Here is a 52,441-nt window from a genome sequence, read left to right as displayed (position 1 = left end):
CAACGGCACCGTGCTCGTGAAGATGGCGGTGCCGGTGCAATCCGCAGTGTCACTCGGCCCGTACAGGTTGAACGTCACCGTGCCCGTCGGGTTCAGCCCACCGGTCACCGTCGCCGTGTCCGAGATCGAGCCGCCCACGGTGGCCGAGGTCGCGACGGTGGTGACCCCGGTCGTGCGCTTGGCGAGGACCGACGTCTCGTTCGCGGCCCCACACGGAGCCGTGAATGCGAGGTTGTTGGCGTCCCCGGAGTAGGCGGCTGTCCAGAAGTAGCTGCCGGCCGTCGTCGGGGTGAATGCGTCGGACGTCGCGGTGGTGCCGCCCACGAGCGGCACGGTGCTGGTGAAGATGACGGCGCCGCTGCAGTCGGAGGTCGAGTACAGGTTGAAGGTGACGGTGCCCGTGGCGGTCGGATTCGTCGTCGCACCTGTCACCGTCGCGACGTCGTGGATCGCGTCGCCCACGGTGCCGCCGGTGGCCGCGGTGGTGAGCGCAGTGGTGTTCTTCGACCGAGGGTCACTGATGTAGTTGACCGATTGCGAGGTCCCCACGGGAATCGTGTAGTTGAACGTCGAGTTCGCGGGCTTGTCGTAGCCCGGCGGGGGAGCCGTCTCGACCACCGTGCACGGCGTGCCGGCCGGACCGGCGATGGCGATGATGCCCGTCGGCGAGGTGCCGCTCACCGTGTAGGTCGTCCCGTTGAACACCGTCGTGCCGTCGATGCCGGAGATGACGACAGGCGGAATGGTGATCGAGGTCGTGCACGTCACGGTGAAGGCGGCACCGGCCAGCGGCGTGTGCGTCGTGTCGCCGGTCGCCTGCTTGATGATCCGGAGGTCGCCGCCGACGTGGAAACATGCGGGGTTGGCCTTGCGGTTCGATGCCTGCGACTTCGACGGGGCCGCAGTCGTCTTGGCGTAATTGCAGTACTCCGCGCCGATCGGCGCGGTCTCAGGGATCACGAGCTGGAACGTCAGGATGAAGTCCGTGGTGTTCGGCACGAAGGACACCTCGTACTTGGCCACCGCAGTGTCGCCGATGAAGACGCAGTCGGTGATGACGAAGGTGGACCGGCCGCTGACATCGCTCGCGTCGACCGGATAGCCGATCTGGAAGGTGACCGTGCCACCCGGCTCCAGATCCCCGGACACCAGACGCTTCGTCGTGTTCTGCGAGCCCGGGGTCGCGGTCACGCCGTTGCAGCCGCTCGTGTCGGGCAGTTGCGTGACCACGGGATCACCAGACGCGGCCTGCGCGACATTCATGACCGTCAGGGGGACCGCGATCGCCGCGAGGGCGACGGCGCCGACGACTGCGAAGGACCGACGGACCTTGAGAGCACGCACGAGCAACCACCGTTTCCTGAGACCTATGGCCCGGAAACGCCCCCGCCTCCGGTTGCAACTGGGCGAGGAGCAGTCTTGAACGCTCCGATCCCCCGATTGCTTGAACCGTTATAACGGGCGTCGACCCGCCACGGATACGGCGAAACGTTCTCGTCAGCTAATTGCCACGAATCGGAAGCCCCAAACCACACGAATCGGACGCAGCGGTGTGATTCACGTGAGCTGTTCGAACCGCCAGGAGTCGTCGATCATCGCGGCCAGGTCGCGCGTCGGGTGCCAGTCGAGGACCGCTGCGGCCTTCTCGTTGGAGGCGATGAGGACCGGTGGATCGCCTGCCCGCCGCGGCGCCTCGACCACGGGCACCTCGCTACCGGTGCCCAATCGAACCGCATCGAGGACCTGCCGCACCGAGTAACCGGTGCCGCTGCCGAGGTTGATGACCTCGTGCTCGCCCGGCGCACCGGCTGACAGAGCCCGCAGGTGGGCGTCGGCGAGATCGACGACGTGGATGTAGTCGCGCACGCATGTGCCGTCCTCGGTCGGGTAGTCGGTGCCGAACAGGGAGAGCGGACCGCCGGCGCCGGCGGCCGCGCGCAGCGCGTTCGGGATCAGGTGCGTCTCGGTGGCGTGCCGCTCGCCGTAGCTCTGACCGCCGGTGGTGTGCAGCGCGCCGGCGACGTTGAAGTAGCGCAGGCTGACCGCCGCGATGCTGTAGGCCTCGGCGTAGTCGCGCAGCGCGAGGTCGATGGCCAGCTTCGACGCGCCGTAGGGACTGGTCGGGCGGGTCGGAGCATCCTCCCGGATCGGCTGCTGTTCGGCCTCGCCGTACGTCGCGGCCGAGGAGGAGAAGACGATCCGGTCGACTCCGTGGGCGTGCATCGAGTCGAGGAGCGCCACCGTGCCGACGACGTTGTTGCGCCAGTAGAGCGCCGGGTTCTGCGCCGACTCGCCGACGAGTGACTTGGCGGCGAAGTGGATGACCGCCTCGATGTCCCAGTCGCCGAGGACGGGGTCCAACCCGCTGATCGGGAATTCGTGGAAGACCGCACCCTGCGCTACGGCGTCGCGATGGCCGGTGGACAGGTCGTCCACGACGACGACCTCGTTGCCCTCGGCCAGCAGTTGAGCGGTCACGACGCTGCCGATGTAACCGGCACCGCCGGTCACCAGTACACGCATTCGCCCGCCTTCTTCCGGTGTCGGCCGTCCGGGCTCGACGCTACCCGGAAGAATGGGCGGCGTGACCGTCGACCTCGAGACACCGGACCTGCTCGGCAACGAGACCGGGGACGCCGAGCTGCGCGCCGACGTGCGCCGCGTCGGGACGCTCCTGGGTGAGTCACTGGTCCGGCAGCAGGGCGCGGATGCGCTCGAGCTGGTGGAGCAGGTGCGGGCGCTGACCAAGCAGAGCAAGGCCGGCGAGCCGGCGGCCCGCGACTCGGTGCGGGCCCTGCTGGCCGAGCAGCCGATTGCGACGGCGGCCGTGCTCGTGCGCGCGTTCTCGGCCTATTTCTACCTGGCCAACGTCGCCGAGCAGGTGCACCGCGTGCGCGGCCTGCGGTCCCGGCCGGCCGACGAGGGCTGGCTGGCGCGAGCGGTCGCGGCGGTGGCCGACGAGAAGGGGGCGACCGCGCTCCGCGAGGCGCTGGACGAGCTGGCGGTGCGTCCGGTGTTCACCGCACATCCGACCGAGGCGAGCCGCCGGTCGATCCTCACCAAGCTGCGCCGGGTGGCCGACATCCTGGCCGCGCCCACCGAGCCGGGCAGCGCGGCCCGCGCCCGGCAGGACCGCGACCTGGCCGAGCTCGTGGACCTCGTCTGGCAGACCGACGAGCTGCGTCGCCACCAGCCGACCCCGCTCGACGAGGCGCGCAATGTTGTCTACTACCTGCAGGATCTGGCCGACGAGACGCTGCCCGAACTCGCGACGGACCTGGCCGACGAGGCGGCGCGGCACGGCGTCGCGCTGTCGGCCACGGCGCACCCGCTGACGTTCGGCACCTGGATCGGCGGCGACCGCGACGGCAACCCGAACGTCACTGCGGCTGTCACGCGAGACGTCCTGCGCATGCAGCACCACGTCGCGGCCCGGGCCATCGACCGGGCGCTGGACGGGCTGATCGCCGAGCTGTCGTCGTCGACCGCGGTGGTCGCCGCATCGCCCGAACTGGCCGCGTCGATCGAGGCCGACCTCGCCGTGCTTGACATCGACCCGCGGCTGATCACCCTGAACGCGACCGAGCCGTATCGCCTCAAGCTGACCTGCATCAAGGCGAAGGTCGCCAACACGCGGCGGCGCATCGACGAGGGCCTGCCGCACCAGCCCGGCCGCGACTTCCGCGGCACCGATCAGCTGCTCGCCGAGCTGGACGTGCTCGCGGCCTCGCTGCACACCAACGCCGGCGGGCTGATCGCCGACGGCCTGCTCGCCCGCGTCCAGCGCACGATCGCCGTGTTCGGGCTGCACCTGGCGACGATGGACGTCCGCGAGCACGCCGACGCCCACCACCACGCGGTCGGGCAGCTGGTCGACCGGCTGGTCGAGGAGACCTGGCTCTACGCCGACGTCCCGCGCGACTACCGGATGCGCCTGCTGTCGCGTGAGCTCCGCTCGCGGCGCCCGCTGGCCGGGTCGCCGCCACCGCTCGACGAGGCCGGCGCCAAGACGTTCGCCGTGTTCACAGCGATACGCGACGCACTGGACACCTACGGGCCCGAAGTGATCGAGAGCTACATCGTGTCGATGACGCGCGGGGCCGACGACGTGCTCGCCCCCGTGCTGCTCGCCCGCGAGGCCGGCCTCGTCGACGTGCACGGCGCGGGCGCCGGGGCGGGCGGCGCCCGCGAGCCGTACGCGCGCATCGGCTTCGTCCCCCTGCTCGAAACGGTGGACGAGCTGCGCAAGGCCGGCGAGGTGCTCGACGATTTGCTCGGCGATCCGACCTACCGGCTGATCGTCCGGCTGCGCGGCGACGTCCAAGAGGTCATGCTCGGGTACTCCGACTCGAATAAGCAGGCCGGCATCGTCACCTCGCAGTGGGAGATCCACCGGGCCCAGCGGACGCTGCGCGACGTCGCGGCGCGGCACGGCGTCCGGTTGCGGCTGTTCCACGGCCGCGGCGGGACCGTAGGCCGGGGCGGCGGCCCGACCTACGACTCGATCCTCGCCCAGCCGTGGGGCGTGCTGGACGGTGAGATCAAGTTCACCGAGCAGGGCGAGGTCATCTCCGACAAGTACGCGCTGCCCGAGCTGGCTCGCGAGAATCTCCAGCTGACGTTGGCCGCCACGTTGAGCGCGTCCACTCTGCACCGCTCACCGCGGCAGTCCGGAGCGCAGCTCGCCCGCTGGGACGAATGCATGGACGTCGTGAGCAGCGCCGCATTCGCCGCGTACCGCGCGTTCGTCGACGACCCCGACCTGCCCGACTACTTTCTCGCCTCCACCCCGGTCGAGCAGCTGGGCCAGCTCAACATCGGTTCGCGTCCGTCACGGCGGCCGGATTCCGGCGGCGGGATCGAGGGCCTGCGGGCGATCCCGTGGGTGTTCGGTTGGACCCAGTCGCGACAGATCGTGCCGGGCTGGTTCGGCGTCGGCAACGGGCTGGCGGCGGCGCGGGCGGCCGGTCTCGACGAGGTGCTGGCCGAGATGCACGAACAATGGCACTTCTTCCGGACGTTCATGTCCAACGTCGAGATGACGCTGGCCAAGACCGATCTCGACATCGCGGCCCACTACGTGGGCACGCTCGTGCCCGACCATCTGGCCCGGCTGTTCGACGTCGTCCGTGACGAGCACGCGCGGACCGTCGACGAGGTCCTGCGGGTGACCGGCGAAGAGGCGCTGCTGGACGACTCGCCGGTGCTGCAGCGCACGTTCGCCGTCCGCGACGCCTACCTCGACCCGATCTCCTACCTGCAGGTGGATCTGCTGGCCCGGGTACGGGCGGCCGGCCCGGGAGACGTGCCGCCGGAGCTGCACCGCGCCCTGCTGCTCACGATCAACGGTGTTGCCGCCGGGCTGCGCAACACCGGCTGATGGCCGAACGGAGCGGCGGCCGCCCGCCGGCGCCCACTGACGAGACCGTGCACCGCGCCGACTGGTACGGCGCGGACATCGGCGAGGTCGTCCACGAGCGGGTGCTCTTCCAGGACCCCGACTTCGACGAGGCGACCGGCACCGGCGCCCGCTTCGTCGACTGCACGTTCCGCAGCGGGAGCTTCGTCGGGGCGCAGCTCGAGTCGTGCGCGTTCGAGAACTGCACGTTCGTCCGCTGCTCGTTCCTGAACGCCGAGCTGACCGAGTGCAAGTTCGTCGGCAGCATGTTCGACGAGTGCACGTTCGACCAGCTGCGGGTCGACGGCGGCACCTGGTCGTTCGTCGGGCTGCCCGGCGCCGATCTGCGGCGGGCGTCGTTCACCGGTGCCGAGTTGCGCGAGGCCGATCTGACCGGCGCCCGGTTGCGCGGCGCGAAGCTCGCCAAGTGCGACCTCCGGTCGGCGATGTGGTCGCGCTCCGATGTCTCGGCCTGCGATCTGCGCGGGTCCCAGATCGACTCGCTCGACCCCAACGAGGTGACCATCGGCGGGGCCATCGTGACCTGGGAGCAGGCGGTCGTCCTCGCCCGCAATCTCGGCCTCGACGTCCGTTCGGAATAGCGCCAGGGTGGCGTCCGAAAACCGCCAGTCGATGTGGGTGGAGCAGGGCAGACTGGGTCCATGCTTCTTCCGGACGCCGACACCTGCTACCGGGCGGTGCAGTCGCGCGACCCGCGCTTCGACGGCTGGTTCTTCACCGCCGTGCGCACCACCGGCATCTACTGCCGGCCGTCCTGCCCGGCCATCACCCCGCAGCGGCGCAACGTCACCTTCCACCCGAGCGCGGCCGCGGCCCAGCGGGCCGGCTACCGGGCGTGCAAGCGCTGCCGCCCCGACGCATCGCCGGGCTCGCCGGAATGGAACGCCCGCGGCGATCTCGCCGGCCGGGCCCTGCGGCTGATCGGCGACGGCGTCGTCGACCGCGAGGGCGTTCCGGGGCTGGCCGGCCGGCTGGGCTACTCCGAGCGCCAGCTGCACCGCACGCTGGTTGCCGAGGTCGGCGCCGGCCCGCTCGCCCTGGCACGGGCGCAGCGCGCCCAGACGTCGCGGCTGTTGCTCGAGACCACGGACCTGCCGGTCACCGATGTCGCGTTCGCCGCCGGCTTCGCCAGCGTCCGCCAGTTCAACGACACCGTGCGCGAGGTGTTCGCGACGACGCCGAGCAGCCTGCGGGCGAATCGGCGACCCGGTGCCCCGGTGGAGGCCGGTGTGGTGTCGCTGCGGCTGCCGTACCGGCAACCGATCCAGCTGACGACGCTGCTGGACCTGCTGGGCGCGCACGCCGTCCCCGGCCTCGAGCAGTACACCGACGGCGTGTTCAGCCGGGTCCTGGCCGCGCCGCACGGTCCGGCGCTGGTGTCCCTGTCAGCCGGCGACGGCGCCGTCCTGTGCCGCGCCCGGCTGCACGACACGCGCGATCTCGTGGCGGTGGTGGCCCGCGTCCGGCGCTTGCTGGATCTCGACGCCGACCCCGTCGCCGTCGACGCGGTCCTGGGCGACGACCCGGCCCTGGCCCCGCTCGTCGCAAAGCGGCCCGGCCTACGCTCACCCGGCACCGTCGACGGCTTCGAAACGGCGGTGCGCACCATCGTCGGCCAGCAGATCTCGGTCAGCGGCGCGCGGACCGTGCTCGGCCGCATCGTCGCGGCGTCCGGCCGGTCCGCGTTTGCCGACGAACCGTGGCTGCTCTTCCCGTCCGCCGCCGACCTCGCCGCGCTCGACCCCGCCGACCTGCCGATGCCCCGGGCCCGCGGTCGCTCGATCGTCGGGGTCGCTACCGCGTTCGCCGGCGGGGGGATCGAGCTCGATCCCGGTGCCGACCGCGACCAGATCCGTGCGGCCCTGCTCGGACTGCCCGGAGTAGGTCCCTGGACGGCTGACTACCTGCTGATGCGTGCCGTCGCGCATCCCGACGTGCTGTTGACGTCCGACCTCGTCGTCCGCCGAGCGGCCGACGACCTCGGCCTCGATCTCACCGACGGCGAACCGGCGTGGGCGCCCTGGCGCAGCTACGCCACCTACCACCTATGGGCCCATCTGTACGCCGACCTCTGGAGCGTTGCGCCATGACCCGCTACACCACGATCGACTCGCCTCTGGGCACGCTGCTGGTCGCCCGCGACGACGAGGGCATCACCGCCCTGTTGCTGCCGACCGGACGTCACAAGGCCGAGCCGGCCGAGGGCTGGACGCGCGACGACGGCGCGTTCGACGACATCCGCACCCAGCTCCGCGAGTACTTCGCGGGCACCCGGACCGAATTCGACCTGCCGCTGCACATGATCGGCAGCGCGTTCCAGCGACGCGTCTGGGCGGCGCTGCGTGAGATCCCCTGCGGCGAGACGACGAGCTACGGCGCGCTGGCCGCCTCCATCGGCGCCCCGGGGGCCGCGCGGGCGGTCGGGCTGGCCAACGGGCAGAACCCGGTGTCGATCATCGTGCCGTGCCACCGGGTGATCGGCGCCAACGGCTCGCTGACCGGCTACGGCGGCGGCCTGCCGGCCAAGCAGTGGCTGCTGTCGCACGAGGCGCAGCAAGCCGGCCTGTTCGCGGTCTGACCACCCCCCGCTTTCCACCTTTCAGCGCTGCAATCGGGCCGTTCCAGCAGCCCTGAAAGGTGCAAAGCGGGCTAGGAGTGGAACGAGTTCTGGGCGGCCAGCAGGCCTTGGGCCAGCAGCAGCTCGATGGCGTCGGCGGCGCGGTCGACGTGGAAGCCGAGGTCCTTGCGTTCCGCGGCCGCGAACTCGCGCAGCACGTAGTCGGCGGGGTCCTGCCGGCCGGGCGGCCGACCGATGCCGAACCGCACCCGTGCATAGTCCCTCGAACCGAGCGCCGAGCTCATCGAACGCAGGCCGTTGTGCCCGCCGTCCCCGCCGCCGGCCTTGAGCCGCACCGTCCCGTACGGCAGGTCGAGGTCGTCGTGGATGACAGTGATTCGCTCGACCGGCACCTTGTAGAAGCGGGCGATGGAGGCGACCGGACCGCCCGACTCGTTCATGTAGCACTTCGGCTTCATCAGCACGACCGGCTGCCCGGCCACGCGGCCCTCCACGACGTCCGCGCGTCCCTTGTGGGCCTTGAACCGGCCGCCGATGCGCTCGGCGAGCAGGTCGACGACGAGGAACCCGGCGTTGTGCCGGGTGCCGGCGTACTTGGGCCCGGGATTGCCGAGGCCGACGACAAGGGTTCTGTCGTCGGCCACGGGAAGGTGCTCGGACTATTCGGCGGAGGCGTTCTCGCCGGAGTCGCCACCGGTGTCGGAGTCGTCGCTCGACTCGGTCTGGGGCGCGTCCTGGACGATGCCCAGCTCCTCGGCCGCCGCGGCGTCCTCGGCCTCGAGCTGCTCGGCGGTCGGGGCCTCGGCGATCGAGAGGATCAGGTTGTCCGGGTCGGTGATCAGCGAAGAGCCGGACGGCAGCTGGACGTCGCCCGCGGTGATCTGGGTGCCGAACGCGAGATCGGTGATGCTCACCTCGATGCCGGTCGGCAGGTGGGTGGCCTCAGCCTCGACGCTGATGCTCGTGTTCTCGAGGTTGACCAGGCCGCCGGGCACCACGTCGCCGACGACGGTGATCGGGACGTCGATGGTCACCTTCTCACCGCGACGCACCGCCAGCAGGTCGACGTGCTCGAAGTGACCCTTGATCGGGTGGCGCTGGATCGACTTCGGGATGACGAGCTGCTCGCCGCCTTCGACGTCGAGGGTGAGGAGCACGTTGGAGCCGCCGTGGCGGATCGCGTTGGCGAACTCGCGGGCGGGCAGGGCCACGTGTCGCGGATCGTCGCCGTGACCGTAGATCACGGCCGGCACCTTGCCGGCCCGGCGGGTGCGGCGAGCGCCACCCTTGCCGAACTCGGTGCGCGTCTCGGCGGGCAATCGAACCTCGGACACAGCTGTACTCCTCTAAGAATTTCGATCTCGAATTCGTCGCGGTGCCTCGGACGCATGACGCGCGTCGACGAACGACACCGCGTCGATGACGGATCCGCTCAAACGGTCCCTCGCCGGGGCAACCTCGTCAGCTTACCGGAGTCTCGTTAACTCGCCGCGCACGGCCGGGTAGGCCGCTTCCATGGCGCAAATCGGATACACCTTGATGACCGAGCAGGCTGGGCCGCCCGCGCTCGTCCACGACGCGGTGGCCGCGGAAAGGGCCGGATTCGACTTCGAGGTCAGTAGCGACCACTACTTCCCGTGGCTGGACAGCCAGGGACACGCACCGAACGCGTGGGTGACCCTCGGCGCGGTGGCCCAGGCCACCGAGACGGTCGACCTCATGACCTATGTGACCTGCCCGACGTTCCGCTACCACCCCGCCGTCGTCGCCCAGCAGGCCGCGACGCTCGGCCTGCTCAGCAACGGCCGCTTCACCCTGGGCCTGGGTGCCGGCGAGAACCTGAATGAGCACATCGTCGGACGCGGCTGGCCCGGCGCGAACGAACGGCACGAGATGTTCGCCGAAGCGGTGGACATCATCAAGGCCTTGCTCGACGGCGGCTACGTCAACTTCGTGGGGCAGCACTACCGCGTCGACTCGGCCAAGCTGTGGGACCTCGGGGAGCCGCCCCCGCGCATCGGCATGGCCGTCTCCGGCGCCCAGTCGTGCGAGCTCGCCGGGCGAGTCGCCGACCTGATGATCGCGGTGGAGCCCGACGCCTCGCTGGGCGAGCAGTTCGACGCCGCCGGTGGCAAGGGCAAGCCGCGGGTCGGCCAGCTGCCCGTCTGCTACGACACCGACAAGGACGCCGCGATCGAGCGGGCGCACGACCAGTTCCGCTGGTTCGGCGGCGGCTGGAAGGTCAACGCCGAGCTGCCGGGCCCGGCCGGCTTCGCCGGCGCGACCCAGTTCGTCACCAAGGACGACGTCGCCGAGTCGATCCCCTGCGGCAGCGACGTGGACGCGGTCGTCGACGCCGTGAGGCAGTTCACCGACGCCGGCTTCACCCACGTCGCCCTCGTCCAGATCGGGGGCGAGCACCAGGCACCGTTCCTCGAGTGGTCGGAGAAGGAGCTGCTTCCGGCGCTGCGCGAGCTTTAGGGAGCCGATCCGTAGGGTGGTCGGGTGCTCTCTGCCGACGTCGTCCGCGTGCGGGCACCGGCGAAGGTCAACCTCCATCTGGGTGTCGGCGCCCGGCGCGGGGACGGGTTCCACGAGGTGTTCAACGTCTTCCACGCCGTCGATCTGGTCGATGAACTTGTCGCCCGCCCGGACGAGCTGACGAGCCTGACGATCACCGGCGAAGGGGCCGGCGACCTGCCGACCGACGAGACCAACCTGGCCTGGCAGGCCGTCGCCCTGGTGGCCGAGACCGTGGGGCTGGACGACCCGGGGCTCCGGCTGGAACTGGACAAGGCGATCCCGGTCGCCGGTGGCATGGCCGGCGGGTCGGCCGATGCGGCGGCCGCACTGGTGGCATGCGCCCGGCTGTGGGGAGTGCGGGCCGACCTCGGCGAGCTGGCTGCCCGACTGGGTTCCGACGTCGCCTTCCCGCTGCTGGGCGGCACAGCCGTGGGCACCGGGCGCGGCGAGCTGCTCAGCCCGCTCGCGACCACCGGCCGGCTGCACTGGGCCCTCGCACTGGCCGACGGTGGCATCTCGGCCGGCGCCGCGTATGCCGAACTCGACCGGCAGCGGGCGGCCGGAACGGCACCGCCGCCGGCCGGCGATCCCGGCGCGCTGCTCGCCGCCCTTGCCGGGGGCGACGTCGCAGGCGTCGCGGCCACGCTGGTCAACGACCTGCAGGCGGCGGCCCTCGTCCTACGTCCGGCCCTGGCCGACACCCTCGCCGCCGGGGCCGCCGCGGGCGCGCTGGCCGGCGTCGTCTCCGGCTCGGGCCCGACGTGCGCGTTCCTGTGTCCCGACGAGTCCGCCGCCGACCAAGTCGCGGCCGGGCTGCTGGCCGCCGGCGTGTGCCGGGCCGCGCGGGTCGCGTCCGGGCCGGCTCCCGGCGCACACGTGGTGGCGTGATGGCGAACCTCGTCAACCTCGAGAACGTCAACAAGGCCTACGGCACGACCGTGGTCCTCGACTCGGTCTCCCTCGGCGTCGGGGACGGCGAACGGATCGGCGTGGTCGGCCGCAATGGCGGCGGCAAGTCGACCTTGCTGCGCCTGATCGTCGGTGAGGACCTTCCGGACTCCGGGCGGGTCACCCGGACCGGCGGCGTCCACGTCGCCCGGGTCGACCAGCGCAGCGACCTCCCGGCCGCGACGACGGTGCGCAGCTACGTCGTCGGCGACGGCGCCGTGCACGAGTGGGCCGGCGACGCCGCGGTCCGCTCGATCCTCGAGGGGCTGGGCTTGGCCGCGGTCGGGCTGGACTCCGATCTGGCCCGCCTTTCCGGCGGCGAGCGGCGCCGCGTGGCGTTGGCCGCCGCCCTCGTGCAGCAGGCCGACCTGCTCGTCCTCGACGAACCGACCAACCACCTCGACATCGAGGGCATCACGTGGCTGGCCGAGCACCTGCGCCCTCGGCGGGGCGCGCTGCTGGTCGTCACCCACGACCGCTGGTTCCTCGACGCCGTCTGCGAACGCATGTGGGAGATCGGGGACGGCGGCGTCCGCCCCTTCGACGGGGGGTACGCGGCCTACGTGCTGGCCCGCGCCGAGCGGGCGCGGCAGGCCGACGCGTCCGAGGCGCGCCGGCAGAACCTCCTGCGCAAGGAGCTGGCCTGGCTGCGCCGCGGCCCGCCGGCCCGCACGTCCAAGCCGCGCTTCCGGATAGACGCGGCCGAAGCGCTGATCGCCGACGTTCCCCCTCCGCGGCGCTCCGTCGAGCTGCGAGCACTGGCCCAGCGCCGCCTCGGCCGCACAGTCGTCGACGTCGAGGACGTGACGATGAAGGTTGGCGACCGCATGCTGCTCGACCACGTGACCTGGCACGTCGGCCCCGGCGACCGGATCGGCGTCATCGGGGTCAACGGGTCCGGCAAGACGCATCTGCTGCGCCTGCTCGCGCAGGAGATTCCGCCGACGACGGGCACCGTGAAGGTGGGCCAGACCGTCCACACCGCGCACCTGAGCCAGGAGATCCGCGAGCTGCCCGACCACCTGCGGGTGATCGAAGCGGTGAGCGAGGTACGCACCACGGCCGAGCTCGAAGGCGTCGAGCTGTCGGCCGGGCAACTGGCCGAGCGCTTCGGTTTCGCCAACGAGCGGCAGTGGACGCCGGTCGGTGACCTGTCCGGCGGGGAGCGGCGCCGACTGCAGCTGCTGCGACTGCTGCTGACCCAGCCGAACCTGCTGCTGCTGGACGAGCCCACCAACGACCTCGACACCGACACCCTCGCCGAACTCGAGGACCTGCTCGACGGTTGGCCGGGCACGATCGTGGTCGTCAGTCACGACCGTTACCTGCTCGAACGCGTCTGCGACACGACCGTCGCGCTGCTCGGCGACGGCTCGCTCGCCGCGCTGCCCGGCGGCGTGGACGAGTACCTGCAGCGTCGTGCCGCCGGCGCCGCCCGCGCCGAATCAGCCGCAGCCGAGGACCGGCGCGAGCGACGAGGCGACACCCGCGCCGCGCGCAAGGAACTCACCCGCCTCGAGCGGCGCATCGACACGCTGCACAAGCGCGAGGCGACGCTGCACGACCAGCTCGCCGCCGCCGCCGCCGACTACCCGCGGGTGGCCGAACTCGACGCCGAGCTGCGCTCGGTCGTGGCCGACCGCGAGGCCACCGAGGAGTCGTGGCTCGCGCTCGCCTCAGAGCACGAGTGATCCGTCGGTCAGGCCGTCGGGCGGTACGTCAGATGGATGACGCCGTTCTCGAACGTCTCCTGTGACGCCAGCTCCAGCGGGATGCGCGGGCTGCCATCGGGGAACAGCCGAGCACCGCGGCCGAGCACGAGCGGGTACATGAGCAGGTGCAGCTCGTCCACCAGCCCGTCCGCCAGCAAGGCCCGCACCAACGTGCCGCTGCCGCTGATGTAGATGCCACCGTCGACCTCGTCCTTCAGCCGACGGATCGCAGCCGGGTCGTACCCGCCGAGGATGCTCGAGTTCTGCCACTCGTCGGCCGAGGTCAGGGTCGACGAGACGACGTGCTTGGGCGTGTCGTTGAAGAACGGCGCGCCGGGATCCAAATCGGCCGTGCGGCCGGACCAGGCCGGCGCGAACATCTGGAACGTCGTCCGACCGAGCAGGATCGCCGAGCTGGCCGCGGTCAGCTCCCCGATCGTGCGGCCCATCCCCTCGGTGAAGCCGTACGGCGCCGTCCACCTCGGGTCCTCGAAGACGCCGTCGAGGCTGATGAATTCGTGCACGCCGATTGTGCCCATGGTGATTTGCCCTTCGTTGCGAGTTGCCCTTACATCTGGGCGTCGCACCACGGGCCCTTGTTTCGACAGGCCTCAACGGGAATGTTTCAGGACGGGCGAGGCGTGTGCTCCGGCTCGTCCTCGTCGGCGCCGGCGGCACCCGCGGTGCCCGACAGCGTCGCCAGCATCTGCCGGACGTTGGTCAGCTGCGCGTTGATGGCGTTGCGGCGCTGGGTCGCGGCCGCCAGCTCGCGCTCGGACTCGCCGCGGATGCGGTCGGCCCGCTCCATGGCGTCGGCGACGATCTGCTCGGCCTTGCGCTCGGCGTCGGCCTGCAGCTGCTGAGCGCGGCGCGCGGCCTCGGCCTGCAACTGGTCACCCTCGGCGCGCAGCTTGGCGACGCGGTTCCGCGCGGCCTCGAGCTCGCGCTCGGCGACCTCGGCCCGCTCCTGGAACTGCTGCTCGGCGGTGTCGCGCCGCTCGGCCAGCGTCTGCTCGAAGTCGGCGGCGGCCTTGGCGGCGCGGGCCCGCTGCTCCTCGTAGAGCGCCTCGGCCTCACCGCTGCGGGCGATCGCCATCCGCTCGGCCTCGTCGGCCATCTGGTCGGCGGCGCGCTTGGCGTCCTCGATCAGCCGGCTGGCGTGCTCGTCGGCCGAGGTGCGGACCTCGTTCGCGTACGCGTCGGCTTCCTGACGGGTGGTCGCGGCGGTCTCTTCGGCCTCGGCGAGCCGGCTGTCGACCTCGGCGACGGCGGCATTGCGCATCTCCTCGGCCTCTTCCTCGGCGATGGCGAGGATGCGCCCGATGCGCTTGCCGAAGTCGTGGAAGGTCGGCTCGGCCGGCGGCAGCGGCTTGGCGGCCTTCGCCTTCTCGGCGCGGCGCAGCTGCTCGGCCAGCTCGTCGGCGCGCTGTTGAGCCTCTTCTGCGGTCCTGGAGAGTTCCGTGACGTGGCGCTCGACCTCGACGGGGTCATAGCCATGCCGGACGCTTTTGAACGGGAGCGAATTCTGTGAAGTCATGACTCTCTCGGTACCTCGTCGGTTTCGGGGGGCTTCGGTCTGGCGGTCTGGGGACGTTCGGAGACTGCAAGCGCCTCGATGACGCCGGACAGGTCCCCCAACTGCTTACTGATCTCGTCACGGTGGGCCGAAAGGACAGCGACCTCGGCCCGGGCCTCGGCCAGGATAGAGCGTGCCTTGGAGCGTAGTTCGTCCGCTTCATCCCGGGCGCTGGCAATTGTCCGGCTTGCCTCATCGCGCGCCGACCGGCGCACCTCGCGGGCCTCGTCCTGCGCCCGGGCCAGCTGGTCGGCGGCCCGCTCGCGGACCGCGCGGGCACCGGTCTCGGCTTCGGCGATGCGCCGCTGGGCGCGCTCCTCGGCGGAGCGGGCCTGCTCGGCGGCCTGGCTGAGGATCTCCTCGGCGTCATCGCCGGCCTGCTGTCGGATGACGCCGGCGTCGGCCTCGGCGTCGTCCAGGGCTGCGTTGGCTCGGGCGGCGAGGTCCTCGCTGGCGTGCAGGGCGGCGTCGGCGATCTGCTCGGCCTGGGCCTGCGCGGCCGCCACCGCGGCGGCGGCTTCACTGCGCGCGCGCTCACGGACCTGCTCCGCGTCGGCGGTCGCGCTCTGCCGGATCTTGGCCGCGTCCGCCTCGGCCGCGGCCATCAGGTCGGCGATCGTCTGCTGCGTCCAGGCGGTCTGCTCGCGCGCCTCGGCTAGTTCCAGGGCGACCGTCTCGCGAGTTTCTTCGAGGATCGCATTGCGGTGCTCGCGGGCGTCGAGGCGGATCTGCTCCGCCTCGTCCTTGGCCCCGGCTACCTCGTTCTCGGCGCCTTCGCGGACGGCGCGGGCGTGCTCCCGCGCCTCGGCCATCAGCGCGTCGATGCGGGCCTGCGCGTCTTCGGCCTCTCCGGCCAGCCGGCGTTCGTGATTGGCGCGCGCGGCGGCGAGTTCGCGGGTCTGCGCTCCAGCCATGGCGTCGAGCTCGGACTGCAGCTCGAGCAGCCGCTGGGCGTGCTGCGCGTCGATCTCCTCGCCCCGGCGCCGCGCGGCGGCGACGATGGCCTCGGCCTGCTCGCGCAGGACGCCCGCGGCCGCCTTGCCGTTGGAGACCTCGCGCTCGGCGTCCTCACGCGCCTGGGCGAGCATCGTCTCGGCGCTGTGCTCGGCGTTGGCAATGACCAGCGCCGCCTGCTCGAGGGCGTCGTTGACGATGGCTTGGGCCTCGTCGTGCGGGGCGCTCAGTGCGGTCGGGGTGGACGGGGCGAGCGGTTCGGCCGGCGGCGACGCCGAAGTCTCCGCACTCGGCGCCCCGGCCAGCGAGGCGGGGGCGGCGTGCCGTCCGCTGGGCTTGTCGAGATCGACGGAGCCGTTCGCGGCGCCGCGCGGCTCCGCCGAACCGGACTCGGGGGGCGTGTCGGTTCCGAGGGTCGGCGGGACGCGGCGCCGTGGCACCGGACGGGCGCGTGGTCCGGAACCAGCCGCTCCCGGCGCGTCCTCGCGGGTTGCGGAATCGCCCTGCATGCGCACATCGTCGCAGGCGCACGCCGTCCGCGCGACACCACCCGCCCCACCGTACGCGGGCGCGAGCACCTGGCGACGGCCCGCGTTAGCTCTTGCGCCGCGGAAAGGGCCGCGGTTTGGCCTCCAGATGGGCCAGTCCGTTCCAGCCCAGATTGACCAGATGCGCGGCAACCTCCTCGCGGCTCGGCTTGCCCTCCTCGAGCCACCACATCCCGGTGAGCGCGACCATTCCGACCAGCATCTGCGCATACATGGCGGCGTGCTTGGTGGTGATCCCCCGCTGCCCGAATTCCCGGACGAGCACGTATTCGACCTGGTTGGCCAAATCGTTGAGCAGCGAGGAAAACGCCCCGGAGGTGGAGTCCCGGGACAGGATCCGGAAGCCGTCGGCCTCTTCCTCGATGTAGGTGAGCAGGGCCAACGCGGCCTGCTCGACGAGCTCGCGCGGGTGCTGGCCGGCCGACAGCACCTGCGTCAGCCGGTCGAGCAGGGCGCTCATCTCGCGGTCGACGACAACGGCGTAGAGCCCTTCCTTGCCGCCGAAGTGCTCGTAGACGACCGGCTTGCTGACCTTGGCCCGCGCCGCGATCTCCTCGATGGACGTCCCGTCGAAGCCCTTCTCGGCGAACAGCGCGCGGCCGACGAGCACGAGCTGCTCCCGCCGTTCCCGACCGGTCATCCGCACGCGGGCCCGACCTTCGCTGTCACTCATCACCCATGATGGTCCCATGGAGACCTCCACGGACTCGGTCACTTACAGCAGCTACCTGCGGCTTCCCGAGCTGCTCGCGTGCCAGTCACCGGCAACCGACGAGCACGACGAGCTGCTGTTCGTGATCATTCATCAGGTCTACGAGCTGTGGTTCAAGCAGATCCTGCACGAGGCGGCGCTGCTGCAGACCCGGCTGGAGACGGGCCAGGGCACGGGAGCGCTGCACACCGCGCGGCGGATCGCCAAGATCCTGAAGACGATCGTCGGGCAGCTCGACGTGCTGGAGACGATGACGCCCCGGCAGTTCGCCTCGTTCCGCCCGCACCTCGGGTCCTCCAGCGGCTTCCAGTCCGACCAGTTCCGCGAGCTCGAGGCGGTGCTCGGCCGCCGCGACCTGCCGGCCGACGACCCCGGCACCGCGGCCGCGCTGCAGCGCCGGTCCGTGTTCGACTCACTGCTGCGCTACCTTTCAGTGACCGGCTACGACGTGCCGCCGCCGGCCCTGGAACGCAATCCGGCCGAGCCGTGGCGCGGCGGCGACCCGGCCATCGTGGAGGTGCTCACCGCCGCGTACGACGACGACGACAACCCGGCCTCCGAGGTCTGCGAGGCGCTCGTCGACATCGACGAGGGCATCCAGGAATGGCGCTACCGGCACGTCAAGATGGTCGAACGGATCATCGGCGCGAAGATGGGCACCGGCGGCTCGGCCGGGGCCGAATACCTGCGCGCGACGCTCTTCCGGCCGGCGTTCCCGGACCTGTGGGAGGTGCGCGGTGCCTGAGCCGATCGCGTCCCGGGCGGCCGCGCAGGCCGCCGACGAGGCCGACCCGCTCGGGTATGCCCGGGCCCGCTTCGTCCTGCCCGAAGGCCGGGTCTATCTCGACGGCAACTCCCTCGGCGCGCTGCCCACCGGTGTGCGGGACGCCGTGCAGGACACCGTCGAACGCGAGTGGGGCCGCGACCTGATCGGCTCGTGGAACAGCAACGGGTGGTGGACGCTGCCGGCCCGGGTCGGCGACCGCATCGGCGCCCTGGTCGGGGCAGCGCCGAGCCAAGTGATGTGCGGCGACTCGACGAGCATCCAGCTCTTCCAGGCCCTCGTCGCGCTCGCCCGGCTGAACCCGGGCCGGCGCACCATCGTGACCGACGAGGCGAACTTCCCGACCGACCAGTACCTCGCCGAGTCGGTCGCGCGCCTCCTGGGCATGCAGCTGATCCGCGTCTCGCCGCATGACGTGGGCGCGGTGCTCGGTCCGGACGTCGCCGTCGTCTCCTTCAGCGCCGTCGACTACCGGACGGGCCAACTGTGGGACGCCGCGGCGGTGACGCAGGCCGTGCACGCGGCGGGTGCGCTGATGCTGTGGGACCTCGCGCACGTCGCTGGTGCCGTGCCCTTCGAGCTGGACGCCCTGGGTGCCGACGCGGCGGTGGGCTGCTCCTACAAGTACCTCAACGGCGGCCCGGGCGCGCCGGCGTGGATCTACCTGGCCGCCCGCCACCAGGACGGCGCCGACCTGCCGCTGTGCGGATGGCAGGGCCATGTCGCCCCGTTCCAGCTCGATGCTGTTTACGCACCGGCCCCCGGCGTCGAGCGGGCCCGGATCGGCACCCCACCGGTGCTGGCCATGCGCTCCCTCGACGCCGCGTTGGACGTGTTCGACGGAGTGTCGCTGCTCGACCTCCGGGCGAAGTCCCTGGCGCTCACCTCGCTCGTCCTCGGCTACGCCGACGCACTCGGCGTGCCGAGCGTGACGCCGCGCGACCCGGCCCGTCGCGGTTCGCAGGTCGCACTGCAGCTGCCCTTCGCCTACGAGCTGACACAGGCGCTCATCGCCCGCGGCGTGGTCGGCGACTTCCGGGCGCCCGACCTGCTGCGGCTGGGCTTCGCCCCGCTGTACCTGTCCTACGTCGAGGTGTGGGACGCCATGGACACACTGCGGGCGGTGCTCGAGACCGAGGCCTGGCGCGACCCGGCCTTCGCCACCCGCGCCGCGGTCACCTAGGCCGGGTCGACGCGGAGCTTGGCGAGCCGCTCGGCCTTGGGCCACCGCACGTCGGTCGCCCAGCCGAACTTCTCGAACAGCCAGATGACGCGGGCCGACGCATCGAGCTGCCCGCGCAGGACCCCGTGCCGGGCCGCGGTGGGGTCGGCATGGTGCATGTTGTGCCAGCTCTCGCCGAAGCTCAGGATCGCTAGCGGCCAGAAGTTCGCGCTCTTGTCGCGGGCCTGGAACGGCCGTTCGCCGATGGCGTGACAGATCGAGTTGATCGACCAGGTGACGTGGTGCAGCAGGAAGATCCGGACGAGCGACGCCCAGAAGAACGCCGACAGCGCGGCGCCCCACGACAGGCGGACCAGGCCCGCGATGGCCGGCGGCAGCAGCATGGAAAGCAACAACCAGACCGGGAACAACGTATCGACGATGCGAATGTCCCTGTCCCGCATGAGGTCGGGCGTGTACTTCTCGCGGTTGGTGTGGTTCTCGTCGAACATCCAGCCGAGGTGGGCCCAGAACAGGCCCTTCATCAGCGCCCCGGTCGTCTCGCCGTAGCGCCACGGGGAGTGCGGGTCGCCGTCGCGGTCGCTGTAGGCGTGGTGGCGGCGGTGGTCGGCGACCCAGCGGATCACCGGGCCCTCGATCGCCATCGATCCGGCGATGGCGACCGCGATGCGCAGGGGCCGGTTCGCCTTGAAGGAGCCGTGGGTGAAGAGACGGTGATAGCCGACGGTGATGCCGAGCCCGGACACGTAGTAGAAGACGACGACCAGGACGACGTCCGTCCAGTTCATGCCCCATCCCCACGCCACCGGGACGGCCGCCAGGAACGCGAGGAACGGGACGATGACGAAGCTGTACAGCATGAACTGCTCGCCGCGACGCTTGGTGCCTTCGAACACCGGCTTCGGGGCGTCGGGGGTGATGTCGGGGCGTTCGTCGACCACGGTCATGGGAAGCGGTACTCCAACGTTACGGAAGCGTAGGTTACGTCAGCGTAGTCACCGATCCGCGACGGCGGCACCTCGGCCATGAAATAGGCTGACTGGGCTTCGCGTGATGAGCGCTCGCGCGAAGAGCCATCCAGCGAGTGAGCATCGTAGGGAGCGAAGCGACTGAGGAGCGGAGCGAGCCTGCGATGAGCGCTCGCGCGAGGAGCCATCCAGCGAGTGAGCATCGTAGGGAGCGAAGCGACTGAGGAGCGGAGCGAGCCTGCGATGAGCGCTCGCGCGAAGAGCCATCCAGCGAGTGAGCATCGTAGGGAGCGAAGCGACTGAGGAGCGGAGCGAGCCTGCGATGAGCGCTCGCGCGAAGAGCCATCCAAGATGGGGGATGGGGTAATCGGCAGCCCGCCGGCCTTTGGAGCCGTGCAGTCTCGGTTCGAGTCCGAGTCCCCCAGCAAGCCGGCCAGTGCCGGGTCCGAAACCGCCGAAAGGGGCCCTCCCGCCGTGGCTGATCGGCTGCCTGCCGTTCTCGTCCTCGCCGCCGGTGAGGGCACCCGGATGCGCTCCAAGGCCTTGCCCAAGGTGCTGCACGGGTTCGCCGGACGATCGCTGCTCGGTCACGTCGTGGCCGCCGCGTCCGGCCTCGACGCGGACAACACCGTCGTGGTCGTCGGACACCGGCGCGACGAGGTGACGGCCCACCTGACCGGGATCGCTCCGTCCGCCACGCCGGTCGTACAGGCCGAGCAGCACGGCACCGGGCACGCGGTGCGGCTGGCGCTCGAGGCGGTGCCGGCCGATGCGGGCGGCACGGTCGTCGTGCTGCCCGGCGACACCCCGCTGCTGACCGGCGCGACGCTGGCCGCCCTCGTGGCCGAGCACGAGTCCGCCGGCGCGGCGGCGACCCTGCTCACCAGCGTCGTCGACGACCCGACCGGGTACGGCCGGGTGATCCGCGGTGCCGACGGTGCCGTCGCCCGCGTCGTCGAGCACAAGGACGCCACCGACGACGAGCGGCAGGTCGCCGAGATCGCCACGAGCGTCTATGCCTTCGACCACGCGCTCCTGCGCGACGCGGTCGGCCGGCTGTCCACGGACAACGCGCAGGGCGAGGAGTACCTGCCCGACGTCATCGGCATCCTGGCCGGCGCCGGTCACCGGATCGCCGCCGTCATCGCGCCCGCCGCTGAGACGGCCGGCGTCAACGACCGGGTCCAGCTGGCCGCCGCGCACCGGCTGTACAACACGCGCCTGCTCGAGGCGCACATGCGGTCGGGCGTGACTGTCGTGGACCCGCTGACCACCTGGGTCGACGTAGACGTCCGGATCGAGCCCGACGTCACGCTCTGGCCGTCGGTCGAACTGTCGGACTGCCGCATCGGCGAGGGCGCCGAGATCGGCCCGCAGACCAGCTTGACCCGGACCGAGGTCGGCCCGCGCAGCCGGTTGACCCGCACCGTCGCGATCGAGGCCTGCGTCGGGGCCGACGTCACGACCGGCCCCTACGCGTATCTGCGGCCCGGCACCGTCCTCGCCGACGGCGTCCACGTCGGGACCTACGTCGAGCTCAAGAAGGCCGATGTCGGCGAAGGCACGAAGATCCCGCACCTGTCCTACGTCGGGGACGCGACGATCGGCGAGCACACGAACATCGGTGCAGCCACGGTCTTCGTCAATTACGACGGCGTCGAGAAGCACCACACCGTGATTGGGAACCATGTCCGCGGAGGTGCGGACAACATGTTCGTCGCGCCGGTCGAGGTCGGGGACGGGGCCTACACCGCGGCCGGCTCGATCATCACCCAGGACGTCCCCCCGGGCGCCATGGCCGTCGCCCGGGCGCCACAGCGCAACGTGCGAGGCTGGGTGGCACGGAAGAGACCGGGAACTGCCGCTGCGGAAGCTGCCGCCCGGGCCGCCGACGACAAGAAAGACTGAATGATGCCGAACCTCGAGATGGTCGGGCGCAAGAGTCTGGTGCTGCTGTCGGGCGGTGCGTATCCCGAGCTGGCCGACGAGATCGCCGCGCAGATCGGCGTGACGGTCACCCCGACAACGCGCCGGCAGTTCGCCAACGGCGAGCTGTTCATCCGGCCGAACGACTCGGTCCGCGGCACCGACGCGTTCGTCATCCAGTCGCACACCACGCCCATCAACGACTGGGTGATGGAGAGCCTGATCCTCGTCGACGCGCTGAAGCGGGCGTCGGCCAAGCGGATCACCGTCGTCGCACCCTTCTATCCGTACTCGCGCCAGGACAAGAAGCATCGCGGCCGCGAGCCGATCTCGGCCCGGCTGATCGCCGACCTGTTCAAGACCGCTGGTGCCGACCGGCTGATGGCCGTCGATCTGCACACCGCGCAGATCCAGGGGTTCTTCGACGGACCGGTCGACCACCTGTTCGCGCTGCCGCTGCTGGCCGAGTACGTCGGCGAGAAGTACGGCGGCGAGGACCTCGCGGTGGTCTCGCCCGACACCGGCCGGGTGCGGACGGCCGAACAGTGGGCCGATGCGCTCGGCGGCCGCGATCTCGCGTTCGTGCACAAGACCCGCAGCATCGACTCGGCCAACGAGGTCGTCGCGAACCGGGTCGTCGGTGAGGTCGCCGGCCGCTGCTGCCTGCTCATCGACGACATGATCGACACCGCCGGGTCGATCACCAAGGCCGCCGACCTGCTCTTCGCCGAGGGCGCGACCGACGTGGTCATCGCGGCCACGCACGGCATCTTCTCGGGCACGGCGACCGACCGGCTGAAGAACAGCCGGATCAGCGAGGTGATCGTCACCAACACGCTGCCCATCCAGCCCGAGCAGCAGTTCGACAAGCTGACCGTTCTGTCGATCGCCCCGCTGCTCGGCAAGGCGATCAGGGAAGTCTTCGAGGACGGCTCGGTGACGAGCCTGTTCGCCGGCCGAAGCTGACCCCCACCTTCTCGCAAGTTGTCCGTGCTTCCCCACGTCATGGCGTGGCCGCGCACGGACAACTTCGGAAAACGACGTCACCCCGGCTTGTGCTCGGCCAGGCGGGCGAACTCGCCCACCGTCAGGGTCTCGCCGCGGGCTTGCGGGCTGATGCCGGCGGCCCGCAGCGCCTGCTCGGCCGCCGCCGGCGACCCCGCCCACCCGGCCAGAGCCGCCCTGAGCGTCTTGCGCCGCTGGGCGAACGCCGCGTCCACCACGGCGAACACCTCGCGGCGGTCGGCCGTCGTCGTCGGCGGGTCGCGGCGGACCAATCGGACCAGCCCGGATTCCACGTTGGGCACCGGCCAGAACACGCTCGGCGGCACCGATCCGGCCCGCGTGGCCGCGGCGTACCAGGCCGCCTTGACGCTGGGCACGCCGTAGGTCCTCGACCCCGGCGGCGCGACGAGCCGCTCGGCGACCTCGGCCTGCACCATGACCAGCCCGCGCTGTAGCGACGGCAGCACCGACAGCAGGTGCAGCACCACGGGCACGGCGACGTTGTAGGGCAGGTTCGCCACCAGGGCGGACGGCGCCCCCGGCACCTCGGTCACCCGCAAGGCGTCCGCCCTCAACACGTCCAGCGCCGCCGCCGGCACTCGCGCCGCGACTGTGCCCGGCAGCGCACCGGACAGCACCGGATCGATTTCGACCGCGACGACGGGGTGTCCGGCCTCGAGCAGCCCCAACGTCAGGGACCCCAGCCCGGGGCCGACCTCGAGCACCGGCTCGCGGTCGGCCAGTGACGCGGTCCGGACGATGCGCCGGATCGTGTTCGGGTCGTGCAGGAAGTTCTGCCCGAGCGACTTGGTGGGACGGATCCCCAGCTGCGCCGCCAGGGCCCGGATCTCGGCCGGGCCGAGCAGCGCCGACGTCGGCCGGTCGGTCACGCGAGGCGATCGACGGCGAGCCGTGCGTACAGCGCGGCGCCCGATGCCAGCACGTCCTCGTCGAACATCGCCTGGGGCGAGTGGTTGAACGGTGCCGTCTCGGGGTCGCGGCCGGGCGCTGTGGCTCCGAGGAACGCCATCGCTCCGGGCACTTCGTCCAGCACGCGGCTGAAGTCCTCGGACCCGGTGTGCGGGTTCGGCAGCAGGATCGCGGCCGGCGCCCCGAACAATGCCGCCACCGTGTCGGACAGGAACGCCGCCTCGGCGGGATCGTTGCGGGTGACCGGGTAGAGCGTCTGCCACTCGACGTGGGCGCGCAGGCCATGGGCCTCGGCGATCCCGCGGCACAGCTTGACCGCGCGCTCGCTGATGGCCTTCTGGTGCTCGGGTGAGAACGAACGGACGGTCGCGTCGAAGGTGGCCCGCTCGGCGATGATGTTCTGCTGGCTGCCCGCATGGAAGCTGCCGACGGTGACGACCACCGGGTCGAAGACGTCGAACTGCCGGGTCACGAGAGTCTGCAGCGCGGTGACGATCTCGGCCGCGACCGCGATCGGATCCTGCGCGCGGTGCGGTGTCGACGCATGGCCGCCGGAGCCGATGACCTCGACGTGCAGGACGTCGGCCGCCGCCATCATCGGGCCGGGCCGGACCGCGACCGCCCCGCTCGGGAAGGTCGAGGACGCAACGTGCATGAAGAAAGCGGCCTCCGGTCGCGCCCCGGCCGCGTCCAGCACGCCAGCCTCGACCATGTGCCGCGCCCCGTCATAGCCCTCTTCGCCCGGCTGGAACATGAAGATGACGTCGCCGCCGAGCTCGTCGCGGTGCGCGCTGAGCAGGCGCGCCGCCCCCACCAGCATCGAGGTGTGCAGGTCGTGGCCGCAGGCGTGCATGGCCCCGTTCGTCGCGGCGAAGTCGAGGCCGGTCTCCTCGACTACCGGCAACGCGTCCATGTCGGCGCGCAGCAGCACGCTGCGCCCGCTCGACCGGCCGCCCCGCAGCACGCCGACGACCGACGACAGACCCGGGCTGCCGGGGGTCACCTCGAGCGGCAGGCCGTCGAGGGCGGCGAGGACCTTTTCCTGGGTCCGCGGCAGCTCGAGACCGATCTCCGGATCTGCGTGCAGCGCCCGCCGGAGTGCGACGAGGTCGTCCTGCTGGGCCCGCGCGTCATCGAGCAGCTCCATCGTCGGAGCCTATCCGGACTCAGTGGCGACGCCGCCGGTCGACGGTCAGTACCAGCCGTTGCCCTGCCACGACGACCAAGCGCCGCACGGGGTGCCGTAGCGCGAGGCGATGTAGCCCAGACCCCACTTGATCTGCGTCTCGGCGTTGTTCTGCCAGTCCGGCCCGGCCGAGCCCATCTTCGAGCCGGGCAGCGCCTGCGGGATCCCGTACGCGCCGCTGCCGTTGGCCGCGTGGACCCGCCAGCCGCTCTCGTGGTCCCACAGGGTCACCAGGCAGTCGTACTGCGCGCTGCCCCAGCCCCGGGCGGCCAGCAGTTGCCGGGCGATCGCTTTCGCCGTTCCCGGATCGGGCGCCGGCGCGTTGGGCACCGAGACGGTGGTCACCGTCGCGACCCGTTTCGTGCCCACCTTCACCACGCGCGGCGAGGGCTTGGCCACGACGACCGAGCGCAGGCGAGTCTGGCCGGCGAGCTTTCCGTCGATGTAGACGACCGCGTACGTGATGCGCGCTGTGCCCTTCTTGCCGGGGCTGACGACCTTGGTCGTGCCGACGCGCATCGTCGGGTCCTGGCGCCGCACAGTGGGGAAGGGAACGGCGACGGTCTTGGTCAGCGTCTTCTTGGCCACCCGCTGCAGGCGGATGGTCTCGCCGGCCTGCGGAAGCGAATCCGTGGGAACCGACACCCGGTCCGAGGGCCCGACCTGGATGTCGAGATCGGCCAGCACCGCTCCGACGGTCGCGTCGGTCGTGGTGACCTGTTCCCGGCGGCCGTCATGGACCACCGTGATGAGCCGCGGCGTGCGGATGGCGAGGTCGGTCGCACCGAGCGGCAGCCGGCGGGCGCGGGAGACCGACACGAAGTCACCAGCCGAGTAGCCGAGCTCGGTGAGCGCCTCGGCGACCGTCGGCGCCGTCGTCCACACGTCAGTGCGTTTGCCGTCGACGTCGAGGTGCAGCAACCGGCCACGCCGCAGGACGATGCGGGCGCCGTCCTTCACATGCGCGGACGCCGCCGGGGCGATCAGGTCGTGGCCGGTGATCCGGAAGCCCGCGGAGCGCACGACCTGCCCGACGTCCTGGGCGGTCGTGTGCACCGTCCGGGCGCGCCCGTCGACGACGAGGTTCACCGTCTTGTCGACGGAGTTCCAGACGACGGGGGCGGCGGTGAGGCCGGCGAGCACGGCACCGTAGAGGCCGTACTTGAAGCTGCGCAGCACTGAGCGGGGCTCCTCGGGGGCGGGGGGCACGAGTTTGCTGGTTGGTCACGGAACTGTAACGGATCGGTTCGCGACGTGGAGCACGCGGGCCCGAAGTTGGGCATTTAATGCCGTTCGGCCGCGACCGCCTCGAGAGACGGTCGCGGCCGAACGGATGCTGCAGGCCGGACTTACAGGTTGCGGCCGCACACGGGCCAGGGGCTCGAGCCCCGGGCGTTGTAGACCTTCGTGGCGATCGCGATCTGCTCCTCGCGGGTGGCGAGGTCGGCGCGGGACGCATAGGCGCCGCCGCCGTTCGACAGCCAGGTTCCGTAGTCGAACTGGAGCCCGCCGTAGAACCCGTTGCCGGTGTTGATGTGCCAGTTGCCGCCGGACTCGCAGGCCGCGACAGCGTCCCAGTTGAGCCCGCCGCCGGACGAGACGACCGGAGCGGCCGGGCGGCTCTTGGTCCCGACCCGCTCGACCTGGGTCCGCGGCGCGGTGATCACCTTGCGGGCGAGCACCGTGCGGCTGGACACCTTCCCGTCGACGTAGGTCGTCCGGTAGGTGACGTCAACCGACCCGCGCTGACCGGCGGTGACGACCTGGGTCGTGCCCTCGTACAGCGAGGAGTCGTTGTGCCGGACGACGGCGAAGGACACCGGCTCGCGCGAGGTGGCCGTCTTGATGACCACCCGCTCGAGGCGGATCGTCAGGCCCGGCTTGACCGCGGAGGCCGCCGCCGGGATGACCCGGTCGTGCAGGCCGGCCTTGAGGCCGACCTCGCGAAGAAGCGCGCCCACTGTCGGAGCGGTCGTGACGACACGCTGCGTCTTGTGGTCGTGCAGCACCGTGACGCTCTTCGGCGTGCGGAGCTCGATGCTCGTCGCCGACAGCGGCAGGCGCTTCGACCGTGAGACGGACACGAAGTCCGAGCTCTGGTAGCCGAGAGCGGCCAGCGCCTCGGCCACCGTCGGGGCGGTCGTCCACACGTCCTTGGGCTGACCGTCGACGATGAGATGAAGAAGGCGCCCCTGCTTCAGGACGACCTTCGATCCGCTGTGGATCTTGGAACTGAGGGACGGGGCCACGATGTCATGCGAGTTGACGGTGTAGCCGGCGCCCTTCAGGGCACCCGCGACGTCGTGGGCCGAGGTGTCGATCTTCTTGGTCTGACCGTCGACCACCAGGGTGATCGGCGTTCCGTTGGCGGCCGTTGCTAAGGCGGCTGTGCCACCCACGACTCCGGCCAGTACTGCACCGTAAAGGCCGTACTTGAGGCTGCGACGCACAGAGAACTCCTTACTAGTCGCACGCTTCGCGCACTGGTCTGGTTCGCAATGACGCTAACCAGCAGTTCTCCGCTCAACCAAACCGACGATGTCCGTTCTGCCGGAAACGTCGAGTTCACTGGGACGGCCCTCACACCGGTGGCACCTACCGCTTACAGGCGGATCGAGACCGCAACGGCGTCGACCGGTTCCGGACGTCGGATGGCTCTGTCGCAGGGAACCTGGGGGATGAAACCGATCGCCTCGACCCGCGCTCGACGGTTGGCACCCCGGGGGCTTCAAGATCGACCTAGAACACGTTCAGTGCCAATTCAAATTATTTTGTGAAGGCGGCCACGACCGGCGTGGCGAGGCGCCGAATCGGGAACCTAAGGACGGCTTTCAGGCCAGTTCGCGGGCGAAGACCCTACGTCCGTTCTGCGCGATGGCGGCGCACAATTCGTCCACATCGTGCCGGCCCGCGGCGGCCAGACCGACCACTGTGAGGGGCAGCAATCGCGGTGCGTTCGGCCGGCCGCGCAACGGATGCGGCGTCAGGAACGGGGCGTCGGTCTCGACCAACAGATGCTCGAGCGGAGTGGCGGCGGCCGCCTCGCGCAGGCCCGGCGCGTTCTTGAACGTGATCACCCCGGGGAAGGACAGGACGTATCCCGCGCGGACGCACTCCTTCGCCATGGCGGCGTCGCCGGAGAAGGCGTGGAAGACGACCTGGTCGGGCGCGCCCTCCTCGCGCAGGATGCGCAGCACGTCGTCGTGCGCGTCGCGGTCGTGGATCATCAGCGACTTCCCGACCCGCTTGGCCAGGTCGATGTGCCGGCGGAAGTGCACCTGCTGGTCGGCCGGCTCCGTGCGGTGCCAGTAGTAGTCGAGGCCCGTCTCGCCGACGGCCACGACCCGCGGGTCGGTCGCCAGCCGCTCGAGCTCGGCGTACCCCTCGTCCTCCAGGCCCGTCACCTCGGTCGGGTGGACGGCGACGGCGGCGTAGACGTCGGGATGGGCGTTGGCGGAGTCGACGCACCATCGCGATGAAGCGACGGTGTCGCCGACCGTGATCGCGGCCACCACGCCCTGCTCGCGTGCCTCGGCCATCGTCTGCTCGACGAAGCGGGAGGAGGCGACCAGACCGCCCCGCTGCGCCATGGCGTCGAGGTGGGTGTGCGCGTCGAACACCGGAACCGCCAGTCGGAGCCCCGACGGGTCGGTCATTCGCCGGTGAGGCGGGCGAGTTCCTCGTCCACGATGGAGGGATCGAGCTTGGTGAAGATCGGCGTAGGCGCTTCGAGCGGGCGGCCCACCTCGATCGGCGCCGACTCCCAGCGCGCGCCCGTGTCGTAGTCGCCGGTGAGGACGGAGTACGACGGGGAGCCGACCGCCGTCTCCTCATCCAGCTCGACGAGCTCGGGCATGCCGGCCCAGCGCTCGTCCCCCCGCAGCATGGCGTGCACCTTCGACGAGGAGGACGGCAGGAAGGGGGTCAGCAGCGTCTTGGCGTCGTCCACCACCTGCAGGGCGACGTGCAGCACCGACGCCATGCGCTCGGGGTCGCTGTTCTTCAGCTTCCACGGCTCCATGTCCGACAGATATTTGTTCGCCGAGGAGACCACGTTCATCGCCTCGCCGATGGCCTGCTTCTGCCGAGACCGCGCCAGCAGGTCCCCGATCGAGGCGAAGGACGTCCGCGAAGCGTCGAGCAGCGCCCGGTCGGCGTCTGTCAGCGCCCCGGCCGCCGGAACGGCCCCGAGGTTCTTCGCCGTCATCGAGATCGTGCGGTTCACCAGGTTGCCCCAGCCCGCGACGAGCTCGTCGTTGTTGCGGCGCAGGAACTCCGACCAGGTGAAGTCGGTGTCCTGGTTCTCCGGTCCGGCGACGGCGAGGTAGTAGCGCAGCGCGTCGGCGTCGTAGCGCGACAGCATGTCGCCCACGTAGATGACGACGCTGCGCGAGGACGAGAATTTCTTGCCCTCCATCGTCAGGAACTCACTCGACACCACCTCGTAGGGCCGGTTCAGCGCCCCGAGGCGTCCGGGCGTCCCGCCCTTGGCGCCGATTCCGGAATACCCGAACAGCATCGCCGGCCAGATCTCGGCGTGAAAGACGATGTTGTCCTTGCCCATGAAGTAGTAGGCCCGCGAGTCGGGGTCCTGCCACCAGTCGCGCCACGCCTCGGGGTTGCCCGTCATCTGCGCCCACTGGATCGAGGCGGACAGATAGCCCACGACGGCGTCGAACCACACGTAGATCGACTTCTCCGGGCGGTCGCGCCAGCCGTCCAGCGGCACCGGGATGCCCCACTCGAGATCGCGCGTGTAGGAGCGCGGCTTGAGGTCGTCGAGCAGGTTCAGACTGAACTTCTGCACGTTCGGCCGCCAGTGGTCCTGCTTCTTCAACCAGTCGGCCAGCACCTCGCTGAAGGCGCCCAGATCGAGCATCATCTGCTCGATCTCGACGAACTTCGGCGTCTCGCCGTTGATCTTGGACACCGGATTGATCAGGTCGATCGGGTCGAGCTGGTTGCCGCAGTTGTCGCACTGGTCGCCGCGCGCCGCCGGATACCCGCAGATCGGGCAGGTGCCCTCGATGTAGCGGTCGGGCAGCGTCCGGCCCGTCGACGGGCTGATCGCCCCGAGCTGGGTGTGGGGAAAAACGTAGCCGTTGGCGAGCAGGCCGAGGAAGAGCTCCTGCGCGACCGCGTAATGGTTCTTGGTCGTCGTGCGGGTGAACAAGTCGTAGGACAGGCCGAGATTCTGTAGATCCTTGGCGATCACCAGCGCGTTGCGGTCGGCGAGCTCGCGGGGAGTGACTCCCTCGCGGTCGGCCGCGACCTGGATGGGCGTCCCGTGCTCGTCGGTGCCGCTGACCATGAGCACCTTCTTGCCGGCCATCCGCTGGTAGCGGCTGAAGACGTCGGACGGGACGCCGAAGCCGGCGACGTGCCCGATGTGCCGCGGACCGTTCGCGTAGGGCCACGCGACGGCAGTCAGGATGTGCTCGCTGCTCACCTGTCCAGCGTAGTGACGCCGTACAGGCGGGTTCCGGCGGTCGACCGCCGCGATCCTCCGTCAGGGCGAGATGAGCAGCGGCTCGCGAAGGTCGAAGTACGAGACCTCACCCATCAACGCCATGCCCTCTTCGATCTCGGCCCGAATCTCCTCCGGGTAGTCGAGTTGCTCGCCGGTCCGCGCCTCGGCTTCGGACGCGAAGTAGAAGACGTTGACGTAGCGACCGTCGCCGGCATCCATCAACACTCCGCCGAGAACCTCCGGCCGCCCCGCGTGCAGCTCGTCCTCGTGACTGGTCATGATCTGGCGCATCCGCGCGAGGTCGTCGCTGCGTCCCTCCATGACCTGCACGAAGTGCGCGTCGTCGGAGCCCCCGCCCAGCACCGCCCGCGCGTCCTCGCACTCCATGAACGTGACGTCGCCGTCGAAGCTCTTCTCCATCTCGGCCCACCAGACGTCCTGCTCAGGCCGTCCGCTGTTGGCCATCGCGGCGTCACGCGAGTCGAACCGCGCCACTCCGATGAGCGTGCCGTCGGTCGCCACCCCGGTCGTGCTGCCGAGAAAGCCGGTGGCGCCCGGCATGAGCTCGTCGCGCCAGCGCTCGAGCGTGCGACGCGCAGCGGCCTCGTCAGCGACCTTGCCCTGAAACACCTGGATGAACATGCGCCCTCCCCGGTTCAGTTCGTGGTCCAAATGCTGCTCCGAGGTGAGTGGCGCGGCAATGGACGGCCGCCGATCAGGCGCGTTTTGCCATCACAACCGCGTCGAAGACCACCCGTTTCGGAACATTCCGGTGCCGGGCTACCGCCGCGATGGCGTCCTTGCGGGTCTCGCCCGCCCCCTCGCGGGCCGCGACCTCGGCCGCCAGGTCGGCCGAGTCCGGCGCCTCCGCCGCATCCGCACCGGCGACGACGAGCGTGATCTCGCCGCGCACGTCACCGGCCGACCACTCCGCCAGTTCTCCGAGCGGCCCACGCCGGATCTCTTCGTACGTCTTCGTCAGTTCCCGACAGACCGCCGCGCGTCGCTCGGCACCGAACACCGCGACGAGATCGGTGAGCATCGCCGCGAGGCGGTGCGGCGCTTCGAAGAAGACGAGGGTCCGCCGCTCGGCTGCGAGGGGCGCCAAGGCCGCGCGACGCTCGCCGCCCTTGCGCGGCAGGAAGCCCTCGAAGCAGAACCGATCGACCGGCAGCCCGGACACCGCCAACGCCGTGGTCACCGCCGACGGGCCGGGCAGCGAGGTCACCGACACGCCGGCCTCGATCGCGGCCACGACGAGCCGGTAACCCGGGTCGGACACCGACGGCATCCCGGCATCGGTCACGACGAGAACGTCGTCCCCGTCGAGCAGCGCCTCGACCAACTGCGGCACCCGGCTCGCCTCGTTGGCGTCGAAGAAAGAGATGACGCGACCGCTCGGCGTCACGTCGAGGTCGGCGCACAGCCGGCGCAGCCGACGGGTGTCCTCGGCGGCGATCACCGGCGCCGTCGCGAGCGCCTCGCGCAGCCGGGCCGAGGCATCATCCGGACGGCCCAACGGAGTCGCCGCCAGCAACACCCGCCCGGTCGCCGCGTCCACGCCAGAACCGTAGCCGCCGCCCCCTACTATCGACGCGTGACGGCGACGCTCGAGGCACCGGCTGACGCGTCGGCGTCCGACGACACCGCCTCGCTCGAACCACCGGCCGCCGCCCGTCCCGTACCGGCCGCGTTGGCGCCCTGGCACGACCCGCATCCGCGCCTGGGCTGGCTGGCCGTCCTGGTGATCACGGTGCTGGCCGGCTTCACCCGGTTCTGGGCCCTCGGCTTCCCGCCCGGGAAGAACACCTTCCCGAAGAGCGGGATGAACTTCGACGAGGTCTATTACGGCACCGAGGCGCAGGAGATCCTGCGGTACGGGTACGAGGACAACCGCGGCTACATGTTCATCGTGCACCCGCCGCTGGGCAAGTGGCTGATCGCCGGCAGTGAGTGGTTGCAGGGCGTCTTCACCGGCCAGCATTCGGCCAACGCTTATTTGACCAACTCGCTCGGCTGGCGCATCGCCCCCGCTGTCTTCGGCACCCTCGGCGTCATCATGATGACCCGCATCGTCCGCCGGCTGATGCGGTCGAACCTCTTCGGGTTCATCGCCGGCCTGCTGATGGCGACCGAGGGCATGTCGCTCGTTCTCGCCCGCACGGCGATCCTGGACATCTTCCTGCAGACGTCCGTCATCGCCGGCTTCGGTGCGCTCGTGATCGACCGCGACAAGATGCGGGCGCGCCTCGCCGGGCTGATCGCCGACGGGGCCGATCTCGCCGAAGGCGTGCCGTCGCTGGGCCCTCGACCCTGGCGGCTCGTCGGCGGCGTGATGCTCGGGCTGGCCTGCGCGGTCAAGTGGACCGGGTTGTCGTTCTTCGTCCTGTTGGCCCTGCTCTCGCTCATCTGGGACCGCGCCGCGCTGAAGTCGGCCGGCGTCCGGCGGCCGGGGCGGTCGTGGCGACGCCGGGCCGTCCTGCCGGCGCTCGGGTCGCTGCTCGTCGCACCGATCGCCACCTATCTGTTCTGCTACCTCGGCTGGTTCACGGGCGAGAACTCCTGGAACCGGCACTGGGCCGAAACGCACAGTGCGTCGGCACGGCTGAGCTTCAACCTCAAGCTGTTCACGCTCAAGGTGCCGATCAACTGGAGCTGGGTGCCGGATCCGATCCGCTCACTCGGGTCGTACACGTTGCAGGCCTACCGGTTCCACGAGGGCCTCGACAGCGGCCACGCCTACGCGTCGAGCCCGTGGAGCTGGTTCGTGCTCGGCCGGCCCGTCGACTTCTACTACGACGGGTCCAGCCACGCCTGCGGGGCCAGCACCTGCTCGCGCGAGATCCTGCTGATCGGCACGCCGCTGATGTGGTGGGCGTTCGCCCCGATGCTGCTCTGGCTCGCCTGGCACTGGGCGACGACCCGCGACTGGCGCGCCGGTGCGATCTGGGTCGCGTTCGCCGCCGGCTGGCTGGTCTGGTTCCAGGACCTCAAGCGCACGATGTTCCTGTTCTACATGGCGCCCCTCGTCCCGTTCCTGATCATCGGCCTCGTGCTCGCCCTAGGGACGATGTTGGGGCCGGCGATCGGCGACCGTCCAGCGGCGGAAACCGAGGCGGCCGCCGCCGACTACGAGGGCGCGGATCGTCGGCGCAACTGGGGCGTGGCCGGGGTGTCGGTCTATCTGGCCCTGGTCATCGCCGACTTCGCGTGGATGTGGCCCATCTTCACCGGGGGGCTCCTGACCTACACCGACTGGCACGCGCATATGTGGCTTCCCTCCTGGGTATGACGGCTGCGTAGCCGTTCCCGAACCCGAGGAGACCTTCATGAGTGTGTCGGCGAAGCTGCGCCGTGCTCCCCTGCGTGCTGTCACGGGCGCCTACATCCTCAACAGCGGGGTCGGGAAGTTCGGAGCGGACGACGACACGGCGAAGACCCTGCACGGATTCGCCTCCGGCACCTACCCCTTCCTGAGCAAGCTCCAGCCGAAGGTCTACGCCAAGGCCCTCGGCGTCGGTGAGATGGCAGTGGGCGGCGTGCTGCTGCTCCCGGTCTTCTCGCCGGTGGTGGCCGGCGCCGTGCTGGCCGGCTTCTCCGGCGCCCTGCTGAACGTCTACTGGAACACCCCCGGCATGCACGCCGAAGGCAACCCGCGACCCACCGTGGCCGGCAGCCCACTGGCCAAGGACGCCTGGATGTTCGGCATCGGGACCAGCCTGATCGTCGACGCCATGACCGAGCCGGGTCACGACAAGGTCGTCGAGCTCGAGGCCACCGTCTCGGAGAAGCGGGCCCAGAAGAGCCGCCGCGCGTCACGCAAGGCGGCCAAGGAGACGACGAAGGCCGCGGCCAAGGCGGCGGCGAAGAGCGCCCGCAAGAGCGCGGACAAGACCAAGAGCGACGACGCCGCCTACCTCAGGCACCTCCGCGAGACGGCGAGCGACCTGCAGGCCGAGGCGGCCAAGCGCGCGTCGAAGGCGGCCAAGAAGGCGCAGAAGCGTGCAGCCAAGGCCTCGGAGCAGGCGTCCAAGCGGCTCGCCGACGTGAAGTCCGACTACGTGGACGTCGCCGCCGAGAAGGCCAAGCAGGTCAAGCTCACCGCACAAGAGGCGGGCTCCAAGGCCCGCGAGCGAATCGCCGGCTGAGCGCGCACACACATCCGGCCCGGGAGTTCTCGCCCGGGCCGGACGTGTCTGCTTCAGCGCGTCAGCCGCCCTTGCCGTGCTCGGGCGCCACGTACTGTTTTGCGAGATCGCTCGCCTTCAGATCCTGGACGACCTTCAACCCGCCGGCCGCGGACTTGTCGGGCCGCGAAACCAGCGTTTCCCGGGTCGCCGGATCGCCTGGATGGCTGTAGTCGAGCGACGGGAGGATGCCGTTGGTGTCGATGCTCGTCGTCTGCCGGAACGCCTTCTGCACCCCGTCGCGCGTGAGGTCGCCGTTGTCGCAGGCCTTCTTCAGCACCGCGGTGTACGCCGCCGCCGCACCGTAGCCCCAGTCGACACCGCCGTTGGGGATCTCCTTCGGGTACTTCGCGCTGTAGGCGGTGCGAACCGCGGTCGCACCAGGGGTGGTTCCCGAGTACGGCTGCCAGGAGGCGGCGACGTAGAGCAAGCTCGTGAGCGCCGGACCGGCCGCAGTCGCGAGCAACTGCGGTGCGTACACCGGGTTGTTCCCGAGCAGAGGCACATTGAGCCCGGTCGAGGCGTCGACCGCAGCCGCCGACGCCGTCTGCGTCGGCGTCGCGGTCAGCATGATCGCCTTCACGCCCTGGTTCTTGAGCGCCGTCACCTGGCTGGTTAGGTCCGTGGCGGTTGCCGTGACCTTCTGACCCACGAGCTTGAGGCCGAGCTTCTTGGCCGCGAACTGACTGCCCAGGTACCCGTCGGCCCCGTACTCACCCTCGAGGTAGATGTGGCCGACCGTGTCGCCCTTCTTGATCTTCCCTTGGTCGACCAGGAACTGGATGCCGTTGATCAGCTCCACGTCGTAGGTCGTCCCGACGATCATGTTGTTCGGGTTGTCGAGGATGGTCGACGCCCACGACACCGGAACGGTGAACGCCTTGTCCGACTCGATGTTCTGCTTGAGCGCGGCATTGATCGGTGAGCCGAGCAGTTGTTCGAAGCCGAGCACGTTCGGCTGCATGTCCGCGTAGAGGCCCACAGCCTTCTGGACGTCGTACCCGTCGTCCTTGACGTTTAGTTTGATCTGCCGCTTGCACACTCCGCCCTTCTGGTTCAGCTGGGTGAAGTACAGCTGCGCGCCCTGGGTCACCGATTTGCCCAGAACGGCGAACACTCCAGACAGGTCGGTCAGCACACCGAGAGTGATGGTCGAGGCGGTGACACCGATGTCGGTCTTGACACTGTTCGCACTACCCGACTTGGCCCCGCTGTGCTTCTTCGACTTGGTACTGCAGGCCGACGCGAGGAGCATCGCTGCGATCGCAGCGCACGCGACAACGGTCCGCGTGGTGCGTCTACGCCCGTCGGCGGACGAGGCTGTCGCCCGCCTCCGCATGGTGGACTTGGTGGCGATCATTGATGCTCGGCCTCCTTGTTTCGTGTGACCGACGAGGTCGCTCCCGTCGGGCCGTGCTGCTGCCGGCTGTCTCCTTCCGGGGACGCCGGCCCCGTGACGGTGCTGCCCGGCGGTTCGCCGGACACTGAGGCGCGGGCGCGGGCGGCGCGACCGGACCGGCCGCTCAGCACGCCGGCGAGGCCGCCGGGCGCGACCAGGATCACCAGAACGATCGCCGCGCCGTAGGAGTAGTTGGCGAATTCCGCAGCGCCGACCCCGCTCTCACCGGGTTGGGCGAGGAAGGTCAGGCTGCTGGAGTAGTGGGTCAGGATCTGGGGTAGCGCCGTGACGAAAGCCGCCCCGACAACCGCGCCGCGGACGGAACCAAGGCCGCCGATCACGATCATCGCCAAATAGGTGATCGACAGGCTCAGGCTGAAGTAGTCGGGCACCGGGCGCTGGAAGGCAAGCGCCACCAGAACGCCGGCCAGCCCCGCGTACATCGAGGACATAACGAAGGCCGCGGCCTTGTACGCGCGAACGTTCACCCCCATCGTCGCGGCCGCGATCTCGCTGTCGCGGATGGTCTGCAGCGCGCGGCCAGGACGTCCCCGCAGGAGGTTGATGGCGAACAGGTAGCAGAGGATGAGCAGGCCGAGGCCGAGATACCAGAGCCGCTCACGCTGGCCGAAGTCGATGTTGAGCACGGTCAACGGTGGGTGCTCGTTGGTGAACGAGAAACCGAACAAGGAGAAGGGAGCGGTGTTGCGCCCGTAGAACCCCCCGGTGACGGACTGGGCGTTGAGCAGGATGTGCTGGCCGATGAAGACGAGCGACAGCGAGGCGACACCGAGGTAGATGCCGCGAAGCCGGCTCGCGATGGGGCTGAACAGCAGTCCGGCGAACCCGGCGAGCGCGACGGCGAGGACCGCGGCGAGCAGAGCCGGGAGCTCGAGGCCGCCCACTTCCACGCCGCCGCCGATCTGCGTCTTCGACCCCGAGAAATACGCGTAGCCATACGCGCCGACGGCCAGGAAGAAGGCGTGCGCCAGGGACAGCTGCCCAGTCGAACCGGTGAGCAGGTTGAGTCCGATCGCGCCGATGGCCGCGGCGAACACGAACAACCCCATCTGCAGCCAGAACGCCTCGACGTAGAACGGCACAGCGATGAGCAGGAAGACGATCACCAGGATCGCCACGCGCGGAAGATGCCGACGCGCCCCGGTCGCGGTCACACGTTCAAACACGCGCAACCTCCTTCGTTCCGAACAGCCCGCTCGGACGCCACAGCAGCACGATCAGCATCACGCCGTACGCAGCCACATCGCCGAGCGGGGAGCCGAGGAAGGACAGCTTGTCGTTGTAGCCGGCCGCCAGAGACTGAACGATCCCGATGAGGAGACCTCCGACGACCGCGCCCTCCGTGGAGTCGAGGCCACCAACCACCGCCGCCGGAAACGCGTTCAGCGCGGTGAGGTTCGAGGTGTTGTTCAGGCCCGGGCTCGGCGAGGTTCCGAGGAATACGCCCGCGACCGTGGCCAAGGCGCCGGCGACCAGCCAGGACACCGTCGAGACCCGCCCGCGACGGATGCCCATCAGCGCGGCCGCTTCGGGATCCTCAGCGGTCGCCCGGGTCGCGACGCCCCAAGTCGTGTACTTGAACGCGGTGAAGAACAGGGTGACCAGGACGACGGACACCACCATGGCGGCGATGCGCGCCTGGGGCACCGTGAACGGCCCGATGTCGATCTTCGAGTTGCCCCACGGGTCGTTGAAGGACAGCACCTGCTGGCCGATCCGTCGCGTCAGATCGGTGGCGAGGGCGATGTCGACACCGATGGTCAGGATCGCCAACGCGATGGGATCGGCGTGCCGGGCCCGGCGGATGAACAGGAACTCGATGAGCAGCGCGCACAGCGCGCCGGCCAACGTCCCGACGACGACAGCGAGCGTGAAACCGAGTCGTTCGTGCGTCCGCGCCACGATGTAGGCGCCGAACAACAACACCGAACCCTGGGCGAAGTTCACGACCTCGGTCGACTTGTAGATGACCACAAAACCCAGCGCGATCAATCCGTAGATGAACCCGAGCGAGATCCCGTTGATCAACAACTCGCCGAAGTAGGTCACCCCTGCTCCTCCTCGCTGGACGGGGCGGTGGCAGCGCCGGGCAATTCGAGGCGGAGGGCGAGCGCTTCGGCGTCTTCGCGCCCGGTGCCTAAGTAGGCCCGGATGACTGCGGGATCGCGCTGCACCTCGGCCGGCGCGCCCTCGGCGATCTTCCTGCCGAAGTCGAGCACGGTGATCCGGTCGGCGATGCCCATGATGAGGCCCATGTCGTGCTCGACGATGACGACGGAGATGTCCAGCGCGTCGCGCAGGTCGAGGATCCCTTCGGCCATTGTCCGGCTCTCCTCGGAGTTGAGGCCGGCCACCGGCTCGTCCAGGAGCAGGACGCGGGGTTCGAGGCAGAGTGCACGGGCGAGCTCGACGCGCTTCTGGTCTCCGTACGAAAGCAGCCCGGCCGGCACGCCGAGCAGTGGGCCGATGCCGACGATGTCGGCGATCTCCTCGACGCGGGCCTGGTGTCGGCGTCGTTCGCGCCCGGCCGACGGCAGATGCAGGCCGGTGCTGACGAACCCGGCTCGGCTGAGCAGATGCCGGGCCAGCATGAGGTTCTCGGCCACCGGTTGACCCGGCGAGAGCGCGATGTTCTGGAAGGTCCGCCCGAGGCCGAGCCGGGTGATCTGGTGCGGGCGGCGGCCGGTGAGCATCACGTCTCCGAGTCGAACCGTGCCGGAGGTTGCGCGATAGACGCCGGTAAGGACGTTGAAACACGTCGACTTTCCTGCGCCGTTCGGGCCGATCAAGGCGTGGATGCTGCCCGGAGCGACGGTGAACGAGACGGAGTCCAGGGCCGTGACGCCGGCGAAGCGCACGGTGACCGAGTCGACCACCAGCGGTGGTGGTCGGTCGGCCTCCGGCGCGGCGGCGGCGGTCATCAGCCGGCTCTCCGCGCCTGATCGGTCCAGCGGGCCAGGGCGGGTCGCCGGCGTTCGCCGCGTTGCCCGGCGAGGTCCGGAGCGCCGCCGCCGAGGTAGAGGCGCTGCACCTCATCGGTGCGGCGCAGTTCCTCGACCGTGCCGGCCAGCGAGACCCGGCCGAGTTCGAGTACGTAGGCGTAGCCGGCCAGCTCGAGCGCCATCTCCGCGTTCTGCTCGACGAGCAGGACCGACGTGCCCTGCTTGTTGATCTCGAGGATGACGTCAGCGATCTGCCCGACGACCTTCGGCGCGAGCCCGAGCGACGGCTCGTCGAGCAGCAGGAGGCGTGGCGAGGCCATGAGGGCGCGTCCGATGGCCAACATCTGCTGCTCGCCACCGGACAGCAGGCCGGCCTTCTGCCTTCGGCGCTCGGCGAGCACGGGGAAGAGCTCCAGCACCCGTTCCTTCGAACGGGCCCGCTCGGCCCGGTCGCGTTGACGGATGCCTCCGGCTCGCAGGTTCTCATCGACCGTCAGCCGACCGAAGATGCGTCGCCCCTCCGGCACCTGCACCACACCGGCGGTGACCAGCCGGCCCGGGTCCGCTCCGGTGAACGTCTTCCCGGCCAGCCGGACGGACCCGCCCTCGACGAAGGCCCGGCTCAATCGGTAGGTACCGGAGATGGTGCGCAGCAGCGTGCTCTTGCCGGCTCCGTTGTTGCCGAGCACGGCGACGATCGCACCCTCATCGACCCGCAGGGAGACCCCCCGCAGCGCCTGGACGGCTCGGCCGTAGCGAACGGCGAGATCGCGCACTTCCAGAAGCGGCGCGGCACCAGGCGATTCGACCTGCGGGGGTTCCGCGGTCATCGGCGATCCTCTCCAGCTGCGGCGGTCAGGCCTTCAATTCGGATCGTGCTGGGCTGTGCACCCTCCCGATACCCCCATTTGGAGAGCGAATGTGACACCGGTCACGAATCGACCCCTCACAAGAGGCGGGCCTCGCTCGCCTTCCCGATGGCCTCGACACGGTTGCGTGCACCCAGCTTGTTCATCGTGCTCTGCAGATAGGTCTTGACGGTGTTGCGTGTGAGGCCCAGTTCCTCGGCGATCTCCGGATTCGTCTGGCCTGCGGCGACGAGCCTGAGCACCTCGTACTCGCGCCGGGTCAGGCCGGTGCGGGACAGGGCATCGTGGCGCTGGTCGCCGGAATCTGCCTCGAGTCGGTGATCCATCACCGTCAGCCCCTGATGCGCGCGGCGGATCGCGCTGGCCAGGTCGGTCGTCGAGACGTCCTTGAGCAGACAACCGGCCACGCCCTCTTCGAGCGCGGCCGGCAGGGCAGCGTGATCGGGATATGCGGTGAACAGCAGCACGCGGCTCTGCGGGCGCATCGACCGCAGTCGCCGGATCACCTCGGTGGCCAGCATGTCCGGCAACCGCAGATCGAGCAGGACGACGTCCGGACTGAGCCGCTCGACGCTCTCCAGCCCCTCCCGGCCGTTGCGGGCCGAGCCGACCAACTCGATGTCGGGCACGCCCTTCAAGAGCAACGTGACGCCATGCGTCACCACCGGGTGATCGTCGACCACGAGGACGCGCACCAGGGATGCCACCGCGGCTGACGCGCTCACGGGCTGGGCACCCAGGCTCGAACAGTCAGGCCGCCGTCCTCGTTGCCGACGATCGACAGCGCGCCGCCGATCCGCGCAACGCGGTCGTAGGAGGCCTTGACACCCATGCCGCTCGACGAGGCGGCCGAGCCGGTGTGCCGCGCGCCCAGTTCGCTTGCCGATTCGGCGCCGGCCACAGCGGCGTCGGGCCAACCGAGTCCGTCGTCCGCGACGGCGACGGCCAGGCCGTCACCGGCGGTCACCAGGCTGACGACCACGGACGTTGCGTGCGCGTGCTTCTCGACGTTGACCAGCGCTTCGCGGACGACGGCGACGACCGTGCTGCAGCGGCTCGGGTCGAGAGCCGGGAGGTCGGTCAACGCGACGCAGCGGGCGACCACGCCGGTGCGCCGCGTGAACGCCTCGCAGTCGCCGCGCAGCGTGGCCGCCAGGGACTGGTCGGGCGTCACCTCGTCAAGCACGGCCAGGGACTGCCGGAACACCGCGGCAGTCTCGGCGACCCTCGCCTCGACCGCACGGAGCTTGGCCACGAGTTGCGGCGGAACGTCCGTATCGGCCTGCAGGTCGCGAACCTCGGCGCCGATGCCGAAAAGCAGTGCCCCCACCGAGTCGTGCAGCGCGATCGCAATGCGCTGGCGTTCGGCGGCGAGAGCGGCCGTTGTCTGTTCGCCGGCCTGCCGGGCCAGGTGCAATGCGCTGCCGACGGGCTCGGTCACCCGCTCGAGTTGCCTGATCACAACGTCACCGAGCGAGGCCGGGCCGCGCTGCGCTGCATAGGCGACGCCGACGATCTGCTCGCGATGGACGAGCGGGACGGCCATCATCGCGCCGATGCCCTCGGACCGGATGACGGCGTCGAACTCGTGAGTGATGTTGGCCGCGCTGCAGTAGTCGGGCACCCATACAGGGCGGGCCAGGGCGAAGGACTTCCCGCCGAGCCCGCACCCACGGGGCACCTCGAGGTTGCGCAAGGCCGCCCCCGTCGCGCCGGCCCAGCCGCGGATCACGAGCAGATCGGGGCACTCCAGGGCCGCCGCGTAGCCGAGGTCGAGGCCGGTGTTCTGGCGAATGCAGTGCGAGGTCTCCCGCAGCAGAGACGTCCGGTCGAGAAGGGCGACGATGTCGGCCCGTTCGTCGAGCAGGTGATCGAGCGTCTCGACGTGGGCCAACGCCTGATCGGTCCCGCTCTGCCCTGACGCCACGGCCCAACTGTGGCACAGGCCACACCGGCGAGCTACCGCCGAATGGAGAGTCGTACCTGTGCCGACAACCATGCGGCGGCAAGTGCGGTGAGGACGGTCAACCCGACCAGCGGGCGGCCGAGATCAGCGGTTCGCACGAACGCTGTCGTGAGCAACGGCGCGGCGAAGCCGACGTAGGCCCACGTGTAGAAGAGCCCGTTGCAGGCGCCCCGGGTTGCTGGCGTCGACAGGTCGTGGACGAGCGTCAGTCCGGCATTGAGACAAAGGCCGCCACCGGCCCCCAACAGCGCGCCGCCGACGAAGACGACCGGCGCCGACGCGTCCGCCGAAGCCAGTACGCCGAAGCCGTAGCCGGCGGCGCCGAGCCCGGCGCCGATGGCGCCGCGCAGCCGGCCGAAGCGGTGCGCGAACGGCTGGACGACCGCGCCCGCTCCGAGGGCTACGGCGGCCAGGACACCGGTGAACGCCACGACATGCCCGCGATGCGGGAGCAGCAGAGGCAGCACCGTCACGGCAACGGAGGGGAAGGCGTACACGCAGATGGCGGTCGGGATCAGGGTGCGCCGGAACAGGCGTCGGGCGGCCGGCCCGAGGTGTGGACGCGGAAGGAGGCCGGCTCCAGGAGATCGGGGCCGGTCGGCCGTCCAGGCGTCCTTCCGGCCGATCGCCGCGCTGAGCAGCAGAACCGCGGCGATGAGTACCGCGTGGACGACGAAGGGCAACGTCAGCGGCGCCGGGCCGTACTCGGCGAGCAGCCCGGCGGTAAGCGGACCGAGGCAGAACCCGGCGTTCAGCGCGAGCGACGCGCGGCGCGCTGCTGCCGGTGCTCGTGCCGGTCCCACGATGTCCTGCAGCCACGCGCTGCCGACGCTGAAGGCCGCGCCGGAGGCCAGGCCCTGCACGAAGCGGGCCACATACAGCAACGCGGTCGCGTGGGCCCCGGGCACGAAGAACAGCGAGGCCGCGCCGGTGAGCACAGTCGCCGGGACCAGGATGCGCAGGCGTCCGTAGCGGTCCGAGGCCGGGCCGCTCAGCAGCAACGACGGCGCCAGACCGAGGGCGTACACGCCGAAGATTGCGTTGACGTCGGTCGGCGTGAGGTGCAGCGCCTGGCGGTAGAGCGGCAGCAGCGGTGTGGCCACGTTTGTCCCGAACGCGGCGCCGAACAGCAACACGACCGCCGCCCACCACAGCGGTGCGGTCCGCGCCGGCGGCGCCGCCATGGCGCCAACTGGCTCGTGTGCGGGAGGCGTCATCGGCCTCCTCGTCGATCGTGTCGCCGCCAGCCAGGGTGTCAGTTGTCCGCCCGGTCCGGTACCCCCATCCGATCGGGTGTGGCGCCGTCCGCGCGATCTGGGTGTAATCAACCAGACCGCTTGAGCCTCGGGAGGCCGTCGTGTTCTATCCGCTGACCGTCCGGGACTTCCTCGACCGCGCCGAACAGGTCTACCCCGACCGGGTCGCCGTCGTCGACGAGCCGGATCAGCCCGCCCCCGGCCTCGGTCAACTCACCTACCGACAGTTCGCCGCCAACGCGCGCGCGCAAGCGGCCAAGCTCGACCAGCTCGGAGTGCCGGAGGGCGGCCGGGTCGCATTCGTGTCGCAGAACTCCGCTCGCCTGTTGGCGTCGTTCTTCGGTGTTTGCGGGTACGGGCGGGTGCTCGTGCCCATCAACTTCCGCCTCAGCCGCGCGGAGATCGAATACATCGTCGGGCACTCCGGTGCGCAGGTCGTCTATTGCGATCCCGAGCAGAAGGACGTGCTCGACAGGCTCGACGTCGAGCACAAGTTCCTGCTCGGCAATGACGACGACCTCTACCTGCCCGATGCCGAGCCGAAGGCCTGGGTGGCCCCGGATGAGAACGCCACGGCCACGATCAACTACACGTCTGGGACGACCGCCCGGCCCAAGGGCGTCCAACTCACGCACCGCAACAACTGGCTCAACGCCACCGTGTTCGGTCTGCACACGACGATCAGTGACCGCGACGTCTACTTGCACACGCTGCCGATGTTCCACGCCAACGGGTGGGGCATGCCGTTCGGCATGACCGGCGTCGGTGCGAAGCACGTCGTGTTGCGCAAGGTCGACGGCACAGAGATCCTCCGCCGGGTCCAGCGGCACGGGGTGACGGTCATGTGCGCGGCGCCGGCCGTCATCTCGGCCACGCTCGACGCTGCGGCCGGGTGGGACGGCGACATCCCCGGTCGCGACCGGGTCCGCATCATCGGGGCCGGCGCTCCCCCGCCGACCCGCACGATCGAGCGCGTCCTCGACGAGCTGGGCTGGGAGTTCATCCAGATCTACGGGCTGACCGAGACGTCTCCGCTCGTGACGATCAACCGGCAGCGCGCGGAGTGGGACGAGCTCTCGACGCACGAGCGGGCCCGCAACCTCGGCCGGGCCGGAGTGCCCGCCCTGGGCGTCCGGGTCGAGGTCGACGCCGACGGCGAGGTGCTGACCGCGTCCAACCACAACCTCGACGGCTACTGGCAGCAGCCCGACGCCACCGAAGAGGCACAGCGCGGCAACTGGTTCCACACCGGCGACGGCGGGCATCTCGACGAGGACGGCTACCTCGTCATCTCGGACCGGAAGAAGGACGTGATCATCTCCGGCGGCGAGAACGTGTCGTCGATCGAGGTCGAGGACGTGCTGATGTCCCACGACGCCGTGCGCGAGGTGGCGGTCATCGGGATCCCGGACGAGAAGTGGGGCGAGCTGGTCACCGCACTGGTGCTGACCGACGGCAGCGACGTCACGGCGGAGGACCTCATCGCCCACTGCCGTCAGCTTCTGGCCGGCTACAAGTGCCCGAAACGGGTCGAGTTCGTCGACCAGCTGCCGCGGACCGCCACGGGCAAGCTGCAGAAGTTCAAGCTGCGCGAGGAGTTCTGGGCCGGTTACGAGCGTCGCGTCAACTGAGCGGCCTCGGTCCGGTCGGGCCGGCTGACGCGGTCGGAGATCCAGTCGATGACCAGCGCTACGCTGAGGACGCAGGCCATTGCGACGCCCATCCCGCCGATCGTGTCGGTCGGGAAGTGGTAGTGCCCGCGAACCAACCCGATCGCCCCGATGGCGGCCCACAGGCCCAGCAGCGTCACCACGATCGCAGTGACCGCGCGGCTGAACGGTGCGCGCGACAGCACGAGCAGCAGCACGACGAGCAGGGACACCAGACCGGTCTCGTGGCCGCTCGGGTAAGCCGTCGCGGCGTCGGAGATGCTGCGATGCACGATCGGCTTGAGCACGAACTCGGTGACGATGATCGCCACGGTCGGAGCGACGGTGGCCACGGCGACGAGGGCCCAATTGCGGACGAGGGCAGCGAGGGCCGCCACGACGGCGAGGCCGCCCACCGAGAGGGCGGGGCTGCTGAGGTTGAGCAGGCGCGCCCCGGTGAGTTCGCTGATCTGGTTGAAGAGCGGCCGCGCGGCCCAGGTGTCGAAACCCGTCGGCGTCTGCCGGCCGTGCACGGCGGCGCCCACGACGGCGACCACCGCAATCGCGGCGACGATGACGCCGATGCAGGCGCGTCGCCACGACGGGGCGACGAGCGGCGGCGCGGGCATCGCCTGATCGTCCCAGACGGCGCTGTGCGACAAGCAGGAGTCCGGGCGCGACGACGGCCTGCGACAGATCTGGTCGGCGGCGTGACGTCTGTCGGCCACCCGGGTCGGTGCGCAACGAGCGGCGTCGAGCCCGCGCGTCCGCCACTGAATGGAGAAAACATGGGCCAGCCTGCGCAGCAGCAACCCGTCCCCGGCGACCAGGACGAGATGTCACCCAAGCCGGACTGCGGCGAAGAGACCTACCGCGGCACGGGCCGGTTGGCCGGGAAGTCGGCCGTGATCACCGGCGCCGACAGTGGCATCGGGCGGGCCGTCGCCATCGCCTACGCGCGTGAGGGCGCCGACGTCCTGATCGCCTACCTCGACGAGGACGACGACGCCAAGGAGACAGCGGGCTACGTCGAGGAGGCGGGACGCAAGGCGGTCCTCTTCCGCGGCGACGTATCCGACCCCGCGGTGTGCCGCGACATGATCAGCCGCGCCGTGGACGAGTTCGGCAAGATCGACGTCCTCGTCAACAACGCCGCGTTCCAGATGACCCACGAGTCCCTCGACGAGATCCCGGACGACGAGTGGGACTACACGTTCCGGACGAACATCGGGGCGATGTTTCACCTCTGCAAGGCGGCCGTGCCGCACATGCCGTCGGGCGGGTCGATCATCGGCAGCTCCTCGGTGAACTCCGACATGCCGTCGCCGACGCTCGCGCCGTACGCCGCCACCAAGGCGGCGATCGCCAACTTCTGCGCCAGCCTGGCCCAGATGTTGGGCGAGAAGGGCATCCGGGCCAACAGCGTGGCGCCCGGACCGGTGTGGACGCCGCTGATCCCGGCCACCATGCCGCCGGAGAAGGTGGCGGAGTTCGGCAAGGACGTGCCGCTCGGTCGGGCCGCGCAGCCGGTCGAACTCGCACCGGTTTACGTGTTGCTGGCCTCGGACGAGGGGAGCTACATCTCCGGCGCCCGCATCGCCGTGACGGGCGGCAATCCCATCCTCTGATTGCGACTTGTCCGCGCTTCGCCACGCCATGACGTGGGGAAGCGCGGACAACTTGTCTGGCGACCAGCATATTTACTCGTTGAGCGAGTATTCTTCCCGGTCATGACCTCGCTCCAGGCCCGGCACTGGCGGTCGGCCGCCGACGCCCTGGCACTGCTGCGCCAACAGGCTGTCGTCACGCGGCCACAACTGGGACGACGTCTCGGTCTCGAGAGCGGGCCGACGTCCGACCTGGTCAAGCGAGTGGCCCGCGCGGGCCTGATCTGCGAGCGGCCGGCACCGACCGGCGGCCGCGGACGGCCGACCACAACGGTCCATGCGCATCCCTCCGGCCCGCTCGCCCTCGTCGTCGACCTGCGGCACGGCGATTGGCGCCTCGGCACCTGCGCTCTCGACGGCGAGGTGAACGTCCTCGCCGTGGAATCGCACGACGGCACGCAACCTGGCGCGGTGGTCGCCCGGATCCGGTCCCGGCTGCGCAGCGCGGCCCGTCGCGTCGGTGACCGCCTCATCGGCGTCGGCGTGGCCGTACCCGGGCCCACGGTCGAGGACCGGTTCGCGAACGTGACGATGCTGGGCTGGCGCGATCTCGATCTCGGTCGCCTCTCGATCCCGGAGCTGCCGCTCGTCGTCGCCAATGACGCGACGATGGCGGCGGTCGCCGAAGCCAGGTTGCACACACCGCAACCGCGCAGCCTTCTGCATCTGGTTGTCGAGATCGGCATCGGCGGCGCGCTCGTCATCGACGGACGCCCGGTGGCCAGCGCCCGCGGGGTCCACGGCGAATTCGGTCACCTGCCGCTCGGGCCCTACGACGAGACCTGCCCGTGCGGAGCGCGCGGATGTTGGACGATCCCCTTCGATCCTCCGCACATCGCCCGGCGCACGGGCTTGCGCCTTCGGCCGGACCCGCGCACCCAGCTGCACCGCCTCTTCACCGACGAGTGCCCGTCCGAGGCCGCCCGCGGCGTCCGGCAGGAACTCGCCACGAGTCTGGGCCGCGGCACGGCCGGGCTGGTTAACGCGCTCGACCCGGACCTGGTCACGCTCGGCGGCCTGGCCTTCGAGCTACGGGCCGCTGTCCCGGACGGCTTCGACGACGCCGTCCGCTCCGGGCTCATGGACGTGCACCGGCACCCTGGGCCGCGCATCGTCGAGGCTCGCTCGGGCGACGACGCGCCGCTCGTCGGAGCCGGGCTGTCCGTCCTCGACCGGGTCGTGGACGCCGCCATGCTGGCCGAGTGGGCCGCGAAACGGGCAACGGCGTGACGGGCCGCGAGCCGGTCCGGGAGCGGGCGGAGCCGGCGTACCGCCGCGACGCCGCCACCTGGGTGGCGTTCGGTGCGCTGTTCGCCTTCGGCGTGCTGAACGCGATGCTCGGGCCGATCCTGCCGTACCTGCGACAGACCGAGGGGATCTCCTACGTCGTCGCCGCACTGCACCAGGCCGCGTTCGCGGTCGGCGGGATGACGGCCGGCGTGCTGGCCAGCCGGTCGTCGGCACCACGGCGTCCGACGATTGCGCTAGGTCTGACCGCCGCCGGCGCGGCCGGGGTTCTGCTCACCTACGGCCACTTTCTGCCGGTGACGCTCGGGGCCGCAATGCTGGTCAGCGCATTCGGCACGACGGCGCTCATCCGCGTGTGGGCGCTCTTGGCCGACCTGCACCACGTGCACCGCGCGATGGCGATGAGCGAGGGCGAGGTCGCGGTCAGCCTGGCCGGCATCGCGACACCGGCCGTCGTCGCTGCCTGCGCGGCCGCCGCGGTCGGATGGCGGTTCTCGTCCGTGATCGCGTTCGCCGGCGTGATCGCGGCCGTGGTCGCCGTCCTCGCCACTCAGATCCCGGAGGCCCGGCCGGCCTCGGACCGAACGGATGCCGCCGACGGACAGGCGGCTCCGCGCCGGACACTGGCGACGATCTTCGCGCTCGTCGGCCTGGAATTCACGCTCAGCTTCTGGGCGGCCACCTACCTGCACGACGACGTCGGCGTCGCGCGGGGCACCGCGGTGACGATGGTGAGCGTGCTGTACGCGGCCAACCTCGTCGGGCGCGTGGCGGCGAGCCGGCTGGCGCGGCTGCTCAGCGTCAGGGGCGAGTTGCGCCTCTTCCTGCTCATCGCCGCGCTCGGGTTGCCGGTGCTGCTCATCGCGTCCAGCGTCGCGATCGCGGCGGTGGGCCTCACCATCACGGGGATCGGCATCGGCGGCACGTTCCCGCTGGCGTCCGCGGTGCACGTCGCGGCGAGCAACCGTACGGCCGATCAAGCGCTGGGCCAGATCCTCACCATCGCCGGAGTGGGGCAGATCATCGGCCCGCTGGCCGCCGGAGCGTTGGCGCAAGCCGGCGGCCTGCGTCTGGGACTGCTGGTCCTGCCCGCGCTGACGTTGCTCGCGGCCGTGACCACCCGGCGTGGACGCGCACAACGTCGCGGGGCTGCGGCTCGAGGGTGAGCGGTCGTCGACGCCCTCCGCCGCCGCGAAAGTTGTCCGCGCTTCCCCACGCTATGGCGTGGTTTGGCACGGACAGGTCGGTTAGACCGCGCGGCGAGCCGGTGATGCCGGGACGGTGAGCGTCCCTCGTCGCTCAGGTCTGGCTGTGTCGGGCGTTGGCGCGGCGAACGGCCTCGTCGACCAGTTGCTGCGCGATCAGGGCCAGCTTCTTCTTCTCCGCCCGGCTGGCTTGGCGCAGCCGATCGAAGGCTTCCTGCTCGCTGCCCCCGGAGCGGCTTCTGACAATCCCGATCGCTTGATCGATCACGCTCCGGCTACCCAGCGCGGTCTGCAGATGTACGGCGTGGTCCTGGGCAGTACGCAGCCGGCCAGTGTTGTACACCGATATGGCGGCGGGCCCGGCGAACTGGTCGGCGAGAGTGACGGCGTGCTCGGTGAACGCGTCCCGCTCGTGGGCATAGATGTTGATCGCGCCGACGACGATGCCGCCCACCGTCAGGGGCACCGCAAGCGCCGAGTGCACCGAGAGGCGGGCCACGCGGCCGCCCAGACGCGGCCATCGAGCGTCGCTTCCCAGCGACCCGCTCGTCAAGCTCCGCGCCGTCCGCATCGCGGTCAGGCAGGGACCTTCCCCGCACACTTCGTACTGCAGATGTTCGATCTCCCCTACGAGATCGGAGGTGACCGACCAGGCCAGCCCGGCGGGCGCGCGTTCGCCCGACCGAACCAGCGTCACCCCCGCCCCGTCGGCGCCGGGGATGGCGACAAGAGCGAAAGCGGCGATCTGGACCAGCACATCTTCGATGTCGTCGACATCAGAGACCATCTGACTGAGCTCGGCCAGCGCCGTAGCGAGGTCGCGGTCGTCGGAATCAATCTGTACCTGGGGCAAGTCGGGGTCGCTCGCCGTGGCGCGTCCGGCCTGCCCGTCAAATGCGGTCATGATGCGCCCAGTATCGCAGCCGGCGGAAAGGTTGTCGCATATGAACACTGGCCGGCGCCCGCCGCGCCGGTTGCTCTCGACGGCAGGTCCGGAATGTGACAGGGTGGGGGTGCTGGACAACAGCCTCCCGAAGCGCCGCTCCCGTTCCACGCGCGAGCCACGCGGGCATCCGCCCCTCTTCGTCGGGAAACCCGGTGACCTGAGCCCTAGGGCAGGTAACCGTGACTCAAGCCCGACAATCGCCGCTGCTGTCCACCGCGCCTGCGGCCTGCGGCCGACAGCAACTCGACATTCTGGTCTCCGGCGCCACGCTGACGCTGTCCGGCGAACTCGACCTCAGCACCCAGAACCTGCTCGAGCAGACGGCCACCGAACTCACCGCCCGCTGCACCGGCGCGTCTCTGGCTGAGGTCGTCATCGAGGCCGCAGATCTCCGATTCATCGACGCCAGCGGCTTGTCCGCACTCCTTTCACTGAGCAACGCCCTCGCCGGAGTCGGCGTTCACATGCGGATCCACCACCCTTCTCACCAGCTACGCCGCCTCAGCGCCCTGTGCCAGCTCGACGCAACACTCGGCCTGAAGCCCGCGACCAGAAACGAAGGCGCACCGATGACCGCCCACCGATCCACTCCCGAGGCAGTAATCGCGACGTCCACGCGAGGGCAGATGAGCGCCGTCCCGGACCGCACCTCCGGCGACGCCGACCCGGTCCTCGGCCCTGAACGGGTCAGGCTGGTGGCCTCGGCGGAACCCGCCGCCGTGTTCGCCGGACTCGCCACCCAATGCGTCCCAGCTGTGTGCGACCGCGTTGTCATCGACCTCACCGACGGTCACTCCGAGTACCGCATCGCCTACCCACCCGACGGCCCCGCCGGAGCCGCCGCGGCCGTCGCCGCGGAACCGCCGGCCCGGCTGGCGTTCACGTGCGCCGGCGGCAACGAGGACGCCGAGGGCCGCAACGCTCGTGACGGCGCCGAACCGGCGCCGATCAACGGGGTCGCCACCTTCGCGTGGGATCACCGCGGTCCGACCACCGCGGACCACCTCCTCATCGGCGCCCTGATTGACCTGGCGGTGCGCACCGTGGCCTGGCAGCAGGCCGAAGTTCGGGCCGGCGCTGCAGCGGCGAAAGCCGATAACCTCGACGTCGCGCTACAGAGCAGCCGTCGCATCGGCGCGGCTATCGGCATTCTCATGACGGTGCACAAGATCGCCGATACACAGGCGTTCGACCTGCTGCGGATAGCCAGTCAACGCAGCCGCCGCAAATTGCGCGAGGTTGCCGACGAGGTGTGCCTGACCGGCTCGCTCGACCTTCCAACCCGCACCGGCACATCCCGGGCCCCCGCCCCCTAACCGACTCATCGGCCGCCCACGCCGCCCGTCGGCATGACATGCGAGCCGCCCGAAGAAGTCCCGCCGAGGACGGGGTCCACACACGACAGTTGCCGGACGGAAAGGACGCGGTCATGCCCGAACCGAAGCCTCTGCCAGTCGCCGACGAACTAGGGACCGTTTTCGCGCGCATGTCCGGGTTGCTTCTTTCGCAGGAGACCGTCGGCACAGCGTTGCGGCTCGTCACCTCGCTCGCCCGAGAGACGCTGCCCCACTCGATGGGCGCCGGCATCACTTTGGTCGACCCGGCCGGCCACAGGACGACCGCCGCCGGAACAGATCCGATCGTCAAGGAAGCCGATGCGCTTCAGTACGAACTCGACGAAGGCCCCTGCCTGACTGCCTGGCGAGAACAGTCGGTCGTGCGGGTGGACGACACCGCTACGGAGCAGCGGTGGCCGCACTGGACCGTCCAAGTCGTACCGCTGGGCATGCGGGCCGTCCTCAGCGCGCCGCTCGTCGCGGGGGAGAACCTGCTCGGCGCCATCAAGGTCTACAGCGACACCGCCGGTGCCTTCGACGCCCGCGACGAATTCGTGCTGTCGATGTTCGCCGCTCAGGCCGCCATCCTGGTCGCCAACATGCAGTCGATCGAGGCCGCCCGCAGCCTCAGCGACGACCTCAAATCCGCGCTGCGCGCCCGCGAGGTCATCGCCATGGCCAAGGGGGTTCTGATGAGCCGCGACGGCGCCGACGAAGGAACCGCCCTCACCACGCTCGCCCGCCTGGCCGCGCAACGCAACACCACCTTGCGCGACACGGCTGAGACAACCGTCCGGAGCGCTCTGCGTGAGCGGCGACCGCGGTGATGCCCGATGGCACCGCAGATCAGCCTGAGCCGGGCCGCGCCGGCACAAACCCGCGCGCTGCGCCCGCGGACGAGCCACGCAGGCAATCCGAACACCAGCTCGGCATGGTGCGCCAGGCACTCGTACAGGCCAATCTCACCCAGGACGAGCTGTGGCTGCGCTACTTCGCCCTCGGAGGGACGGCCGGCCAGCTGGAGCTGGAGGCCTACCTCGAGAACCTGATGCCCCTGGCCGCGATCGAGCGCGACATGCTGGCCATCGCACTCAACGAACGCTTGGACGAGATCAGCTGGCCGCACCGGGTCCCGTATGCCCACAGCGTCCATGAACCGTTACCGATCAGCGGCCCGTTCACCGCCGTCATAGAGCTGCTCGAAAGCGCCCGCAACTCTCCGTCGGAGAACCTGCCCGACCTGGCCGCGCGAGCTGGGCGCGCATTGGGCGTCGACATCACCATGTATCTGGCTGACGACGACCAACGCACCCTCATCTCGGTCACA

At 70.4% G+C, this 52,441-nt stretch carries 45 protein-coding genes, 1 tRNA gene and 2 pseudogenes; 21 read left to right on the top strand and 27 right to left on the bottom strand.

The window, feature by feature from the left end; all coding sequences use genetic code 11:
* Positions 1-1,344, bottom strand: a pseudogene (locus tag ABR571_RS02890) (hypothetical protein); the annotation flags it as partial.
* A gap of 213 nt (positions 1,345-1,557) precedes the next feature.
* Entirely contained in the window at positions 1,558-2,523 is a 966-nt protein-coding gene (galE, locus tag ABR571_RS02885; protein WP_409451683.1) for a UDP-glucose 4-epimerase GalE, read from the bottom strand.
* 52 nt (positions 2,524-2,575) lie between these two features.
* Here galE and ppc point away from each other — a divergent pair, with 52 nt between their 5' ends.
* From ppc to ABR571_RS02865, 4 genes are read left to right on the top strand one after another with little or no spacing between them, the layout of a single operon-like run.
* Positions 2,576-5,380, top strand: coding sequence for a phosphoenolpyruvate carboxylase (gene ppc / locus ABR571_RS02880; protein ID WP_409451682.1), 2,805 nt, complete (start codon positions 2,576-2,578; stop codon positions 5,378-5,380).
* The gene (locus ABR571_RS02875; RefSeq protein WP_409451681.1) at positions 5,380-6,000 is read left to right on the top strand and encodes a pentapeptide repeat-containing protein; all 621 of its coding nucleotides are present in this window, start codon (positions 5,380-5,382) and stop codon (positions 5,998-6,000) included. The genes ppc and ABR571_RS02875 overlap by 1 nt, the downstream gene beginning before the upstream one ends.
* 60 nt (positions 6,001-6,060) lie before the next feature.
* The gene (locus ABR571_RS02870; RefSeq protein WP_409451680.1) at positions 6,061-7,509 is read left to right on the top strand and encodes an AlkA N-terminal domain-containing protein; all 1,449 of its coding nucleotides are present in this window, start codon (positions 6,061-6,063) and stop codon (positions 7,507-7,509) included.
* A complete protein-coding gene (locus ABR571_RS02865; protein ID WP_409451679.1) occupies positions 7,506-7,997 on the top strand; it encodes a methylated-DNA--[protein]-cysteine S-methyltransferase in 492 nt (163 codons plus the stop codon). The genes ABR571_RS02870 and ABR571_RS02865 overlap by 4 nt, the downstream gene beginning before the upstream one ends.
* 71 nt (positions 7,998-8,068) lie before the next feature.
* On the opposite strand, the gene pth is transcribed toward ABR571_RS02865, so the two are convergent.
* Together pth and ABR571_RS02855 are read right to left on the bottom strand one after the other, a co-directional pair.
* Positions 8,069-8,641, bottom strand: a complete 573-nt coding sequence (gene pth, locus ABR571_RS02860; protein ID WP_409451678.1) for an aminoacyl-tRNA hydrolase — start codon at positions 8,639-8,641, stop codon at positions 8,069-8,071.
* A 15-nt stretch (positions 8,642-8,656) separates the two neighbouring features.
* Positions 8,657-9,331: a 50S ribosomal protein L25/general stress protein Ctc gene (locus ABR571_RS02855; RefSeq protein WP_409451677.1), complete on the bottom strand. Its 675-nt coding sequence runs from the start codon at positions 9,329-9,331 to the stop codon at positions 8,657-8,659.
* Positions 9,332-9,512: 181 nt separating this feature from the next.
* Here ABR571_RS02855 and ABR571_RS02850 point away from each other — a divergent pair, with 181 nt between their 5' ends.
* The 3 genes from ABR571_RS02850 to ABR571_RS02840 are packed head-to-tail and all read left to right on the top strand — an operon-like array spanning position 9,513 to position 13,159.
* Entirely contained in the window at positions 9,513-10,478 is a 966-nt protein-coding gene (locus ABR571_RS02850; protein WP_409451676.1) for an LLM class F420-dependent oxidoreductase, read from the top strand.
* Positions 10,479-10,502: 24 nt separating this feature from the next.
* A complete protein-coding gene (locus tag ABR571_RS02845; protein ID WP_409451675.1) occupies positions 10,503-11,408 on the top strand; it encodes a 4-(cytidine 5'-diphospho)-2-C-methyl-D-erythritol kinase in 906 nt (301 codons plus the stop codon).
* Positions 11,408-13,159, top strand: a complete 1,752-nt coding sequence (locus tag ABR571_RS02840; RefSeq protein WP_409451674.1) for an ABC-F family ATP-binding cassette domain-containing protein — start codon at positions 11,408-11,410, stop codon at positions 13,157-13,159. Before ABR571_RS02845 ends, ABR571_RS02840 begins: the two co-directional genes overlap by 1 nt.
* An 8-nt stretch (positions 13,160-13,167) precedes the next feature.
* Here the strand turns inward: ABR571_RS02840 and ABR571_RS02835 are convergent, their stop codons facing one another.
* The 4 genes from ABR571_RS02835 to ABR571_RS02820 form a co-directional block, all read right to left on the bottom strand.
* Positions 13,168-13,719, bottom strand: a complete 552-nt coding sequence (locus ABR571_RS02835) for a dihydrofolate reductase family protein (protein WP_409451673.1) — start codon at positions 13,717-13,719, stop codon at positions 13,168-13,170.
* Between the two features lie 86 nt (positions 13,720-13,805).
* Complete coding sequence (locus ABR571_RS02830) at positions 13,806-14,717, bottom strand: hypothetical protein (protein ID WP_409451672.1); 912 nt, start codon at positions 14,715-14,717, stop codon at positions 13,806-13,808.
* Entirely contained in the window at positions 14,714-16,219 is a 1,506-nt protein-coding gene (locus ABR571_RS02825) for a hypothetical protein (protein WP_409451671.1), read from the bottom strand. The genes ABR571_RS02830 and ABR571_RS02825 overlap by 4 nt, the downstream gene beginning before the upstream one ends.
* Positions 16,220-16,304: 85 nt before the next feature.
* Positions 16,305-16,931 (bottom strand): TetR family transcriptional regulator, encoded by a 627-nt coding sequence (locus ABR571_RS02820; RefSeq protein WP_409451670.1) that lies wholly within the window; start codon positions 16,929-16,931, stop codon positions 16,305-16,307.
* A gap of 16 nt (positions 16,932-16,947) precedes the next feature.
* Between ABR571_RS02820 and ABR571_RS02815 the strand changes: the two genes are divergently transcribed.
* A complete protein-coding gene (locus ABR571_RS02815) occupies positions 16,948-17,715 on the top strand; it encodes a tryptophan 2,3-dioxygenase (protein ID WP_409451669.1) in 768 nt (255 codons plus the stop codon).
* The gene (gene kynU / locus ABR571_RS02810) at positions 17,708-18,937 is read left to right on the top strand and encodes a kynureninase (RefSeq protein ID WP_409451668.1); all 1,230 of its coding nucleotides are present in this window, start codon (positions 17,708-17,710) and stop codon (positions 18,935-18,937) included. The genes ABR571_RS02815 and kynU overlap by 8 nt, the downstream gene beginning before the upstream one ends.
* Here kynU and ABR571_RS02805 read toward each other — a convergent pair.
* Positions 18,934-19,884 carry an acyl-CoA desaturase gene (locus tag ABR571_RS02805; protein ID WP_409451667.1) on the bottom strand — a complete coding sequence of 317 codons (951 nt, stop codon included), beginning with the start codon at positions 19,882-19,884 and terminating at the stop codon, positions 18,934-18,936. The genes kynU and ABR571_RS02805 overlap by 4 nt on opposite strands.
* A gap of 373 nt (positions 19,885-20,257) precedes the next feature.
* Between ABR571_RS02805 and ABR571_RS02800 the strand changes: the two genes are divergently transcribed.
* The 3 genes from ABR571_RS02800 to ABR571_RS02790 all read left to right on the top strand — a co-directional run bounded on the left by ABR571_RS02800 (position 20,258) and on the right by ABR571_RS02790 (position 22,797).
* Positions 20,258-20,330: transfer RNA gene (locus tag ABR571_RS02800), tRNA-Gln, on the top strand.
* A 49-nt stretch (positions 20,331-20,379) separates the two neighbouring features.
* Complete coding sequence (gene glmU, locus ABR571_RS02795; protein ID WP_409451666.1) at positions 20,380-21,813, top strand: bifunctional UDP-N-acetylglucosamine diphosphorylase/glucosamine-1-phosphate N-acetyltransferase GlmU; 1,434 nt, start codon at positions 20,380-20,382, stop codon at positions 21,811-21,813.
* Positions 21,814-21,816: 3 nt separating this feature from the next.
* Positions 21,817-22,797, top strand: a complete 981-nt coding sequence (locus ABR571_RS02790) for a ribose-phosphate diphosphokinase (RefSeq protein WP_409451684.1) — start codon at positions 21,817-21,819, stop codon at positions 22,795-22,797.
* 77 nt (positions 22,798-22,874) lie between these two features.
* Here ABR571_RS02790 and rsmA read toward each other — a convergent pair whose 3' ends face one another.
* The 8 genes from rsmA to rsmI all read right to left on the bottom strand — a co-directional run bounded on the left by rsmA (position 22,875) and on the right by rsmI (position 31,983).
* Positions 22,875-23,726 carry a 16S rRNA (adenine(1518)-N(6)/adenine(1519)-N(6))-dimethyltransferase RsmA gene (gene rsmA, locus ABR571_RS02785; RefSeq protein WP_409451665.1) on the bottom strand — a complete coding sequence of 284 codons (852 nt, stop codon included), beginning with the start codon at positions 23,724-23,726 and terminating at the stop codon, positions 22,875-22,877.
* Entirely contained in the window at positions 23,723-24,913 is a 1,191-nt protein-coding gene (locus ABR571_RS02780; RefSeq protein ID WP_409451664.1) for a M20 family metallopeptidase, read from the bottom strand. The genes rsmA and ABR571_RS02780 overlap by 4 nt, the downstream gene beginning before the upstream one ends.
* A gap of 45 nt (positions 24,914-24,958) precedes the next feature.
* Positions 24,959-26,161 (bottom strand): ubiquitin-like domain-containing protein, encoded by a 1,203-nt coding sequence (locus ABR571_RS02775; protein ID WP_409451663.1) that lies wholly within the window; start codon positions 26,159-26,161, stop codon positions 24,959-24,961.
* 140 nt (positions 26,162-26,301) lie between these two features.
* A complete protein-coding gene (locus tag ABR571_RS02770; protein WP_409451662.1) occupies positions 26,302-27,402 on the bottom strand; it encodes a ubiquitin-like domain-containing protein in 1,101 nt (366 codons plus the stop codon).
* Between the two features lie 381 nt (positions 27,403-27,783).
* A complete protein-coding gene (locus ABR571_RS02765; protein ID WP_409451661.1) occupies positions 27,784-28,608 on the bottom strand; it encodes a TatD family hydrolase in 825 nt (274 codons plus the stop codon).
* Positions 28,605-30,401, bottom strand: coding sequence for a methionine--tRNA ligase (metG, locus tag ABR571_RS02760; protein WP_409451660.1), 1,797 nt, complete (start codon positions 30,399-30,401; stop codon positions 28,605-28,607). Before metG ends, ABR571_RS02765 begins: the two co-directional genes overlap by 4 nt.
* 60 nt (positions 30,402-30,461) lie before the next feature.
* A complete protein-coding gene (locus tag ABR571_RS02755; RefSeq protein WP_409451659.1) occupies positions 30,462-31,064 on the bottom strand; it encodes a hypothetical protein in 603 nt (200 codons plus the stop codon).
* A 73-nt stretch (positions 31,065-31,137) separates the two neighbouring features.
* A complete protein-coding gene (rsmI, locus tag ABR571_RS02750) occupies positions 31,138-31,983 on the bottom strand; it encodes a 16S rRNA (cytidine(1402)-2'-O)-methyltransferase (protein WP_409451658.1) in 846 nt (281 codons plus the stop codon).
* A gap of 36 nt (positions 31,984-32,019) precedes the next feature.
* On the opposite strand from rsmI, the gene ABR571_RS02745 reads away from it, so the two are divergent.
* Positions 32,020-33,714 (top strand): dolichyl-phosphate-mannose--protein mannosyltransferase, encoded by a 1,695-nt coding sequence (locus ABR571_RS02745; protein WP_409451657.1) that lies wholly within the window; start codon positions 32,020-32,022, stop codon positions 33,712-33,714.
* A 37-nt stretch (positions 33,715-33,751) separates the two neighbouring features.
* Positions 33,752-34,570 (top strand): hypothetical protein, encoded by an 819-nt coding sequence (locus tag ABR571_RS02740; protein WP_409451656.1) that lies wholly within the window; start codon positions 33,752-33,754, stop codon positions 34,568-34,570.
* 61 nt (positions 34,571-34,631) lie between these two features.
* On the opposite strand, the gene ABR571_RS02735 is transcribed toward ABR571_RS02740, so the two are convergent.
* The 8 genes from ABR571_RS02735 to ABR571_RS02700 all read right to left on the bottom strand — a co-directional run bounded on the left by ABR571_RS02735 (position 34,632) and on the right by ABR571_RS02700 (position 43,023).
* The gene (locus ABR571_RS02735) at positions 34,632-35,864 is read right to left on the bottom strand and encodes an ABC transporter substrate-binding protein (protein ID WP_409451655.1); all 1,233 of its coding nucleotides are present in this window, start codon (positions 35,862-35,864) and stop codon (positions 34,632-34,634) included.
* A gap of 101 nt (positions 35,865-35,965) precedes the next feature.
* Positions 35,966-37,195 carry a branched-chain amino acid ABC transporter permease gene (locus ABR571_RS02730; protein WP_409451654.1) on the bottom strand — a complete coding sequence of 410 codons (1,230 nt, stop codon included), beginning with the start codon at positions 37,193-37,195 and terminating at the stop codon, positions 35,966-35,968.
* Positions 37,188-38,078, bottom strand: a complete 891-nt coding sequence (locus ABR571_RS02725) for a branched-chain amino acid ABC transporter permease (protein WP_409451653.1) — start codon at positions 38,076-38,078, stop codon at positions 37,188-37,190. Before ABR571_RS02725 ends, ABR571_RS02730 begins: the two co-directional genes overlap by 8 nt.
* The gene (locus ABR571_RS02720; RefSeq protein ID WP_409451652.1) at positions 38,075-38,950 is read right to left on the bottom strand and encodes an ABC transporter ATP-binding protein; all 876 of its coding nucleotides are present in this window, start codon (positions 38,948-38,950) and stop codon (positions 38,075-38,077) included. The genes ABR571_RS02725 and ABR571_RS02720 overlap by 4 nt, the downstream gene beginning before the upstream one ends.
* Positions 38,950-39,801 carry an ABC transporter ATP-binding protein gene (locus ABR571_RS02715; RefSeq protein WP_409451651.1) on the bottom strand — a complete coding sequence of 284 codons (852 nt, stop codon included), beginning with the start codon at positions 39,799-39,801 and terminating at the stop codon, positions 38,950-38,952. The genes ABR571_RS02720 and ABR571_RS02715 overlap by 1 nt, the downstream gene beginning before the upstream one ends.
* Before the next feature lie 116 nt (positions 39,802-39,917).
* The gene (locus ABR571_RS02710) at positions 39,918-40,565 is read right to left on the bottom strand and encodes a response regulator (RefSeq protein ID WP_409451650.1); all 648 of its coding nucleotides are present in this window, start codon (positions 40,563-40,565) and stop codon (positions 39,918-39,920) included.
* Positions 40,562-41,767 (bottom strand): ATP-binding protein, encoded by a 1,206-nt coding sequence (locus ABR571_RS02705; protein ID WP_409451649.1) that lies wholly within the window; start codon positions 41,765-41,767, stop codon positions 40,562-40,564. The genes ABR571_RS02710 and ABR571_RS02705 overlap by 4 nt, the downstream gene beginning before the upstream one ends.
* Before the next feature lie 32 nt (positions 41,768-41,799).
* Complete coding sequence (locus ABR571_RS02700) at positions 41,800-43,023, bottom strand: MFS transporter (protein ID WP_409451648.1); 1,224 nt, start codon at positions 43,021-43,023, stop codon at positions 41,800-41,802.
* A 140-nt stretch (positions 43,024-43,163) separates the two neighbouring features.
* On the opposite strand from ABR571_RS02700, the gene ABR571_RS02695 reads away from it, so the two are divergent.
* A complete protein-coding gene (locus tag ABR571_RS02695; protein WP_409451647.1) occupies positions 43,164-44,693 on the top strand; it encodes an AMP-binding protein in 1,530 nt (509 codons plus the stop codon).
* Here the strand turns inward: ABR571_RS02695 and ABR571_RS02690 are convergent.
* Positions 44,672-45,340, bottom strand: a complete 669-nt coding sequence (locus tag ABR571_RS02690) for a phosphatase PAP2 family protein (RefSeq protein ID WP_409451646.1) — start codon at positions 45,338-45,340, stop codon at positions 44,672-44,674. The genes ABR571_RS02695 and ABR571_RS02690 overlap by 22 nt on opposite strands.
* Before the next feature lie 159 nt (positions 45,341-45,499).
* Between ABR571_RS02690 and ABR571_RS02685 the strand changes: the two genes are divergently transcribed.
* From ABR571_RS02685 to ABR571_RS02675, 3 genes are all read left to right on the top strand, one after another.
* The gene (locus ABR571_RS02685) at positions 45,500-46,339 is read left to right on the top strand and encodes an SDR family oxidoreductase (protein WP_409451645.1); all 840 of its coding nucleotides are present in this window, start codon (positions 45,500-45,502) and stop codon (positions 46,337-46,339) included.
* A gap of 102 nt (positions 46,340-46,441) precedes the next feature.
* Positions 46,442-47,608, top strand: coding sequence for an ROK family transcriptional regulator (locus ABR571_RS02680; protein ID WP_409451644.1), 1,167 nt, complete (start codon positions 46,442-46,444; stop codon positions 47,606-47,608).
* Positions 47,581-48,792: an MFS transporter gene (locus ABR571_RS02675; protein WP_409451643.1), complete on the top strand. Its 1,212-nt coding sequence runs from the start codon at positions 47,581-47,583 to the stop codon at positions 48,790-48,792. The genes ABR571_RS02680 and ABR571_RS02675 overlap by 28 nt, the downstream gene beginning before the upstream one ends.
* A 133-nt stretch (positions 48,793-48,925) precedes the next feature.
* On the opposite strand, the gene ABR571_RS02670 is transcribed toward ABR571_RS02675, so the two are convergent.
* Positions 48,926-49,735: a GAF and ANTAR domain-containing protein gene (locus ABR571_RS02670; RefSeq protein ID WP_409451642.1), complete on the bottom strand. Its 810-nt coding sequence runs from the start codon at positions 49,733-49,735 to the stop codon at positions 48,926-48,928.
* Positions 49,736-49,956: 221 nt separating this feature from the next.
* Between ABR571_RS02670 and ABR571_RS02665 the strand changes: the two genes are divergently transcribed.
* The 3 genes and pseudogenes from ABR571_RS02665 to ABR571_RS02655 all read left to right on the top strand — a co-directional run.
* Positions 49,957-51,093 (top strand): ANTAR domain-containing protein, encoded by a 1,137-nt coding sequence (locus tag ABR571_RS02665; RefSeq protein WP_409451641.1) that lies wholly within the window; start codon positions 49,957-49,959, stop codon positions 51,091-51,093.
* 113 nt (positions 51,094-51,206) lie between these two features.
* Positions 51,207-51,941, top strand: a complete 735-nt coding sequence (locus ABR571_RS02660) for a GAF domain-containing protein (RefSeq protein ID WP_409451640.1) — start codon at positions 51,207-51,209, stop codon at positions 51,939-51,941.
* Between the two features lie 104 nt (positions 51,942-52,045).
* A pseudogene (locus ABR571_RS02655) lies at positions 52,046-52,441 on the top strand (serine/threonine-protein phosphatase); the annotation flags it as partial.

This window comes from Jatrophihabitans sp., assembly GCF_046262535.1.
Classification (GTDB): Bacteria; Actinomycetota; Actinomycetes; order Mycobacteriales; family Jatrophihabitantaceae; genus Jatrophihabitans.
Note: the sequence above shows the minus strand (reverse complement) of the source record. Positions and strands in the feature narration are given on the sequence as shown.

Bases quoted from the DNA above. Each gene is read 5' to 3' on its own strand.
- galE (WP_409451683.1), bottom strand. From the start codon at position 2,523: ATGCGTGTACTGGTGACCGGCGGTGCCGGTTACATCGGCAGCGTCGTG.
- ppc (WP_409451682.1), top strand. From the start codon at position 2,576: ATGGGCGGCGTGACCGTCGACCTCGAGACACCGGACCTGCTCGGCAAC.
- ABR571_RS02875 (WP_409451681.1), top strand. From the start codon at position 5,380: ATGGCCGAACGGAGCGGCGGCCGCCCGCCGGCGCCCACTGACGAGACC.
- ABR571_RS02870 (WP_409451680.1), top strand. From the start codon at position 6,061: ATGCTTCTTCCGGACGCCGACACCTGCTACCGGGCGGTGCAGTCGCGC.
- ABR571_RS02865 (WP_409451679.1), top strand. From the start codon at position 7,506: ATGACCCGCTACACCACGATCGACTCGCCTCTGGGCACGCTGCTGGTC.
- ABR571_RS02850 (WP_409451676.1), top strand. From the start codon at position 9,513: ATGGCGCAAATCGGATACACCTTGATGACCGAGCAGGCTGGGCCGCCC.
- ABR571_RS02840 (WP_409451674.1), top strand. From the start codon at position 11,408: ATGGCGAACCTCGTCAACCTCGAGAACGTCAACAAGGCCTACGGCACG.
- ABR571_RS02835 (WP_409451673.1), bottom strand. From the start codon at position 13,719: ATGGGCACAATCGGCGTGCACGAATTCATCAGCCTCGACGGCGTCTTC.
- ABR571_RS02830 (WP_409451672.1), bottom strand. From the start codon at position 14,717: ATGACTTCACAGAATTCGCTCCCGTTCAAAAGCGTCCGGCATGGCTAT.
- ABR571_RS02825 (WP_409451671.1), bottom strand. From the start codon at position 16,219: ATGCAGGGCGATTCCGCAACCCGCGAGGACGCGCCGGGAGCGGCTGGT.
- ABR571_RS02820 (WP_409451670.1), bottom strand. From the start codon at position 16,931: ATGAGTGACAGCGAAGGTCGGGCCCGCGTGCGGATGACCGGTCGGGAA.
- ABR571_RS02815 (WP_409451669.1), top strand. From the start codon at position 16,948: ATGGAGACCTCCACGGACTCGGTCACTTACAGCAGCTACCTGCGGCTT.
- ABR571_RS02805 (WP_409451667.1), bottom strand. From the start codon at position 19,884: ATGACCGTGGTCGACGAACGCCCCGACATCACCCCCGACGCCCCGAAG.
- ABR571_RS02790 (WP_409451684.1), top strand. From the start codon at position 21,817: ATGCCGAACCTCGAGATGGTCGGGCGCAAGAGTCTGGTGCTGCTGTCG.
- ABR571_RS02780 (WP_409451664.1), bottom strand. From the start codon at position 24,913: ATGGAGCTGCTCGATGACGCGCGGGCCCAGCAGGACGACCTCGTCGCA.
- ABR571_RS02765 (WP_409451661.1), bottom strand. From the start codon at position 28,608: ATGACCGACCCGTCGGGGCTCCGACTGGCGGTTCCGGTGTTCGACGCG.
- ABR571_RS02755 (WP_409451659.1), bottom strand. From the start codon at position 31,064: ATGTTCATCCAGGTGTTTCAGGGCAAGGTCGCTGACGAGGCCGCTGCG.
- ABR571_RS02740 (WP_409451656.1), top strand. From the start codon at position 33,752: ATGAGTGTGTCGGCGAAGCTGCGCCGTGCTCCCCTGCGTGCTGTCACG.
- ABR571_RS02735 (WP_409451655.1), bottom strand. From the start codon at position 35,864: ATGCTCCTCGCGTCGGCCTGCAGTACCAAGTCGAAGAAGCACAGCGGG.
- ABR571_RS02720 (WP_409451652.1), bottom strand. From the start codon at position 38,950: ATGACCGCCGCCGCCGCGCCGGAGGCCGACCGACCACCACCGCTGGTG.
- ABR571_RS02715 (WP_409451651.1), bottom strand. From the start codon at position 39,801: ATGACCGCGGAACCCCCGCAGGTCGAATCGCCTGGTGCCGCGCCGCTT.
- ABR571_RS02700 (WP_409451648.1), bottom strand. From the start codon at position 43,023: ATGACGCCTCCCGCACACGAGCCAGTTGGCGCCATGGCGGCGCCGCCG.
- ABR571_RS02690 (WP_409451646.1), bottom strand. From the start codon at position 45,340: ATGCCCGCGCCGCCGCTCGTCGCCCCGTCGTGGCGACGCGCCTGCATC.
- ABR571_RS02685 (WP_409451645.1), top strand. From the start codon at position 45,500: ATGGGCCAGCCTGCGCAGCAGCAACCCGTCCCCGGCGACCAGGACGAG.
- ABR571_RS02680 (WP_409451644.1), top strand. From the start codon at position 46,442: ATGACCTCGCTCCAGGCCCGGCACTGGCGGTCGGCCGCCGACGCCCTG.
- ABR571_RS02670 (WP_409451642.1), bottom strand. From the start codon at position 49,735: ATGACCGCATTTGACGGGCAGGCCGGACGCGCCACGGCGAGCGACCCC.
- ABR571_RS02660 (WP_409451640.1), top strand. From the start codon at position 51,207: ATGCCCGAACCGAAGCCTCTGCCAGTCGCCGACGAACTAGGGACCGTT.